The sequence below is a fragment of the Actinomadura decatromicini genome, assembly GCF_008121305.1.
In the GTDB taxonomy this organism is placed as follows: domain Bacteria; phylum Actinomycetota; class Actinomycetes; order Streptosporangiales; family Streptosporangiaceae; genus Spirillospora; species Spirillospora syzygii.
This window is the reverse complement of sequence record NZ_VSRQ01000008.1, coordinates 392,771-450,441: the sequence shown is the minus strand read 5'-3', so window position 1 is coordinate 450,441 and position 57,671 is coordinate 392,771. Positions and strand designations below refer to the sequence as shown.

Below are 57,671 nucleotides of genomic sequence, written 5' to 3'. Positions count from 1 at the left end.
CAGCTTCAACACCGTCATGCGCTCGGTCGGGACGTCGGTGTCGGCGGCGGTCGTCGGCGTCGTCCTGGCGCAGATGACCACCGACCTGGGCGGGCACGCGCTGCCGTCCGAGAGCGGGTTCCACGCGGGGATGCTGATCGCGGGCGCCGGGGCGCTCGCCGGGGCGCTGGTCACGCTCGGGCTGCCCGGCGGGAGGGCGCGGCGCGCCGCCGCGGGCGGCGACGTGAGGGCCGAGGCGCCCGCCCGCACCTGACCGGCGCGGCCGGGCGGCCGGGTTGCCCGGCTTGATAGCTTGATCGGCGTGAAGGTCGCATTGATCGACTCGGGACTCGGCCTGCTGTCCACCGCCGGTTGGGTGCGGCACCTCGTCCCGGAGCTCGACCTGCTCCTGCTCCTCGACCCGGACGGCGCGCCGTGGGGCCCGCGCAGCACCTCGTTCATCACCGCGCGGCTGTTCGCCGCCGCGCACGCCGCGATCGAGCGGGACGCGGACGCGATCGTCGTCCCCTGCAACACCGCCACCGTCACCGCCATCGACGCCCTGCGGAGCGAGTTCGAGCCGGGCGTGCCCGTCATCGGGACGGTCCCCGCGGTGAAGCCCGCGGCCGCGGCGGGCAGCAGCATCGCCGTGTGGGCGACCGTCCGGACGACGGCGAGCGCCTACCAGACCCGGCTGATCGCCGACTTCGCCGGCGGCAAGCCGGTCGAGCGGGTCGCCTGCCCGGGCCTCGCCGAGGCGATCGACCTCGGGGACGTCGCCGCCGCGTCGGACGCGATCGCGGACGCGGCGGAGCGCACCCCCCTGCACTGCGACGCCGTCGTCCTCGGGTGCACGCACTATCCGCTGGTCGCGGCGGAGATCCTCGGGCGGCTGCCCGCGGGCGCGACCCTCTACGACAGCGCGGAGGCGGTCGCCCGGCAGACGCTCCGCCGCCTCGGCCTGGCCCACGCGCCGGACGGCCCGGAGGGCGTGGTCGACGTGATGCTCAGCGGCCGTCCGGGGCGGCTGCCGGACAGCGCGCACGCCTATCCGGTGGGCCGCGTCCTCGACGCGGCCGGGCGGATGCCCCGCGAGGCGCTGCTGGCCGAGTCCGCGCGGCGGCAGGACGCGCCGCTGCCGTCCGGGGACGGTGTCGGGGAGACCCTTTGACCCGGGAGGTCCTGCCGACCTGGGAGGTCCCGTGAGGATCTGCGTGTTCGGGCTCGGCGCGGTCGGCGGGCTGATCGCCGCGCGGCTCGCGCGGTCCGGCGTCCCGGTCGCGGGCGTCGCGCGGGGCGCGACGCTGGGAGCGATCCGGGAGCGCGGCGGCCTGGTGCTCGCCGAAGGCCCGGACGGGGAGCCGTCCGCCCCGATCCCGCTGACCGTGACCGGCGATCCCGCCGAGCTGGGCCCGCAGGACGTGGTGATCGTCGCGGTCAAGGCGACCGCGCTGCCATCGGCCGCCCCGGCGATCGCCCGGGTCGTCGGGCCGGACACCGCGATCGTGCCCGCGATGAACGGGCTGCCGTGGTGGTTCTTCCACGGCCTCGGCCACGACATCCGCCTGGAGTCGACCGACCCGGACGGGACGCTGTCGCGGCTACTGCCCGCCGGCCAGGTCGTCGGGGCGGTGCTGCACCTGGCCGCCTCATGCCCGGAGCCGGGCGTCGTCCGGCGTCCGGCGGGCGAGCGGATCATCCTGGGCGACCCGGCGGGCGGCTCGGCGCGGGCCGAGCCGGTGGCGGCGGCGCTGCGCGGCGCCGGGTTCGAGGTCGAGACGGCCGACCGGATCCAGCGGGCCGTCTGGTACAAGCTGTGGGGCAACATGACCATGAACCCGCTGTCGGTGATCACGGGCGCGACCATGGACCGCATCCTGGACGACCCGCTCGCCCGCGGGTTCGCGACCGCGTGCATGCGGGAGGCCGCCGAGGTCGGGGCGCGGATCGGGCTGCCGATCGACACCGACCCCGAGGAGCGGCACACGGTCAGCCGCGGGCTCGGCGCGGTCCGCACGTCGATGCTCCAGGACGCCGAGGCCGGGCGGCCCGTCGAGCTGGACGCGCTGGTCGCCGCCGTGACCGAGCTCGGGCGCGCCGTCGGCGTCCCGACGCCGTCCGTGGACGCCCTGTTCGGCCTGGCCCGGCTGAACGCGCGGGTCCGCGGCCTGTACCCGGACGAATGACCTAACGTTGACAGCGTGACCGACCGACCCGACCCGGCCGTCCCGGCCGACCGACTCGACCAGGGCGATCTCGTGGCCGCGCTGAGGCGAGCGGGGGTGAGCCGGGTCGACGACTCCGCGCTGGCCCGCTCCATGTACTCGGCGGACGCGTCGCTGTACCGGGTGCCGCCGCGGGTGGTCGTGACGCCGCGCGAGGCCGCCGAACTGCCCGCCGTGCTGGACGTGTGCCGCCGGTTCGGGGTCCCGCTGACGATGCGCGGCGGCGGGACGTCCATCGCGGGCAACGCGGTCGGCCCCGGCGTGGTCGTGGACGTCGGCCGCCACGTGAACCGCGTCCTGGAGATCGATGCCGAGGCGGGCACGGCGCTGGTGGAGCCGGGGATCGTCCAGGCTCGGCTGCACCGGATCGCGGCGCGGCACGGGCTGCGGTTCGGGCCCGACCCGTCCACCCGGACGCGCGCGACCCTCGGCGGGATGATCGGCAACAACGCCTGCGGGTCGCGGGCCCTCGGATACGGGCGGACCAGCGACAACGTCCTCGGGCTCGACGTGGTCGCGGGGTCCGGGGAGCGGCTGCGGCTCGGCGACGTCCCCGGCGCGGACGGCGCGGCGAGCCCGCTGCTCGACCGGCTGCGGGGCCTCGTGGGCGATCATCTCGCGGTGGTCAGGACGGAGTTCGGGCGCTTCGGGCGCCAGGTGTCCGGCTACTCGCTGGAGCACCTCCTGCCCGAGAACGGCTTCGACGTGGCGCGGGCCCTGACCGGCAGCGAGGGGACCCTCGCGCTGACGCTCGCGGCGCGGATCCGGATGGTGCGCGAACCCGCGTGCCGGGTGCTGGTCGTCCTCGGCTACGGGTCGATGGCCGAGGCGGCGGACGCCGTCCCGGCGATCCTGCCGCACGGCCCGGTGGCCTGCGAGGGCCTCGACGCGCGGATCACCGGCGTGGTGGCCGAGCGGCGCGGCCCCGGCGCGGTGCCGCCGCTGCCCGCCGGGTCCGGCTGGATGCTCGTGGAGCTCGCCGGGCCGGACGTCGCGGCGCTGCGCGCCAGGGCGCGCGAGGTCGTCGCCGACTCCGGGTGCGGCGACTCGATGCTCGTCGAGGACATGGCGCTCGCCGACGCGCTGTGGCGGATCCGCGAGGACGGCTCCGGCCTGGTCGCGCGCACCCCGGGCGGGGAGCAGGCGCACGCCGGGTGGGAGGACGCGGCCGTCCCGCCCGAGCGGCTCGGCGCCTACCTGCGCGAGTTCGAGGAGCTGCTGGCGCGGTACGAGCTGTTCGGCGTCCCGTACGGGCACTTCGGCGACGGGTGCATCCACGTCCGCATCGACTTCCCGTTCGCCCGTCCCGACGGCACGCGGGTCTTCCGGAGCTTCCTGAACGACGCGGCCGCGCTGGCGGCGCGGCACGGCGGGACGATGTCCGGCGAGCACGGCGACGGGCGCGCCCGCAGCGAGCTGCTGCCGCACATGTACTCCCCCGAGGCCCTCGCCCTGTGCTCGGCGGTCAAGGACGTGTTCGACCCGGACGACCTGCTCAACCCGGGCATCATCGTCCGCCCGGCGCCGGTGGACGAGGGGCTGCGCCCCGCCCAGGCCGTCCCGCTGACCCGCGGCCTCGGCCTCGCCTACCGGGACGACCGCGGCGACCTGTCCCGGGCCGTGCACCGCTGCACGGGCGTGGGCAAGTGCCGGGCCGACAACACCGGCGCGGGCGGCGTGATGTGCCCGTCGTTCCTCGCGACGCGGGAGGAGAAGGACTCCACCCGCGCACGTGCGCGCGTCCTCCAGGACGCGGTCATCGGGAGGCTCGGCCCCGACCCCTGGAGGTCGGAGGCCCTGCACGACGTGCTCGACCTGTGCCTGTCGTGCAAGGGGTGCGCGTCGGACTGCCCGACCGGCATCGACATGGCGTCCTACAAGGCGGAGGCGTTGTACCAGCGCTACCGCCGCAGGATCCGGCCCCGTGCTCACTACGCGCTCGGCCTGCTGCCGCGCTGGACCCGGCTCATGGCCCACGTCCCCGCGCTGGTCCGGCCGACCAACGCGGCGATGCGCGCCCGCGCCCTGCGGCCCCTGGTCGCCTGGAGCGCGGGGATCGACCGGCGCCGCTCGCTCCCGGAGTTCGCGCCGCGGACGTTCCGCCGCCGGTTCGCGTCCCATCGCAGCCGGGAGGGACGCAACGGCGAGGTCGTCCTGTTCGTCGACACGTTCACCGACGCCTTCTCCCCCGACGTCGGCATGGCGGCCGTGCGGGTGCTCGAACACGCCGGATACCGCGTCACCGTCACCGCGCGGCCGGTGTGCTGCGGCATCACGTGGATCTCCACCGGGCAGCTCGACGGCGCCCGCGCGCAGGCGCGGCGGACCGTCCGCGCGCTGCTCCCGCACGTCCGGCGCGGCGCGCTGGTCGTGGGCCTGGAGCCGTCCTGCACGGGCGTGCTGCGCTCCGACGCCGCCGAGCTGCTGCGCGGCGTGGACGCGGCCGCCGCCCGCGAGGTCGCCGCCGCCACCCGCACCCTCGCCGAGCTGCTCACCGAGACCGCCGACTGGACGCCGCCCGACCTGTCCGGCGTCACCGGCGTCGCGCAGCCGCACTGCCACCACCACGCCGTCATGGGCTGGGCCACCGACGCCGCCCTGCTGGAACGGGCGGGCGCCCGCCTCGACCGCCTCGGAAACTGCTGCGGCCTCGCGGGGAACTTCGGCGTCGAGAAGGGCCACCACGAAGTGTCCGTCGCGGTCGCGGAGCAGCAGTTGCTCCCGGCGGTCCGCAAGGCCGGAGAGGGTGACGCCGTCCTCGCCGACGGGTTCAGCTGCCGCACCCAGCTCCACCAGCTGGCCGGACGGGACGGCGAGCACCTGGCGGAGCTCCTCGCCCGGCACCTGCCGCCCGGCTAGGGTTCGCCGCCGAGCGTCCGGGACAGCGTGAGCGCCGCCGTGTGGACGGCGGGCGCCACGACCGCGAGCCGCATCGTCGTCGCCCAGCCCGACACCGACAGGGCGCCGAGCGCGTACCCGTCCGGCCCGAGGACGGGGCTCGCCGCGCAGACGATCCCGGTCCCCGACTCCTCCCGGTCGTAGGCGACGCCCTCCCGCCGGACCCGCTCCAGCTCCCGGGCGAGCAGGCCGGGGGCGGTGACGCTCCGCTCGCTGGTCTTGGCGAGGCCCGCCTCCAGCACGGACCGCACCACGTCCGGCGGGGAGAACGCGAGGATCGCCTTGCCGACGCCGGTGACGTTCGCGGGCAGCCGCCCGCCCACCTGGGACGGCATCCGCGGCCCGCCCGCCGAGCCGAGGATCTCCACGTAGACGACCTCGGCGCCCTCCAGCACCGCAAGGTGGACGGTCTGCCGCGTCGCCTCCCGCAGGTCGGACATGTGCGGGACGGCCGCGTCCCGCAGCACCCGCTGGCGCGGCACCCGCTGCCCGATCTCGAACAGCTTCAGCCCGAGCCGCACCCGCGGCCCGCGCCGCTCCAGCAGCCCGGCCTCGACGAGGTCGAGCGCGATCCGGTGCGCCGTCGACTTCGGCAGGCCGCTGCGCCGCGCGAGCTCGGCGGGGCCGAGGTCGGCGTCGTCGGCGCGGAAGGCGGCGAGCACCGCGACGGCGCGGCGCAGGAACGTGCCGCCGGACGGCGGGGACTCGGCCATGCAAGAAGTGTCCCACCACGCGGGACGCCCGCGTTGCCCGAGGTAGGCCGCGCGGGGCAGGCTCGGCCTGACCAGCCAGACGACGATAAGGACGGCCCCATGGATCCGGGTTCGGTGGAGAAGGCCGCGGCCGCGCTGCTCGACGCCTACGCGACGCGCACCCCGGTGGCGCCGCTGACGGCGGGCCATCCGGACATGACGGTGGCCGACGCCTACGCGGTCCAGCAGGCGCAGGTCGAGGCGTGGACGGCGGCGGGCGCGCGGATCAAGGGCCACAAGGTCGGGCTGACCTCGGCCGCGATGCAGCGCCAGATGGGCGTCGACCAGCCGGACTTCGGCGTCCTGCTGGACACGATGTTCTTCCAGGACAGCGCCCCGATCCCCACCGGCCGGTTCCTGCAGCCGCGGATCGAGCCGGAGATCGCGTTCGTGCTCGGCCGCCCGCTCGCCGGGCCCGGCGCCACCGCCGCCGACGCGGTCGCCGCCGTCGAGTACGTGCTGCCCGCGCTGGAGGTCATCGACTCCCGCGTCGCGGACTGGAAGATCACGCTGCCGGACACGATCGCGGACAACGCGTCCAGCGGCGGGGTCGTGCTCGGCACCCGCCCGGTCCGGCTGGACGGCCTGGACCTGTCGCTGATGGGGTGCCTGCTGCGCCGCGGCGGCGACCTGATCGACACCGGCGCGGGCGGCGCGGTGCTCGGCTCGCCGATCAACGCGCTGGTGTGGCTGGCGAACGTGCTCGGCGAGCGCGGGGTGTCGCTGGAGGCCGGGCACGTGGTGCTGCCCGGGTCGATCACGGCGGCCGTCCCGGTCGCGCCCGGTGACACGATCACGGCGACGTTCGGCGGCATCGGCACGGTGACCGCCAGGTTCGGGAAGGGGGAGCACTCATGAGCGAAGCGACCCGGGGGGCGCGGGGGGTCGCCCCCTCGCAGGGAGCACGACGCAAGCTGACGGCCGCGATCGTCGGCCCCGGGAACATCGGCACCGACCTGCTGGTCAAGCTGACGCGCAGCGAGCTGATCGAGGTCCACTCGATGGTCGGGGTGGTGCCGGAGTCGGACGGGCTGGAGCGCGCCCGGAAGATGGGCGTCCCGGCGTCGGCGGAGGGGGTGGACTGGCTGCTGGCCCAGCCGACGAAGCCCGACCTCGTGTTCGAGGCGACGTCCGCGAAGGCGCACCTCGCCAACGCGCCCCGCTACGCGGAGGCGGGGATCACGGCGATCGACCTGACACCCGCCGCGACGGGCCCGCTCGTGTGCCCGCCGGTGAACCTGGACACGCTGTCCGACGCCCCGAACCTCAACATGATCACGTGCGGCGGGCAGGCGACGATCCCGATCGTGCACGCCGTGTCGTCGGTGGTCCCGGTGCCGTACGCGGAGATCGTCGCGTCGATCGCGTCCCGCTCGGCGGGGCCCGGCACCCGCGCGAACATCGACGAGTTCACGCAGACGACGGCCCGCGCGATCGAGCGGGTCGGCGGCGCCGGACGCGGCAAGGCGATCATCATCCTGAACCCGGTCACGCCCCCGATGATCATGCGGGACACGGTGTTCTGCGCCATCCCGGAGGACACCGACACGAAGGCCGTGGCGGCGTCGATCGAGAAGATGGTCGCCGAGGTGCAGACCTACGTCCCCGGCTACTCGCTGCGCGCGGAGCCGCAGTTCGACGAGCCCCGCGACATCTGGAACGGCATGGCCCGCGTCGCGGTGTTCCTTGAGGTCCGCGGCAACGGCGACCACCTGCCGCCGTGGGCCGGGAACCTCGACATCATGACCGCGGCCGCCGCTCGTGTCGGCGAGCAGCTCGCGCGCAGGAAGGCGACCACGAAATGAGCGAAGCGAACCGGGGGGTGCGGGGGGTCGTCCCCCCGCAGGGAGCAAGCATGACCGAGAAGATCAGGATCACCGACTCGACTCTGCGGGACGGCAGCCACGCGATGGCGCACCGCTTCACCGAGGAGCAGGTCCGCGGGGTCGTGCACGCGCTGGACGCCGCCGGGGTCGAGGTCATCGAGGTCACGCACGGCGACGGGCTCGGCGGGTCGTCCTTCAACTACGGCTTCTCGCTGGAGGACGACGTCAAGCTGGTCGCCGCCGCCGTGGACGAGGCGACCCGGGCGAAGATCGCCGTCCTGCTGCTGCCGGGGCTCGGCACCGTCGAGGACCTGAGGCTCGCGCACGACGCGGGCGCGTCCGTCGCGCGGATCGCGACGCACTGCACCGAGGCGGACGTGTCGCTGCAGCACTTCGCGGCGGCCCGCGACCTCGGCATGGAGACGGTCGGCTTCCTGATGCTGTCGCACCGGATCGGCCCGGACGAGCTGGCGAAGCAGGCCCGGATCATGGTGGACGGCGGCGCCCAGTGCGTCTACGTCGTCGACTCGGCGGGCGCGCTCGTCCTCGGCGACGCGCAGGAGCGGATCAGCGCGCTGGTCAAGGAGATCGGGCACGAGGCGCAGGTCGGGTTCCACGGGCACCAGAACCTGTCGCTCGGCGTGGCGAACTCCGTCCTTGCGCAGCAGAACGGGGCCCGGCAGATCGACGGGGCGCTGTGCGCGCTCGGCGCGGGCGCGGGCAACTCCCCCACCGAGGTGCTGGTCGCGACGTTCGAGCGGCTCGGCGTCCCGACCGGCGTGGACGTGCAGGGCGCCCTCGCCGCGGCGGACGACGTCGTGAAGCCGTTCCTGCACCGGCTGCCGTTCGCCGACCGGGGCGCGATCACGCAGGGGTACGCGGGCGTGTACTCCAGCTTCCTGCTGCACGCGGAGCGGGCGGCGGAGCGCTACGGCGTCCCGGCGCACGAGATCCTGCAGAAGGTCGGCGAGGCCGGGTACGTCGGCGGCCAGGAAGACATGATCATCGACGTGGCGCTGCAGCTCGCGGCCGAGCGCGAGCGCGCCTCCTGACCTTCGGCGGAAGCGACGGGCGGCCGTCCGGCACCGCCGGGCGGCCGCTCAACGATCTTTGCACGGTGCAACCGTTGGGATAGCTTGGGCGGTATGACCCCCGAGGATCCGGCCGGCCGACATGCCGCGTCGACTCCTCGCGGACGCGAGCGCCGCGAACAGCTGATCCGGATCGGCCTCGACCTGCTCGCCGAGGGCGGCTGGCCCGCGATCACCGCGCGGGCCGTGGCGGACCGGGCCCGCATCCGGCCCGGCCTGCTCCACCACTACTTCAACGGGCTCCCCGGCCTGCACGTGGCGGTCGCGCGGCGCGCCACCGAGATGATCGCCGACCCGGTGCTGGACGCGCTGCTCGCCGCCCCGGACACGGCGTCCGCGGTGGCGGCGGTGCGCGCCCAGATCCCGGCAGCGGCGGCCGAGCGCAACCTCAGGCTCGCCGCGGAGCTGCTGGTCAGGGCGCTGCGCGACCCGCGGATGGGCGCCGAGCGGCGGGACTGGACGCGCGCCGTCCAGGGCCGCGTCGCCGCGCGGCTCGCCGAGACCTGCCCGGACTGGCCCGCCGAGCGCCGGGAGGGCACCGCGATGCTGTGCACGGCGATGCTGGACGGCCTGATGCTGCAGCTGATCCTCGACCCGGACCGGCCCGCCGAGCCGGCGCTCGCCGCGACCGCCGCCCTCGTCGCGGAACCGTAGCCGCCGCGTCAGCCGGGGCCGCCGCCGGGGCCGCCGAGCCTGCCGGGGACGATCGCGACCGGGCACGGCGCGAGCCGCAGCATCCTGGTGCTGGTCGCGCCGAGCGGGTCGGTGCCCGTCCCGCGGTCGCCGAGGACGAGCAGCGCCGCGCCCGCCACCGCGTCCTGGAGCGCCTCGCACGGGCGTTCCAGCAGCAGCGACACGGTCACCTCGACCTTCGGCCACCGGTCCCGCCACGGCGCGACGGCGTCCTCCAGTTCGGCGGCGCGCGTCTTCTCCAGCAGCTCCCGGTCGCTGAACAGCGCCAGCTCCGCGTCCAGGACGGCGCCGGGCTCCCAGCATCCGTACACGACGTGCAGGTCCCGGTCGCGCAGCGCGGCCTCCTCGAACGCGAAGCCGAGCGCGGGGTCGCAGCGGGACGTCCCGTCCACTCCGGCGACGACGGGCCCCGGCCCGCCGGTCGCCTCCCGGACGACGACCACCGGCCGGTCCGCCCGCGCGGGCACCTCCAGGGCGGTCGCGCCGGGGTGCAGCCGCTCGTGCGCGCCGATCACGACCAGCTCGGCGGCGCGGGACGCGTCCAGCAGCGCCGCCGCCGCGGGCCCGCGCATCAGCCGCCGCCGCACCGCGGGCGCGCCGAGCTCCCGGGCCCGCGCGACGCCGCGCTCCAGCAGGTTCTCGCCCGCCCGCCGCCTGATCGTCTCGGCGTCGCGGTCGACGTGCGCGCTCGCGTAGGGCCAGTGCCAGCAGTGGCACAGCTCAAGGTCGAGGTCGCGCCGGCGGGCCTCGTCGACGGCCCAGCGCAGCGCGACGTCGTTCTCGGGCGTCCCGTCGAAGCCGAACAGGACGCTCGGTTTTCGGGTCCTTCCTCCGCGGTCCATATGCCTGCCCTCCTCCTGCCAGTCTGCGCGCATCCGGTCCACTCCAGAAGAGGACGAAGGTCCCTGGGAACGTGCCATCTCAACTCGTACGGCACTCCTGTTACGCGAGACGGCCGCCCAGGGCAAGGGAAGGTGATGGAAAGGTCAAGTCCCCTTGATACCCGGCCCCCGATCCGTAAACTCGGGAGTCATGATCAAGAGCGTCGGGCTCGGCGTCCTGCTGGGCGGAAGCATGGTCGTCGGCGGCGCCGCCGCGCTCCCCGCGAACGCCGCCCCGAACAGCGGCCTCGCCGCCGACCTCGACGCGATCCTCAAAGACGGGCGGCTGTCCGGCGCGGCCGTCGACGTCGTCGTCGGCGAGGCCGGAACGGGGCGCGTCCTCTACGACCGGAACGGCGGGCAGCGGGTCATGCCCGCCTCGAACAACAAGCTCCAGACCTCGGCCGCCGCCTTCGGGATCCTCGGCGCCGGGTACCGGTTCCGGACGACCGTGAGCGTCAAGGGCCGGAACCTGTACCTGAAGGGCACCGGCGACACGACGATGCGCGCGGCCGAGTACGACCGGCTCGCCGCCGCCGTCGCCGCGTCGGGCGTGAAGACGGTCAGGGGCGACCTCGTCGCGGACGACACCTGGTTCGACGCCGAGCGCGTCCCCGGCGGCTGGGAGCCGGGCGACCTCCAGTACGCCTACGCGGGGCGGACGTCCGCGCTGACGGTATCGCCGAACGACGACTTCGACGCGGGCTCGGTCCAGGTCTCGGTCGCCGCGACCCGTCCGGGCGAGCCGGTCGAGGTGGGGCTCGCCCCCGCGACCGGCGTCGTGAAGATCGACAACAGGGCGACCACGGGGGCGGCAGGGTCGGCGTCCACGCTCGCGGTGAACAGGGACAACGGGTCCGACACGATCGTGGTCAACGGTTCGCATCCGGCGGACGCGGCGGAGACGGCCGTCCTGCGGACGGTCGAGCGGCCGACGCTGTACGCGGCGGACGTGTTCCGCCGCGCGCTCAGGGCGCACGGCGTCCGCGTGGCGGGCGCGACCGAGCGCGGCCGGACGCCGCCGGGCGCGAAGACCGTCGCGTCCCGGACGTCCATGCCGCTGTCCCGGCTCGCGACGCCGTTCCTGAAGCTCAGCAACAACGTCATCGCCGAGACGCTCGTCAAGGCGATCGGCCGGAAGGCGCGCGGCGAGGGGACGTGGGCGGCGGGGCTGCCCGCGATCCGCGCCCATCTCGCCCGGCTCGGCGTCGACACGTCCCGGATCACGATGACGGACGGCTCCGGCCTCGGCCGCTCCAACCGCACGACCGCCGCGCAGCTCGGCGCCCTGCTGCGGAACGCGCGGCGGCAGCCGTGGTTCCCCGCCTGGTACGCGGCGCTGCCGGTCGCGGGGCAGCCCGATCCGCTCGTCGGCGGGACGCTCGCGAACCGCATGCGGGGCACGGCCGCGGCGGGGAACGTGCACGCCAAGACGGGGACGCTGACCGGCGTCACCGCCCTGTCCGGCTACGTCACGGACCCGGACGGCCGCAAGCTGGTCTTCTCGATCGTGTTCAACGGCTACTCCGGCGGCGCGCCCAAGGACATCGAGGACGCGATCGCCGTCCGGCTCGCCACCGGAGACCGTACGGCGGCCCGCCTGCGCGGCCCGGCCCCGGCGGACGGCGGCCGCCTCGAACCGACCTGGACGCGCGGCCTTCAGCCCTGAGCGACCGTGCGCAGCGCCCGGTACAGCAGGCCCGCGTCGCCGAGCCGGTGCCGGAGCACCTTCTCCAGCCCGCCGATGGGGACGAGGTTCTGCGGCGCGCGCGGGTCCTTGTAGTCGACGCCCGCCAGCGCCGGGATGATCGCCGCGCTCTGGTCGGCCAGCTCCGCGACCGCCTTGCGGGGCAGGTCGGGGGCCGCCTCGCAGCGGGCGACGCCCGCCCACGGCGCGTCCGACGGGGTCGGCAGCCGCAGGTACCAGGAGTGCCGCGCCCAGCTCGTCGTCATCAGGAACACGGGCGTCCGCTGCCCCGGCCGCAGCGCCCCGAGGACGGACGCCTGCGCACCCGTCAGGTAGGCCGCGTGGTGGGTCTTGACATAGCCGACCGTGCGCGGCAGGTGGGCGCGTCCGCGCAGCGGGCCGTCGACGATGAGGAGGTCGTCGTCGTGGCCGGACTCCGTCCGGTACCGGGTGGCGAGTCCGACCTCCACGTCGGTGAGCCGCCGCTGCAACGCGAGTGAGAGCTGCTCGGCGGTGCCGCCCTGCGCCTTCTCCGCCTGGTAGGTGCCCGCCCAGGTCACGACGTCGGCGGCGTGCGGGGACGGCGTGAACAGCGACCGGCGCACGTCCACCTCGGCCAGTTCCGCCGGGCGCCCCGGACGGCAGCGGACGAGCCCGGCTGCGCAGGACGCGGCGATGCCGGGGGCGGGCATGCCGCCGTCCGGGTCGTCGACCCACACCCGGGCCTCGACGCGGCGCACCCCGTCCGCGACGATCAACCCGCCCGGCGGGAGCCCGGCCGCCGCCGGGGTGATCGGCCGCCACCGGTCGGCGGGCAGTTCCACGCCGAGGTCGAGCTGGCGGCGCGACCCGGCGTCCAGCTCGCCGAGCGCCTCGGCGGTCAGCGAGGTGGCGTACCCCGGATCCCAGGGGTCGACGGTGATGGCGGCCCGCGGCGCCGTGCTCGGCCGTCCCATCAGACCGCCTTCTTCGTGAGGTGCGAGCCGGTGTTGTCGCGCGACACGTCGAACCGGGCGGGCACGCGCTCGGCGAGCGCCGGGACGTGCGTGACGATCCCCACCATGCGGTCGCCGTTGGCCGTGAGCCGCTCCAGCGTCGTCGCGACCATGTCGAGGGTCACCGGGTCGAGGGTGCCGAAGCCCTCGTCCAGGAAGATCGAGTCGAGGCTGCGGGCCGCGCCGCCGCCGAACCGGGCGACCTGGTCCGACAGCGCGAGCGCCAGCGCGAGGGACGCCTGGAACGTCTCGCCGCCGGACAGCGTCCGCACGCTGCGCCGCAGCCCCGCCTCGGTGTGGTCGGCCACCTCGATCGCGTTCCGGTCGTCGAGGACGAACTCGAACTGCCCGCCGGACAGCTCCCGCAGCGTCTCCGACGCGGTCTCGACCAGCACGGCGAGCGCCTCGCCGCACAGCCAGTTCTCGAAGTTGTTCGCGCGCAGGTGCCGGGCCAGGTCGTGCGCGACGGCGGCGGCACGCTCGTGGCGGCGGATCTCCTCGGTGAGCTTCCCGGCGAGCCGCCGGTCCTCCCGGATGCGGGTGAGCCGGTGTTCTGCCCGGCTCCGGGCGTCCAGCACGGCCTCGCGGACGCCCTCGACGGAGGCGGACGCGGGCGCTGCGACGTCATGGGCGGCCAGCTCTTCGGCGAGCGAGCCGCGCTGACCGTCGCGCATCCCTCGGAGGGCGTTCAGGTCGTTCTCCAGCTCCTCGGCGGCCTGCTCGCGGCGGCCGGTCTCCTGGTCGCGCCAGGCGAGGAGGGCCGTCCAGGCGGCGTGCGGGTCGGACCGGTCGAGCGGCGGCGCGCCGAGCGCGACCACCGTGTCCCGGGCCGCGTCCAGTCTCGCGATCGCCTTGGCGGCCTTGTCGTCCAGCTTGGCGCGGCGCTGCTCGGCCTTGGTCAGCTCGTCGCGGGCGGCGCGGAGGTCGCGGTGCGCTTTCGCGGCCGCGGTTTCGGCTTCGGCGATGGCGTCGAGGCGGCGGCGGACGTCGCCCGCGTCCGGGTGGGCCTCGATGTGCCCGGCCTGGGCGGTGAGCTGCCGCCCGAGGCCGTCGAGGTCCGCTTCGAGCCTGGACAGCCCGCGTTCCAGGTTCCGGTGTTCGGCCTGCGCCTCGTCGAGGGCTCGTTTCCGGGCCGTGACGTCGCGGTCGGCGGCGCCGAGGGCGGGCGGCGCGTGGTGCTCGGGCGGTTCGGCGACCTCGCGCAGGCATACCGGGCACGGCTCCCCGGCGGACAGCCGTTGGGCCAGGTCGGCGGCGGTGTGCGCGTCCCGGACGCGCTGCCGCTCGTGCTCCGCCTCATCGAGTTCGGCGCGGGCGGCGGACATCTTCTCTTCCGCGGCGTCCGTCTCCCGGCGGGCCCGCTCGGCGTCGGCGCGGGCGGTCTCGATCTCGGCGGCCAGGCGGGCGTGCTCGCGGTGCGCCGTGGCGGCCAGGGTGAGGGCCGTCTTGTCGCCGAGGGCGTCGAGCCGTTCGCGCGCCCCGCCCTCCGCCTGCTCGTGGCGCGCCACCTCCTGCTTGAGGCGCTCCGCTTCGTCGGTGGCGGATCTCAGCTCGTCCGCGAGGGTCGGGACGTCCGCGGGCATGGCGAGCGCGGTCAGCGCGGCGACCAGGTCGCGGGCGTGCTTGGCCTCGGTCTCGCGTTCGCGGATCTCGGCGTCCGTCCGCTGGAGGTCGTCCAGGGCCGAGCGGACCCGGTCTTCGAGGGCCCGCACCTCCTCCAGGCGGCGGACGGCCGCGTCCTCGGCGGCCTCGTCGGCGCCGTCCAGCTCGTCCAGCCTGGCCTGGGCGGCGCCGGCGCGGGCCTCGGCCGCCCTCGCCTCCTCGCCCGCCCGCTTCATGATCGTCTCGAACATGCCGACGTCCAGGAGCTGGACGAGCAGGTCCTGCCGCTTCCTCGGCTCGGCCTGGAGGAAGTCGGCGAACCGCCCCTGCGGCAGGACGACGCACTGGGTGAAGTACCTGAACTCCAACCCGGTGACCTTCTCGACGGCGGCGGTCACCCCCTCGCCCTCGGCCACCGACCGGACCTGGGCTTCGAGCATCGCCTCGATGCCGTCCGCCGGGTCGACGGACGGGTCCAGCTCGTCCAGCCGCGCCGTCTTGGTCGTCACCGTGCCCCGGCTGTTGCGGACCAGCGCCCGGACGACCCCGTACCGGCGGCCCGCCGACTCGAACACCAACGCCACCCGCCCCGCGTTCGCGGACGGCGCCAGCGCCAGCTTGATCACGTTCTCCTTGCCCCAGCGCGGCACCGACCCGTACAACGCGAAGCAGATCGCATCGATGACCGTGCTCTTCCCCGAGCCGGTCGGGCCGACGAGGACGAAGTAGTCGACGTCGTGCAGGTCAACCGAGGTGGGCGTCCGGTAACTGCAGAAGTCGTCCATGTGCACGCACAGCGGGCGCATCAGGCGTCCCCTCCCCCGGGCCCGTCGAGCTCGTCGTAGAGCCGGTCGAACAGGGCCACGACCCGTTCGTCCTCGTGGCCCTTGTGCTCCAGGTAGGCGCGGAACAGCTTCCGCGGCGTCGGGGACCCGCCGCCGGTCAGCGCCGCCGGGCGGCGCGCGGCGGCGGGCCGGAACGCCTCGTCGACGTCGACGGTCAGCGCGTCCGGGAGGATCTCCCGGACGTCGTCGGCCAGCCCGGCGCGCGGCCGCTCCGCGACCACGACGCGCAGCCAGGCGCCCGCGAGATCGTCCCGCTTCGCGGCCAGCTCGTCGAGCGTGCCGGTCACCGTGCGCAGGACACGGGCGCTCCGCAGTGCCACCTCCCGCACCTCGGCCGGACGTCCCGGCGAGGCGTCCACGACGAGGACGCCCGGCGTGTTCTGCTCCTCCCCGAAGTCGACCGCGATCGGGGAGCCGCTGTACCAGATGGGGCACGGGCCGGGCATGCGCTGCCGCCGGTGCAGGTGGCCGAGCGCCGCGTAGTGCGCGGACGGTGGGAACGCCGCCGACTCGAAGTAGTAGGAGAAGATCGTCTGCGCCTCGCGCTCGCCGCCGCCGAGCCGCCCGCCGGGCAGCGTGCCGTGCGCCGCGACGAGGTTCACGGTGTCGGCCCCGAACCCGGCGGTGAGCGCGTCCGCGAGCCGCGCGAACCGGTCGGCGTAGTCGCGGTTGTGCTGGTCGGGCGTGCCGGTGAGCGCCTCGATCGCGCGGACGACGTACCGCTGCGACAGGAACGGCATCGCCGCGAGCCTGACCGGCTCGCCGGACCGGGACGTCCACGACAGGACGCCGCCGTCGTCCGGCCGCCGGAACCTGCCGACGACGTGGACGCCGAGCCGCCCGAGCACCGGCCGGTACACGTCGTCCAGCAGGCGCGGGTCGTCGTGGTTCCCGGCGAGGACGACGACCTCGCGGCCGTCCTCCCGGAGGGCCATCAGCGTCCGCATCACCAGGGCCTGCGAGGGCGGCGTCGGGACGGCGCCGTCGAACACGTCGCCCGCGACGACGACCGCGTCGACGTCCTCCTCCCGGGCGACGCCGACCAGCTCGTCCAGCACCTTCGCGTGCTCCTCGAACCGCGACCGGCCCCGGAGCACCTTGCCGACGTGCCAGTCGGCGGTGTGCAGGAACTTCATCTCCGCTCCCCGTGCGTCAGAACGGCGGCACTTCCTCGTCGGCGCCGGCACCCAGGCCCTCGAAGGGGTCGGCGCGTCCCGGCCCGGACCGCGCGGCGGGCGGCGGCGCCGCCTCGGCGGGACGGGTCGCCCACGCCGGGAACGGGAACTCCACCGCCAGCGGCACCGGGATCTCAGGCTGCCCGACGAACATCGTCCCCGGCTTGGCGATCGTGGCGCGGGCCCGCGCGGCGGGCGGCAGCCAGCCGTACTCGCCGCGGGACGCCTCCGCCGCGTCCAGCCGTCCCGCGACCCGGACCGCGCAGTTCGCGACGATCCGGCGCTCCACCTCCGACGCCGTCTGCTGCGCGCCGATCAGGATCACGCCGAGCGACCGGCCGCGCTCGGCCACGTCCAGCAGGATCTCCTTGATCGGGGAGCCGCCCTCGCGGGGCGCGTACTTGTTCAGCTCGTCCAGGACGACGAACAGCAGCGGCCGGGCGCTGCCCGTGCTCTCCTTCAGCGCGAACTCGCCGCGCAGCACCACGCCGACGACGAACCGCTGCGCCCGCTCCGGCAGGTTGTGCAGGTCGACGACGGTGACCTGCGACTCCGTCGCGATCGTCGCCTTCGCCGACAGGTCGCCCCGGACGATCGGCGACAGCGCCCGCACCGACGACCGCAGCCTGCGAAGAAACGCGTTGACGGTGCCGAGCCCCATGAGCTGCGCGCCCCACGCGCGGCGGGCGTCCTCGTCGGTGAGCGTCTCCTCCACGAACCGCACGAGGTCGTCGTAGGTGCGGCAGATCACCGGCTCGGCGTCGTCGGTGGCGCGCAGCCGCACCGCGTCGCCGACGGGCTCGGCCGTGCGGGCGAGCCGCGCCGCGACCTGCCCGATCAGCATCGTGTACTGGGCCCGCTCGTCCTCGGCGTCGGCGAAGACGAAGCTCAGCAGCTCGTTCCTGCAGAATTCGGCGAGGGTCCAGTAGAAGGGGCTGACGTCCTGGGTGCGGGCGGACACGTGCGGCGTGCCGTTCGGGTCGCCCGGCCGCGGCGGCGCGTACACGTGGACGCTGCCGAACGGCTTCGGCTCCAGGCCGAGCCGCCGGTACGCCTCGCGGGCGCCCGCGTCCAGCCGCTTGTTGGCGTGGTCGAGGAAGAGCAGGTCCTCGCCCTTCACCGAGAAGATCAGCGCCTTGGTGTTGTGCGCCTCGGCGCCGAGCGCGCCCGAGTTGAAGATCGAGTAGAGCAGGAACGTGGCGAAGGACGTCTTGGTCGCGACCCCGGAGATCCCGGAGATGGAGACGTGCGCGCCGCGCGTGCCGTCGAGGAAGTCCATGTTCACGTGGATCGGCTCGCCGTCGCGTCCGAGCCCGACCGGGACGCGCCGCTCCATCACGTCGAAGTACAGCGCCCGTTCCCGCTCGCGCTCCCCCGCGCGGACGGCGGTCGAGCCGGGCAGCGGCGGGACGTACACCTCCGGCTCGACCCGGGTGACCGTGACCTCGGCCGCCTCCACCACCGCGGCGGGCAGCACGCCCTCGGCGATCAGGAAGACGTCGGAGTCGTAGGCGGCGCCCTCGTGCCGGGCCTCGACGTTCGTGACGACCCCGGCGATCAGCACCTCGCCGCGTCCGGGCACGTCCCGGCGGGCGGCGATCACCTCGTCCAGCTGGACGACGGTGCCGGGCTCAAGCCCCACCCAGAACGACAGCGGCGTCGCCGACTGCGTCCCGAGCACCCGTCCGACGACCTGTCCCGACGCCTCGTCGGCCATGCATCCCCACCCGAATCACCCGCGGACCACCAGTTCACGGCAGGGTAACCGCACACGCGGACAATCTCGGGGGAACCCGCACCGATCCCTCTGACGAGCCCGTCACGCTACCGCACGACTCCGCTTCGTATCGCCCTCGTGTCTCCGGACGGCCGGACGGGCGGTCAGACGAGGGCTTCGCAGAACCAGTGGACCTCGTACAGCGGGCCCGGGTCGGGGCGCTGGCGCAGGCGCACCTTGTCGAAGCGCGGAAAGTGCCACCGGCAGGACTCCGCCAGGTCGATGCGGTGCAGGCCGCCGCCGGTGTCCTGGCACCACCATTTGCGTCCGCCCTCGGTGTAGAGGGACGTCTCCTTGTAGCCGCGCGCCGCGCACTCGGCCGTCATGCGGTCCAGGCCGCCGACCTCGCGCCACTGCTTCGCGGGCGTCCGCGTGACCGTCACCGTGGGCTTCGCCGACGCGGGCGGCCCCGCCCCCTCCGCCGGGCTGTCGCCGGACCTCCGGCCGAGGGCGTAGACGACGCCCGTCGTCCCGAGGAGGACCAGCGCGGTCGCCCCGGCCGCGACCAGCGTCCGGCGCGCGGCGGAGCGCGGCGGCACCGTCCGGGACGTGGACGGCCCCGTCGCCGTCCCCGTCCCGCCCGGCGGGTGGCCGGCAGGCGGCTGGTTCGGCGGGCCGGGACGCCACTCGCTGTGGATGATGTCGGTGGCCGCCTCCTCCGGGGCCTGCTCGCCCACCAGCCGGGCGAGCAGCTCCTCCGCGGCCGGGCGCCGGGACGGGTCGGGGTCGAGCGCCGCCCGGACCATCGGCAGGAGGTCCGGCGGCACGCCGGTCAGGTCGTGCATGGCCTGCTGCGCGCGGGCGGCGAGGACGGGCATCGTCCCGGTGCCGAACGGGTTGCGCCCGGTCGCCGCGTACGCGACGAGCGTCCCCCAGGCGAAGACGTCGACGGCGGTGCCGACCCGTCCCTCGAACGCCTGCTCCGGGGCGACGTAGCCGGGGCTGCCGATGACGGCGCCCGTCTGGGTGTGGTGGTCCGCGGAGTCCAGGGCGCGGGCGATGCCGAAGTCGATCACGCGGGGCCCGTCGGAGGCGAGCAGCACGTTGCGCAGCTTGAGGTCGCGGTGCACAAGCCGGACGGCGTGGATCGCGGTCAGCGCGGTCGCCACGCCGACCGCGAGGCTGCGCAGCGCGCCGGGCGGGAAGCCGCCGTGCGCCTTGATGTAGTCGGTGAGGGACGGCCCGTCGATGTACTCGGTGACCAGGTACGGCGCGCCGTCCGCCGCGCCGTGGTCGAGCACCCGCGCGGTGCAGAACGACGCGACGCGCCGCGCGTTCTCGACCTCGGTGGCGAACCGCGCCCGGAACGCGGGGTCGCGGGCCAGCTCGCGGCGGATCACCTTGACGGCGACCTTCCGTCCGGACGGGGCGAGCCCCAGGTACACCACGCCCATGCCGCCCTCGCCGAGCCGGCCGAGGAGGCGGTGCGTCCCGACGGACTCGGGGTCGCCGGGTTCGAGCGGTCGGACGCCGGACCCGGCGCACCAGCCCGGAGGGTTCTGTGGGGTCATCGATTCGGTCGTCCTGTGGCGTGTCGGCGGCAGGGAGCATGCGAGGACGCGGCGGGACGGTCCCCGGCCACGGGAGCAGACTCCCACCCGGGCACGGCACGTGCAATCGACACGTCGCTATGCGTGAAGTCCCCCGTTTCGAGCCTCGCGAGGTGTGCGCGCCGCACCTGCGCGGGGACGGGGAGGCCGGGAGGCGCAGCACCCCCGGGAGGGCGGACGTGCTGCGCGGCCTCGCACCGGACGAGGTGATCCCGACGTCACCGGAGCCTCGGTGGGCACCCGTGCCACCGAGGAACCTCTCGCCGGAGGGCGGTCACCGGCCCGCCGGATCGGCGGCCCCCGTGCCGTTTCCCTCCTGCCGCGCCTCGTTCCCGCGCGTCTTCGTCGGACACTAACGAGAGGGTCCTTACCGATCGCTAACCGGAACGCGCGGAGAGTCAGCCGATCATGTCCCGCGAACGCAGCCGCTCCTCGACGGAGGAACCGCCCTCCGCGTCGTCGATCCGCTGGAACAGCTCGCGTGCCTCCGTCCAGGACGCGCGGGCGGCATCGTGCTCGCCGCCGGCGGAGTAGGCGTCGCCGAGCGTCCGCAGCGCGCGGGCGAGGAACGGGATCCAGCCGCGGGTGCGCCACACCTGCACCGACCGTTCGAGGGACGCGACCGCGCCCGGCAGGTCGCCCTCCGCCAGGTTCAGCTCGCCGAGGACGCCGAGCGCGTCCGCGAGGTGGTGCCGGAAGTTCCCCGCCTGGCTGTAGGCGAGCGCGAGGTCGAGGGTCGGCCTGGCCCGCTCGTCGCCGGTCGCGACGAACAGCTTGGACAGGTAGAGGAGGGAGAACGTCTCCAGGTAGCGGTCGTCGAGGCGCCGCGCCATCGCGACGGACTCGTCGAGCAGCGCGCGGCCGCCCACGAAGTCGCCGCACAGCGCCCGCGCCGCGCCGAGGAACTGCACGATCGTCGCGATGAAACGCGGGTTCCCGACCCGCTCGGCGATGACGAGCGCCCGCTCCAGGCATTCACGCGCGGGCCGCGGGTTGCCCTCGCCGTGGACGACGGCCGTCACGTGCAGGGCCCGCGCCTGCCCGCTCTCGTAGCCCGCGTCGCGCGCGACGCGCAGCGCCCGCTCGGCGAGGTCGAACGCCTCGCGTTCCGCGCCGTCGGCGACCCGGCCCCAGACCATCGCGACCATCGCGTCCGCCATCCCGACGGGGTCGTCCAGCTCGGTGAACAGGTCGAGGAGGCGGGCGGCCATGGTGCGCATGCGCGTCATCGCCGGGCCGGGCCCGGCGGGCGACGTCCAGGTGATGACTTCGAGCAGGCCGCGCAGCAGGACGGCCTCGCCGCGCCGGTTCCCCGTCCGCTCGCACAGGCCGAGGGCCCGCTCGTGCATGCGCCGCCAGTCGTCGTACAGGGCGCGGACGTCGCAGTACCGCTCCATCGAGGCGGCGAGGTCCCAGGCGTGGTCGGCGAGGCCCAGGTCGACGGCCTGCCCGACGGCGGCGACGAGGGCGGCGCGCTCGGCGGCGAACCAGGCCATCGGGTCGGCGGGCGGTCGCCCGCCGCCGGGCGGCGTCCACCGCTCGGCCGGGCCGTGCATCAGCGCGTAGCACGGCCCGGGGACGTGCTCGGCGGCCTGTTCGGCGAGCGCCAGCCAGCCGCCGAGGGCGCGCCGCAGGGCGGCGGTGCGCTCGGCCTCGGTGTCGTCGCGTTCGGCCAGCTCGCGGGCGTACAGCCGGAGGAGGTCGTGCAGCCGGTACCTGATCTCGCCGGTCTCGTCCACGCCCGCGACGGTGACGAGGTGGGCGTCCACGAGGGTCTCGAGCTGGCGGCGCGCGTCGAGCTCGGGGACGTCGAGGAGGGCGGCGACCGTCCAGCCGGCGAAGTCGGGCGCGTCGAGCAGGCCGGTCATCCGGAACGCGCGCTGCGCCGGCGCGGGCAGCAGCCGGTAGCTCATCGCGAACCCGGCCCTGACCTCCAGGTCGCCCGCGACCAGCTCGTCCAGGCGGCGGCGCTCCTCGCGGAGGATGTCGGCGAGGTGCGACAGCGTCCAGTGGCCGCGGCCGAGCAGCCGGGCCGCCGCGATCCGCACCGCGAGCGGCACGTGCCCGCACAGCCGGGCGATCTCCACCGCGACGCCCGGTTCTGCGGCGACGCGCTGCTCCCCCACGATGCTCGTGATCAGCTCGACCGCCTGGGTGGACGGCAGGACGTCCAGTTCGAGCGGCTTCGCGCCCTCCAGGCCGAGGAGGGCGTTGCGGCTGGTGACGAGCACCGCCGCGTCCGGCGTGCCGGGCAGCAGCGGCCGGACCTGGCTCTCCCGCGCGGCGTTGTCGAGGACGACGAGGATCCGCCGCCCGGCGAGGCGGCTGCGGTACAGCGCGACGCGCTCGTCCAGGGACGGCGGGATGCCCGTGCCCGGCATGCCGAGCGTGCGCAGGAACCGGCCGAGCACCTCCCCCGGCTCGGCGGGGCTCGCCGAGTCGCCGTGCAGGTTCGCGTAGAGCTGCCCGTCGGGGAAGAAGTTCGCGATCTGGTGGGCGACGTGGACGGCGACCGTGGTCTTGCCGACGCCGCCCATCCCGGCGACGGTGGCGACGGCGACGGAGCGGTGGCGGCCCGTCCCGACGCCGCCGATGAGCCGCTCGGCCAGCTCCGCGACCTCGATAGTGCGGCCGGTGAAGTCGGGGATGTCGGGCGGGAGCTGCGCGGGCGGCGGCGCGGGCGGCTCGGCCGCCGGGCCCGGCTCGCCGCTCTCATCCGGCTCGGCCTGGTCGGCGGACAGCGCCCGCATGTGCGCGCGCCGCGCCCGCTCGCTCGGCTCGACGCCCAGTTCGGCGTCCAGCCGCTCGCCGAGCCGCCGGTAGACGCGCAGGGCCTCGGCGCGCCGCCCGCCCGCCGCGAGCAGGTCCATGAGGGCGGCGTGCAGCGGCTCGTCGAACGGGAACTCCTCGGTCAGCGCGGTGACGGCGGCGACCGCGCCGTCGGGCGAGCCCGCCGCCAGGGCCGCGGCGGCGAGGTCCATCCCGGCGCGACGGATCTCCTCCTCCAGGCCGCGGACGAGCGGGTCGTCGCGGTCGATGCGCGGCAGCCCGGCGAGCAGCGGGCCCTTCCGCTCGGCGAACGCCGACGACAGCGCCCGGTACCGCCGCGCGGGCTCGGTCAGCGAGCCCGCCTCCTCGGTGAGGGCGCGGAACCGGCCGAGGTCGGAGCGGTCGGCGGCGTGGTGGAACAGGTATCCGTCGCGGTAGCTGATCTCGGTGCGGTCGGGGCGGCCGGCGTCGAGCGACGCGAGCCATTTCCGCAGCCGCGACACGCCCACGTGGACGGACTGGCGGCTCGTCTCCCACGCCCGGTCGGCCCACACCAGCTCGGCGAGCCGGTCGGCGGACAGCGGCTCGCCCCGCCCGATGAGCAGCACGCCGAGCAGCCCCTGCAGGACGGGCGAGCGCGGCGGCGCCACCTCGGCGCCGTCGACCCCGACCGACAGCGGGCCCAGGACCCGGAAGGACACACCCTCTGCGCTCACACCCGCCACACCCGCGACACCTCCGCCGAACGTCGATCAGGAGCCATTACGACGTATGCCGTCAACGGACCGATTTGATCGGCTGGACCAGGAATCCGCCCAACACGGCCATGCCCGCCGCGAGGAGGAACAGCATCGGATATCCACCGTACGCGACGCTTTCCGCGGCGACGACCGGGGCGATGGCGACGGCGGCGCTGGTGGACATGTTCATGGTTCCGAGATCCTTGCCGCGGTCGCCTTTGCTGCGCAGCAACTGGGTGGCGAGGGCCTGGTCGACGGCGAGGTAGGCCCCGTACCCGGCGCCGAGCGCGGTCGCCGCCGCGACGGCCATCGGCCAGGTCGGGACGAGCGCCATTCCGGTGAGCGCCCCGGCCATCAGGACGGCGGCGAGAATGACGAACACCTTGCGCTTCTCGGCCCGGTCCGAGATCCGGCCGACCACCAGGCTCACCGTGACGATCCCCGCCGTGTAAAGGAGGCTGAGCACGGCCACGCCGTTGGCCGGATCGCCCACCTTGATCTCGTCACGGAGAAAGTAGAGCAGATAGATGGTCGCGAGCGAGGTCGCGAACTGGGCGGCGAACCGGCCGGCCCACGCCCAGCCGAAATCCCTGCCGAGGGCGGACGGGTCGGGCAGCCAGCGGCCGACCGGGGTGGGCTCGGCGGAGGCGGGGACGTCCCGTCCGATCAGCGCGTACGGCAGCGCGAGCACCACGACCAAGGCGGCGACGACCGGGTACCCCACGCGGACGGAGAGCCCGGAGACGAGCAGCGTGCCCAGCACCAGGCCGAGCGGCTGGGCGAATCCGAGAATTGCGAACACCGTGCCACGGCGGTGCACCGGCACCTTGTCGGGGATGATGGCGCACAATACGGCGTGAATTCCGCCGACGCCGCCGTGCACGACCGTCCAGCAGATTCCGACGACGACCACCGACGATTGCCGGGACATCGCGAGAAGGGCCGCGGCGCAGCAGGCGATGCCGCCGAGCACCCAGCAGCGTCGTTTCCCGAAGCCCCATCTCGTGCGGTCGGAAAGGGCGCCCATGACGGGCGCGGCGAGCACGGCCGCGATCGCGCCCGAGGTGGTCACCGCGCCCATGAGCCACACTTTGTCGGACGGGTCGATCGCCTCGATCTGACTGGGCAGCAGGACCTGCGCGGCCGCGAGGAGGCCGACCCACATGCCGAGGGTCACCCCGAAGAGAGCGAATACCCAGGGGTAGGACGGATCCTCGAATTCAGCGGATTCCGCAGCCGGGGCCCCCGCCACGGAAAGAGGTTTCTCCACTGCGAATTCCCCGAATCCCTTATCCTCGAAACCTGGTGACACGTGGCTCACAAGGTATCACAGACAGTGTCGAACCGACCACCCGAAACCACCATAACTGATCAGCCCGGGAATCGTCTCGAATCCCACTCGCCCGGGTGAATGCCCGCTGCGGTGGAACGTCGTAATTCCCTTTTCCGCCCCCGTGCGCCGATCTCCCATTCACCTGCCCGACACCGGGCCGCCCTCCCGCCGGGCGTTCGCGTCACGGCTCCGCGTCGTAGACGAGCAGGCCGTCGTCCCGCAGCCGCGCGCCCGGCGTCGGCGGGTGCTCGGCCAGGCGGCCGTCATGGGCCAGGTGCAGGACGTCCCGCCCGCGCGCCAGCACCGCGAAGTCCGCGATGAGCCGCCGGTGGCAGCGCCACCACACCGACTCGCTGCACATCACGGCCGTGCGGGTGCGCTCGGCGGCGGGGAGGAGGTCGTCCATGGCCGCCAGGAACCCGGGGGTGCGCATGTGTCCCGCGTAGCCGCGGAACGCGTCGTTTCGCCAGAAGGTGTCGGGGGCGTCGGGCGCGGGCTTCCGGAATCCGCCGAGCCGCTTGTCCCAGCGGTAGCCGATTCCGGCGGCGGGGAGCCATTCCTCCAGGGCGCCGCGCATGACGTCCGGGTTGCGGCGGCTACCCGGCGCGGTGCGGACGTCGACCACGTCCCGCACTCCGGCGCCGTCGAGCAGCCGGACAATCTCCTCCCGCCCGGCGACCCCATGCCCGAACGTCACCAACGCCTCCACGCCCCCATGCTCCCCGGACTCGCCGCGTCGGAACCCGTGCCGGTCAGCGGCTCGCGGTGACCTCTTCGAGGATGGCGTGGAGTTCGCGCAGGGCCACCGGCCCGCCGTCGCGCACGTGGACGCCGGAAAGGTTCAGGACGATCTCGTCCGCGCCCGCCTCGGCGTGCTCCCCGAGCCGCTCGCGGACGTCGGCGAGGCCGCCGCCGGCGAACGCCCCGCCCTTGAGCAGCGCGGTCGCCGCGGCGCGCGGGTCGGCGGTGTCGACGTCGACGCCGGAGCGGCGCAGCATCGCGGCGTAGTGCGGCAGGCGGAGATGGCGGGAATGCCCGGCGACCACCACGTCGGGCAGGTCGCGTCCGTCCGCGTCGAGGGCGGCGGGGACGACCGACACGAGGCGCGGCGCCGGGCGTCCGGCCGCCTCCGCGCCCTCGCGCAGCGCCGGGACGATCACCTCCCGCAGGTGGTCGGCGGGCGTCAGCAAGGTGATCGCCACGTCGGCCAGCGCGCCCGCGACGCGCGCCATGGCCGGTCCGAGCACGCCGACGCCGACCTCGACCGGCGGGCTCGGGACGGGCCGCAAGGCGAGATGGCACGAGAAGTACTCGCCCGCGTGCTCGACCTCCTTCCCGTCCAGGAGGCCGCGCATGATGGTCAGGTATTCGCGCGTGGCGGTCAGCGGGCTCCGGTACGGCGCGCCGAGCAGGGCGCGCTGGTAGGACGCGGCGCCCGGCCCGTACCCGGCGACGACCGGATGGCCCACGGCCATGGCGAGCGTCTGGGCGAGCTGCGCCGCGGCGGCCGGGTGGCGGCTCGGCATGAGCAGCACGCCCGTCCCGACCGGGACGCGGAAGCCCGACGCGGCGGCGAACACGAACGTCTGGTGCGCGTCGCTGACGTCCGCCTGCCCCTGCCAGAGGCGGTGCGCGCCGCTCCACTGCGTGAGCGCGGCGTACGGCAGGATCTGGTGCGGACGCGCGGGCACGAACGGCATCATGATCGAGTAGGCGGTCACGCGGCGCCTCCGGACGCTCGGACACCGGACCGGGCCGACAGCAGGACCACGGCCCCGAGCAGCCCGGCGAAAACCAGCACGCTCGCGCCGCCGGACAGCCGGTCGAGCAGCACCCCGGTCGCGACGATCCGGTCGCTCGCGGCGGCCGTCGCGAGCACCAGGCAGCCCGTGATCGCGGTGGCGCCCGCGACGAGTCGCGGCAGCGGGAACCTGTCGGCGGCGAAGGGAGCGAGCGCCGTCCCGGCGAGGGCCCCTCCGGTCGCGGCGGACACGATCAGGCCCACGTCGCGCTCGCCTTCGCGGAGGCGGGTGCCCCGCCGAGCCAGGCCAGCGGGTCGCGGTCGGCGAGCGCGCCGTGGACGGCGATGAGCACGCCCGCCGTCCCGGTGCCGAGGTCCATGGACAGCCGGGCGAGGTCGTCCGTCGGGAACGCGAGGTGCTGGTGAAAACGGACGGCGTGCCAGCCGAGGCGGCGCAGGTGCGCGCCGACCGCCGGATCGCCGCCCCCGCACGCGCGCGCCAGGACGGCTAGGACTCCCGCGCGCCCGTCGAGGAGCCCGGCGGACGCCACCAGGTCCATCCGCAGCCCGGCGTGGACGGCGTCGAGGACGCGGCGGTAGTGCTCGTCGTCCGGGCGGTGCGCGAGGTATTCGCGGAGCGCGACGGCGATTCCGGCGCCTCCGGCGGTGAGGTCCAGCCGCCATCCGGCCCCGTCGCGCACCTGGAGGCAGCCGTCCGCCGGGACGCCGCAGTGGGCGATGTCCCTGGCCAGCGCCGTCGCGGCGGCGTCGAGGTAGTGCGGGCGGTCGGCGGCGAGGCGGATGAGGAGCAGCGCGATGCCCGACCATCCGTGCATGAGGCCGGGACGGGTGACGGGGGCGACGCCGTCCGCGTCTCCGGCGACCAGGCGGGCCAGGCGGTCGGCGATCCGGATCGCCTCGTCGTCGTCCAGGCCGCCGCCGGTGAGCGTGTCGCCGAGCCGAAGGAGGCCGAGGCCGATTCCGGCGAGGCCGCCGAACAGCCCGGCCGCGCTTCCGCGCAGGTCGAGGCGGCGGAGCCGGTCCAGGGCGGCGAGCGCCTCGTCCTCCCGGCCGAGTTCGGCGAGGACGCACGCGACTCCGGCCAGCCCGTCGCACAGTCCCGCTCGCGGTGCGTCAAGGCGTTCGCTCGCCCGGACCAGCCAGTCGACGTGCTCGTCGAAGCCCGGGTAGCCGGTGCGTCCGGTGGCGTGCAGCGCGTGGAGGACGCCCGCCGCGCCGAAGGCGAGCGTCGCGCCCTGGCCGTCGAAGTGGCGAGGATCTCCAGGGAAGAGCCGGTCGTCGCGCCATGGCGTCGCACTGCAGACGATCGCGTCCCGCATGGCGTCGAGGACCGGCGTCCAGGACGGCGCCTCCGGCGTGCCGGGCCAAGGCGGGGCGGCGAGGCCCGACCGCCGGGCGCAGGCGCGATGCCGGGATGTCCGCCGCGTCCACTCCGGAGGCGGGGCGAGGCGGTCACGCAGCCCGCGTCCGAACCCCGGCGGGAGCGGGAACAGTTGCTCGGTGGCGCCCACCAGGACCCCGGCCTTGGCCGGGTCGAGCCCGATGAGCTGGGTGACCGGCAGGAAGAGAACCAGGCGAAGGCAGTCCAGGGCGTAGTGGTCCGGGTCGAACCCGGACCGGGCCCACGGCGCGGCGAACCCCGGCGTGGCCAGGCCGGGCGCGGAGCCGTCGCCGATCTCGCGCGCCGTCTCGAAGTCGACCAGGCACACCCGGCCGTCCGGGCGGACGATCACGTTGCCCAATTGGAGGTCGCCGAAGACGATCCCCCTTTCATGCAGGACGGCCAACGCCGACTCGACCCGTTCCAGGACGGGCAGCGCCCAGCGCGCGTACTCCGCCCGGCTCGCCGCCGTGTGCCCGGGGGCCCGCAGCGGGTGCCGCTTGGCCACAGCCTCCTGAAGGCTCTCGCCCTCCACGAGTTCCTCGACGAGGAAATGGTGTTCCCAGTGCATGCGGTGGGCGAGGACCTTGGGGACGAAGTCGACGCCGTCCAGCCGTTCCAGGACGGATCGCGCGCGGAGGAGGCGGGCCACCGCGTCGTCGCCCGCGGCGTCCAGGCCCGCATGCGGCCTCGCCTCGCGGAGCACCACGGTACGGCCGGACTCCAACTCCGTCGCGCGGTAGACGCCCCCGGCATTCGACAGGCGAAGCGCCTTCTCAACCCGGTAGGGGAACGGCTTCGCCGCTTTCTGGCGCCGCGCCTTGATCCTCGCCTCGATGAAAGGAGGGACAGGGGCCCAAGGCGGCGGCTTGAAGGCGGGACCGCGGAAGTCCGGGGTGAGGCGTCCGGCCGGGTCGCGGATGGCGGGCACGTGCTCGCCTTCGCCGGAGAAGCAGCTGAGGGACTTGAACCCGCCATAGCGCACGTACAGCGGCCCGGCGTCCCATCGGAGGTCGCTCAGAATGTACGGGCCTTCGACGCCGTTGAGCAGTTCGGAAAGGTCGTTGAGGGTTTCTTCGAGACGGTTCTCGGGCGGGTAGACGGTGATCAGCTTTCCGCTCGATCCGCGCGCGGCGCCCTTACCGTTGAGGATCTCCATGATGCGCTTGCTGCGGAGGAATTTCAGACTCAGCCCGTGCTCGAAGCAGTAGCCGCAGACGGTGTCGACGACCTTGGCCGCGTCGGTCGGGGTGGCGGAGACATGAATCTTCCAGCCCTGGTCGGGCAGGGTGGCGCCCCTCTCGGCGAACTGCACCCAGCCGCCCTTCTCGATCCGCGCCCATCCGGACGCGGCGGGCGTCGCGGGTGGCGTGGGCGGCTGGAATCTCGTGTCGGCGTCGTCGACGTTCTCGACGGTGTCGGCGAACAACGGGTCCGCCGCGAGGAACAGTTCCGTCGGCATTTCCCCTCCGAAGGGCGATGGGCCGGTGCCGGCCGGGCGATTTCGAGCGACCGGCCGGCACCGGGAGGCGTCCGACGCCGCGCGTCAGAAGCCCATCAGGGACGTCGTAGCGCTGATGCAGGTGGACGGCACCGAGACCGTCTCCTCCTCCATTTCCTGAAGCTCCAGGATCTGCTCCATGGTTTTCACCTCCCTCCCCCGTGCTCGCGGGTTGTTCCCGTCCGCGAATCGAGGTGGGGAAGAATCCCCGTGTGCTCCCCGAACGCGGCGTTCAAGGCGAGCAGAACGCCCGCCGACCCGGTCGCCAGGTCCATGGACAATCGACGCATGCGGAACCCGGGGAAGGCCAGGTGACCCTGGTATCGCCGCGCGTGCCAGGCGAGCCGCCGGACCTGGTCCCTGATCGCCGGGCGGTCCTCGGCGAAGCCGAGCCCGGCCGCCGTCGCGATCATTCCGGCGCGGCCGCGGAACAGCCCCGCGTCGTGGACGCAGGCCAGTCGGCACGCCCGCCTGATCCCCGCGAGCGCCGCCCGCAGGTCGTCCGCCGGACGGTGCCGGAGCTGGTTCCGCAGGACGAACGCCAGGCCGTGGCTCCCGCCGTGCAGGTAGGGCAGGTGGCGACTGCCGTCGAACAGGTACAGCGTCCCGTCGGGACGGGTCACGCACCGGTCGAGGTCGCGCCGCAACGCCACGTCGGCGAGGTCCAGGCAGCGGGACTCGCCGGTCTCCGCGTGCAGATGCTGGAAGAACAGCGCCGCCCCGGTCGGGCCGTGCAGCAGGCCGAACGGTGCGGGTCGGCCGGGGACGGCCGGGAACCCGTCCCGAGTCCGCGCGGCCAGGTCGTCCCCGAGCGTGACGGCCCGTGCCCGCAGTTTCTCGTCGCCGGTGACCCGGGCGAAATGGAGAAGGTTCAAGGCGATACCGGCTAGGCCGCTGTCGAGATCGGCCGAGCGGACGGTCTCGTCCAACGGCTGCGAACGGTGGAGGACGGCGAGCGCTTCGTCACGGTGACCGAGGTAGTCGAGGACGAACACCACACCGTGCAGCCCGTCATAAAGGCCCGGACGCGGCGCGGGGTCGTCGAGGGCCGTTTTCACGAGCCATTCGACATACTCCCCCGGGATCTCGGCTCCCGCCTGGGAGAGGGCGTAGAGGACCCCGGCCGCCCCATACGCGAACGGATAGCCGCCGATCGTGGTCGGAGTCGTCGGCGTCCCCGGGAAAAGTCGATCGCGCCGTTCAGGGCTGGCGACCGCGTGAATGCCGCGGATGAGCGACTCCCGGATCTCGGGCCAGTTCTCGTCCGCCCGGTCCAGCATGTCCCCCGCGGAGTCGGGCTTTTCACACCCCAGGACGCGCACCAGGCTCGCACCGAAATCGGAAGGCACCGGATAATGCCGGACGACGGCTTCGGCCAGCGTCCGCACCTTGGTCCGCTCGTGGTACTGCAGCGGCAGGAACATCCAAAGCCGCAATCTGCTGACCAGATACTCGTGCGCGGCCGCGCCACTCAGCCCAGCCGGGACGCGGAACTGCGGAGTGTCGACCGCTGGAGCGCGGTCATCCTCAAGCGCGACACCCGATTCGAGGTCGACCAAGGCAACGCGCCCGTCCGGCCGGAGCACGACGTTGTCGGGGTCGAGCTCGCCCAACCGGATCCCGTGGCGGAGCAGGCCGTCCAATACATCCATTACCTGATCGAGAACGCCCATCGCCCATTCGGAATAGGTGCCGACATCTTCGGATTCCCGCACGGCCTCCTGAGGAGCCAGCAAAGGCAGCCGCCCGAGCACGGAGAGGCGCAGCGGCACACCGTCCACGAACTCCTCGACCAGGAACCGGTGCCCGCCGAACGTCCGGTATCCGAGCAACTCCGGGACGCCCTCCAGCCCAGCGGCCCGTTCGAGCGCCGAACGATGCCGGTCGAGCCGCGCCACCGCGTCCTCACCGCGCTCATCGACCCCAGCGAACGGCCGAGCCTCCCGCAGGACGACCCGCGTCCCGCTCGCCCGATCCACGCCTACATAGGTCCCGCCCGCGTTACAGATGGCCAGCACTCGCTCGATGCGATAAGGAAATTCCCCGGCACGCATGGCCCGCAGATCCGCGTCCAACACCGCGGGGATGGAAACCCACTCGGGCGGACGGAACACCAGACCCGCGTCCTCAACGACGAGCCGACCATCGGGCCGCCGAAGCCTGCGCACGGGCTCCCCGAACTCGTCCGTTTCAGTGGCCGCCTCGAACGAGCCGTACCGGCAATAGAGCGGCCCATCGCCATGCCGCAGCGCCCCCAGCACATAGGCTCCGGACAGCCCACCCAAAAGCAACTCGAGATCAGCAAGCACCCTCGCGAACCGCTCTTCATCCGTCGGAAAGAGCGTGACGATCCGGCCGCTCGATCTCCGATCGGCGCGTTTGGCGTTCAACGCGCGCGCCGCCCGGCGGCTGCGGATGCCCTCGAACGCGATCGAGTGTTGAAGGCAGTAGCGCCTTACGATCTCGACCGTCCGCTCGACGAGCCGCTCAACGACCGAAACATGGATCATCCACCCTTGCTCGGCGCCGACTCCTCCTGCCGGCACGAGCCGAACCCACCACCCGCACTCGACGCGCTGCCACCCCGCAGGCACGTCACTACGAAAGAAGGAAAGACGAGAACCCTCATCGGGCAGGAGATCAGGAACTTCGAAGAAATCCGGGTCAGCGACATAGAACCGGTCGTAATCGCCAACGCTCTTCACAGCACTCCCCCGGCCAGAACCGCGGTCCCTCCGACCGCCTCCCTGAGAATGACGAGGCCAGGAAAGGCCGGGTATCCCCAACTCTCGGGATTGACGGCACGGCCAAGCCGCCTCGGCGGAGGTCCCGCCGCGCTCCCTCGACAGAGTTTGTCCGACATCGGTCAACGTCCGTACTACATAGACACTGACCCTCCGCATGGTTAGCCTGCCTTGCGAGGAACCTGCCGGTTCCCCCAGGCCGCACCATTGCGTCCGGAGAGGCGGAGGAGCGGTAATGCGCCTGATGCGTCCGCCGTTATGCCCGGACGACGACTCCCGCCCCACCTCTTGAGCAGCCCGCAACCACATCACGTGATCGCGGCAGACCGCCCCGTGCCCACGCCAGGACCCGTCCGGCCCGCGGGTCGAAGCCGGCGCCCAAGAGACCTCACGGAGAAGGTGATCATGTACCGCGCAGCCCGGCGTCACTCCATCGTCATCGCGGCCCTCACCGCACCGCTGCTTCTCGGCTCCACCGCCGCCCAGGCGGCGGGGCCCCACGCGGACGGACGGGTCCGGATCTCCACGGCCTTCGAACTCCCCGGCGACCGCGTCTACCCCGAGGGAATCGCGACCGACCCCTACACCGGCGACTTCTACGTCGGGACGTACGAGGGCGGCACCATCTACAAGGCGTCACCCGGACAACGAGTCGCCACCGAATTCCTCCCCCCGCGCATCGACGGACGCTCCCAGGCCCTCGGCTTGGAGGTCGATCGCGCCAGGCGCCTGTGGGTGATCGACCGTCCCACCGGCGTCGCGGTGTACGACATCCGCACCCGCCACCTGGTGGCCCGTTTCGTCGTCCCCGGCGACGCGGCCCGGCTGGTCAACGACATGGCCATCACACCGGACGGCACCGCCTACATCACCGACAGCCGCCGCTCCACCGTCTACCGCGTGACCCCCGCCCAACTGGCAAAGGCGCACGAACAAGGCGGCGAAACACCACTCACCCCCGCATTCAACCTGAGCGACGTCGTCGAGCCCCACGCCCCCGACACGATCACCCTCAACGGAATCGTCGCAGGCCCCTCGGGCCGCTACCTGCTCACAGTCGACATGACCGGCGGCGACCTGTACAGAATCGCCCTCCCCTCCGGCAAGGTCGACAAGGTGACCCTGACCGGTGGCGACGTGACCACAGGCGACGGAATGGAATTCCAGCACAACACCCTCTGGGTCGCCCACCCCATAACCGACGCCTACGCGATCAGCCGCTGGCACATCGACTCAGACGGCCACACGGCCCGACTGACCCGCCGAGTCATCGACCTGGACTTCCAAACCCCGACGACCCTCCTCCGAAAGCACGGCAAGCTCTACGTGGTCCGCTCCCAATTCGACAAGGGCGGCCCCACCGGCCCAGGCACGCCCAAACTCCCCTTCACCATAGCCACCGTCCGCGGCCTCTAATCAACCCACACATTTTCCGTGAACGTCCATGTCCACGCCGCACAAGTACCGCAAACCGAGCGTGGGCATGGACGGGCACGCAAACATTCCTCGCCACCGAGAACCGCTAGTGGATGACGAAACGAACAGGTTCCGCGAGAGCGGTAAGGGCGCCGTCCAGGTCGGCAAGACGGGCGGCAAGAGTAGCGGTGGCGAGCCGAGCGGGAAGGGCCTCGTTGAACTTGAGGCCGCGCAAGGCCCGTTCGTCGATATCGGGAAGGCAGAGCCGGTCGGCGGCGTTCGCCGTACCGGCCTTCCACATATCCCGGGTGAGGTCGGGGCGGAGGCGCACCCATTCATCCTCGAAGCGTTGTTTCTCATCGGTCAGGCCGGAGAGAGTCGCGGTGAGAACGGCGTTGGCCCGGTAGCCGCCCCAGTTCCACCAGCGGACGTCGTCGCCCTCACGGGTGATGACGGTACCGCCGGGATGCACGGTGCGGGTGGCGGCGTCACGGGTCTTGGCAAGGTAGCGGACGGCCCGTTCCGTCATGGCCACGGGCGGATCGGCGCCGAGGAGGACGTCCCGGCACGCACGAGTGAGCGCGAAACTGGAGCCGGTGAAGGCCGTCCCGTACCAGCGGGCCTTTCCAGGCCGGTCGGTCGGTTCGACATAGCAGCGGCGCCGTTTCCAGTCGATCCAGGTGACCTGCCAACCACGGCCACCGAGGAGAAGAACGCGTGGGCCTTCCACCCGTTCGGTGAGGAGCATCGGGTCGGTCCGGCCGATCTCCTGGCGGCCGGAGAAGACGGTGAACTCGGGGGGTGCCGTGAAGACGGCGGTCATGTCCATGAAATGGCGACGGCCGAACTTCTCCTCGGCGGCGGGGCCGATGAAGAGGTATTCGCCGTCCCGCTCGACGTAACCGTGCTCGACGAGATGGCGGACGATCGGCTCGGCGCTGCGGTCGAACGGCGGCAGCCCGTTCCAGTGCTCGACCCACAGCCGGTTTCCGACCTTGTGCTCTTGCAGACACAGGGCCAGGAACTGCTGGGCGACGATGTGGCGGGGTTCCGGGGGCGCTTTCACCGGTTCGACGTATCCGCGACTCCACAACAGGGTCAGTGCAGCCGCCGAAACCAGCGAGTCCTGGTCCAGCGCCAGGAACAAACAATTGCGCGTGGTCCCCGGACGTCGTCCGCTCCGGCCGAGACGCTGGAGGAACGCGGCGACGCTGGACGGAGTGTTGATCTGGATGACGCGATCAAGGTCGCCGACGTCGATCCCGAGTTCGAGGGTGCTGGTGGAGACGATGACGCAGTCCCGGGCGTCGGCGAACGCCTCCTCAGCACGGCGGCGTTCATCCAGGGAGAGGGATGCGTGCGACAGGAAGGCGGTGACGCCGCGAGCGCGCAGCGCGGCGCCGAGTTCCTCGACGAGTTGTCGGGAATCGCAGAAGACAAGGCGTTTCTCACCACGGTGAAGCGCGGCGATGACCGTCGCGGCATTGGGCACCGAGCCGACGTAGTCGAGTTCGATGGCGTTGTCGGGGGTGGTCGCCGTCTCCGGCGCGACGACGCGCGCCGGGCCGCGGTTGGAACCTTGGAGCCAGGTCAGAAGTTCGGCCGGGTTGCCCACCGTGGCGGACAGCCCGATGCGCTGGATGGGACGCCCGGTCAAACGTGTGAGGCGTTCGAGGACGGCCAGCAGGTGCCAGCCGCGGTCGTCCCCGGCGAAGGCGTGGACCTCGTCGACGACGACCGCGCGAAGGTCGGCGAAGAGCCTGCGCTGGTCGACCTTCACGCTGAGGAGCATCGCCTCCAGCGATTCGGGGGTCGTGAGCAGGATGTCCGGCGGATCGGCGAGGATCCGGCGGCGGCCGGTCTCTGGAACGTCGCCGTGCCAGAGGGCGGCGCGGCGGCCGATCCAACCGGCATAGATTTCCAGCCGTGGCAGCAGGTTGTTGAGCAGCGCCTTCAACGGACAGACGTACACGACCGACAGGCCGCTCCAACTCCCCGAATCCATCGCGGACAGCAGCGGGAACACGGCGGCCTCGGTCTTCCCACCCGCCGTCGGGGCGAGCAGCACCGCGTCGTTCCCGTCGAGCACCGGCCCGACCGACTCCTCCTGCAAGGGCCGCAGCGACCGCCAGCCGAGCGTGTTGACGATGTGGTGCACCAGCACCGGGGAGAGACGGTCGGCGGCCACGGTCACGGCAGGTCCAGCGGCACGTCTCCGGCGGCGTTGCGCTCGGTCTCGTTCAGCTCGGACGCGGAGACGGTGAGCGCGTAGTCGCGGCGCGGGTCGAAGTCCGGGAACTCGTCCACGCGGTCGAGGACGTCGGCGACGAGCTTGCGCAGGAAGACGCGGGGCGCGACCCCGACCTTGCCTCCGAGCCCACCGGTGACGGCGGCGGCGAGGTCGGCGATGTAGGCGTCGTCGACCCGGGCCGCGATCCGCGCGGAGCCGCCGGCGGCGTACAGGTCGCGGACGTTGCGTCCGAGTTCCTCCAGTTTCGGCAGGTCGAAGCCGGTCAGCCTGAGCTGGACGGCGCGCGGCGAGTCGAACCTCGCGTCGGTACTGAAATCCGTGGCCAGACGTTGCGCGAGTGGCGCGAGCCGCTGGACACCCTGGCGCCCGTCGAAGAAGGCGGGTGTGCCGGTGATGACGAGGAACAGTCCGGGGAAGCGCCCGCCGTCGATCTCATCCAGCAGTTGCCGCAGCGCGTTCAGGCCCTTCTCTCGGACGTCGCTGCGGACGCGCTGCAGCGTCTCGATCTCGTCCAGCACGACCAGCAGACCGGGATGGCCGCAGTCGCGCAGGACGGTGAGCAGCCCCTGCAGGAAGCCGAGCGCGCCGAAGTGGTCGAGGTCTCCGCGGACGCCGGCGGCGCGGCGCGCCGACGCGGCGACCGACCGCTGCCCGCCGAGCCAGGCGATCAGCGCCTCGGCGGTGGCGGTGTCGCCGTTCTCGCTCGCTTTGCGGTAGCCGCGCAGCGCGGCGGCGAAGGCCGGGGTGGTCCGGGCGACGTCGGCGAGCCGCTGCTCCATCAGGGTGTCGACGGCGCGCGCGAGTCCCTCCGCGTCGTCCTCGGCGACCTGTCCGGCGTCCAGGACCTCCTCTTCCAAGGTGTAGAACCACAGGTCGACGACGGGCCGGAGCGCACCGGCCGGATGGCTCGCGGTGGTGAGCCGCTCGGTGAGGCGCCGGTAGACGGTTTCGAGCCGGTGCAACGGCGTCTCGGTCTCGGAGATCTGGATCTCGGCGACGGCCAGCCCGGCGCGCTTGGCCCGCTCCCCCAGCCAGCGCGCGAAGAACGTCTTGCCGGAGCCGTACTCGCCGCGGATGGCGTGGAAGGCGGAGCCTCCGGTGCCGACCGCGGCAATCTGCTCGTCCAGGGCGCCCGCGAACCGGTCCAGCCCGACGGCGAACAGGTCGAGCCCGGCACGCGGGACCGTCCCCCTCCGCAGAGCGTCGATGACCTCGCGGCGGCGGACGGCGCTGACCTGTGTCCGCGCGTCCGTCACCGTTCCACCCCGAACTGTTCGCACAGCAATGCCGTCTCCAGTGTGACGGTCGCCCCGGAGTCGATCAGCCCGAGGACGGGGTAGCCCTCGACGTTGAGCAGGCGCTGCAGGGCGGTGATGAACAGGTCGGCGTTCCGCGGCGGCCGTCCACCGGCCGCGGCCGCGGCGGCGCCGACCGCCGCCGCCGACAGCCGCCCCCCGGAGTCCGCGAGAGCGTCGATGACCGCGGCGACCTGGCGTCCCTCAGGCGCTTTGCGCAGGTACTTCCGCTGGTCGGCGTACACGGGCGAGCGGGTGACGCGCGCTCCGAGCGTGTCGGGGACCGCCGCGACGGGCGCGACGTCACCGACCGTGAAGAGAGCCTCCTTCTGCGTCGTTGTCCTGCGCGTCTTGGGCTTCGTGGCGGTGGCCTCTGGCGGGGCTTCCGGAGCTTCCTGGTCCGCCCACCACCAGGGGACGGTGTTCTCCGGCGGCAGGATCGACCAGTCCTTCGGCACGAGGTCGACCGACGGAACGAGGACGAGTACGGGCACGGTCATCTCGGCGAGGCTCGCACCACCGTGGTAGCCGGCCCGGCGCGGCAGGTACCGGATGTCCTCACGCCAGGGCACGACGACCCGCCCGCCGCCCTCCAGGACACGCGGCCCGGCGAGTTCGACCTCGCCCTCCCCCGGCTCGCCGGTCCGCCAGCGCACCGATCCGGCCCCGGAGGCCGGAGTCACCTGCCGTCCGCCCCGCTCCAGGACGTGCCCGTGGTCGGACACGAGGACGACCGGGCGCCCGTAGTCGCGCGCGGCGTTCAACAGGTCGGTCAGGAAGGTGATGTCGGACGTCCGCCAGCCGGTCCGGTCGCCCTCCCGGTCGTGGTCGAGGGCGTCGTCGATGGTGTTGAGGACGGCGCAGACGACGGCGTCGCCCGCGAGCGCGTCGAGGAGCGGCCGGGCGAGCCGCTGACCGGGACCGCCCGGGATATCAGCCTTGTGGAACACGGCAGCCTGCATGCGGCGGCGTTTCCAGAAGGCCTCGAAGCCCGCGCTCTCGGCCGCCTGCCCCCCGGAGGTGGGCGATCCGGACAGCAAGGAGGCACGACTCGTCCTGGTCACCGAAGGGATCATCGAGACCGCGCCGCGACGTGCGCCGGGCGTCGCGGAGACCTCGAGCCACCGCCCGCCTCGCGCGAGCTCCTCGCCGAGCTGGGTGGCGACCGAGGCGCTCATGCCGTCGAGGACGAGGATGAGCGGCGCCCCCTCCCGTGCGAGCGGCCGCACGATCTCGTCCATCACCGACTCCACGAGCAGGGCGCCGCCGGGCGCGGCCGCGCTCGCGGTGGCGGTCCAGTCGCGCAGCCGGGAGGCGAAGACCTCGTCGAGCGCCGAGCGGCGGGTCACCGCGGCCTCGTAGATCTCCCGATAGGCCCGGCCGAGGACGGGATCGTTTCCGGGGTCGCCCCCCCAGAGCACGTTGAGGGCCCGGTCGCCCCACCCCCAGTCCCGCATCTGCCCGGCCACACCAGCACTGACGGAGGCGATCTCGGCGGGGTCGGGCGCGTCGAGCCACCGGCGCAGGCGGGCGGCCATCGCCGCGACGCCGCAGCGGTCCGCGAACAGGTCGGCCAGCCGGTGGTCCATGACGGCGTTCAGCGCGTCGCCGACGGTCTGCGGCGAGTCGGTGAGCGCGGCGGCGAAGGCGCGGAGCCTGGCGTCGAGCCCGGACGGCAGGAACGGGTGACCGGCGACGGCGTGCCCGAGCCCGGCGGACGCGGCCAGCTCGTCGGCACGGTCCAACACGGCCATTACCCGGTCGCGAGCGGTCTGGTGCCCGCGCCGTTCCGGCCCGGCCTCGCCGATCCAGCGCGCGAGGGTGCCCTGGACGGCAGACGCGAACGCGCCGAGTTCGCCGGTGTCGTGGGTGACCCCGGCGAACAGGCCGCCGACGGCGAGCGCCGCCTCGGGGGTGCGCGCCGAGTCAGTGAGGATGGCGGCGACGACGCCGAGGGCCATCGCGTCCTCGCCCTTGCCCGCCTCCACGAGGGCGAGCAGGACGGCGGCCGCGTCCCCGACCTTCTCCCGCAGCCATGCGGCGATGCCCACGCGCTCGGCAGCCGCCAGCCCGGCGTAGCGGGCCGTGGAGCCGGGCGCACGGGACCAGGCGAGGAGGGAGTCGACGTCCAGGTCCCGGTGCCCGGAGGCGTCGCCGAGGCCCGGCAGCGCGCCGGACAGGTCGAGCCGGGCGCTGACGAGGGCGTGGACGGCGGCGTCCCGCGTCAGCACGGAGCCGCCGCTGCGCCGCCAGGGCGCCCCGGCGGGATGGAGGCGCCAGCCGTCGGAGGGCTCGGCGTCCAGCAGGGCGTCGATCAGCCATGCCTCCTGGCGGATGCGCGGGTCGAGGTCCGCCGCGCCGAACCGCTGCTTGACGATCTCCGCCCGGTCGACGCTGAGCGCGCGGCGGCCGAGGGCGTGGGCACGCAGGTCAGCGCCGAGGTCATGGTCGTCCACGCCCGTGGTGATGACAAGGATGGCGTCGGAACCGTCCTCGCCTCCGGCCGCGTGCGTCTCCCAGGCGTCGACGGCGCCGAGGACGGACGTCTGGTCGCTCACCCGGACGCGCCGCTGCCGCTCGCCGAACCGGATGGTGAACTCGGTGGGCGCGCCCTCCCGGTACCGGCCGTGGACGACGACGAGCCGGGCGGTGTCACCGGCGTTCCGCCTCGGCAGCTCGATGTCGAGCAGAGCTTCCAGCACCCGCCGGTCGATCACGGGCGGCGCGCTCATCTATCGGGCCCTCTGTCACTGCCGTCCGGTTCGTCGACGGGCTGCCAGGCGATGTCAATGGGAACGCCCGGGTTGGCCGCCGCGAACGCCCGGACCTCCGCTTCGATGCCCGCGACGGCTTCGCTGAGCGCCCGCTCCAGGTGCGTGGACTCGACGCGCCTGCGGCCGTGATTGGGGGTGCCTCCCCCGGGCGTCCGCGGATGCGGCACCCCGTCCGTCTCGCCGCCCGGCGCACCGTCCGTGGACCCGGACGGGATCGCCGGTTCGCCGTGGTCGGTCAGGCTGACCCGACCCGCGTCACCAGGCCCCGGAACGGGGACGTCGACCGGGGGACGAGGAGGTTCGGGCTCCGGCCGGGCCTGCCTGCTCGCCTCGGTGAGCAACGCCACGGCCCGCTCGTTCGCGGCCTCCAGCACCGGCGGGAGACTCCGGACGAACTCGTCGGTCCGCGCGGTGTCGGTGACGTCCCGGACGAGTTCCTCAGCACGCGCGCCCACCGAGTCACCACGACCGGCGAAGGCGGAGACCCCGTCCAGCACCCCCCATTGGACGCCGTCAAGCGCGCGGAGCACGGCCGGGGCGGAGACCAGGGCGGATCCGAGCACCTGGTCGGAGATGTCGTAGTCGGCGTCCGCGAGCGCCTGGACGAGCGGGGTGCTCTGGTCGCGCACGGCGGAGAGCCGGGCGAGCAGGTCGGCGGCGTGCCGCGCGGAGCGGCGGCGCGGAGTGTCCGGGTCCTGGATGCCCAACGACCGGGCGTGGGCCTCCAGCGCCCGGCGAACGTCGTTGACGGGCGTTTCCAGTTCCCGGGCCTTCTCCCGGATCTGCTCGGCGAGGTTGCGGACGTTCCGGCCGGACAGGATCTCGGGAACGCTGACGCCGAAGAGCGCGGCGGCACGCGCGCGGGCCCTGCCGTACTGCTGTTCGGACGGCTTGGGCTGGTCGCGCAGGGCCCACCCCCTGCCGACCGCCTCCAGCCCGGGGAACTGCTCGGGCCTGCCGCCGTTGAGCACCCAGTCACGGTCGGCGAGGAGGGCGTAGACGGCGATGATGAGGCTGGAGACGGACTTGTCGAGCCCCGTCCAGCCGTACTCGGCGATCCACTGGCGGATCTCCTCGACGGAGTAGTCGCCGCTGGTGCGGCCGTGGCGGGCGGCGAGCTGGTCGATCCGCCGCCGCCACTCGAACGAGACGTTCAGCGGCCCGTCGTGGACCTCACCCAGTTCCAGCGGGTGGACGATGCGCTTGAGTAGACCCAGCCTGTCGCGGTCGACGACCGTCCGGCCGGAGCGGTCCTCCATCGCCTTGGTGATCCAGGAAAGCACGATCTTGAGTTCGCCCATCGTCACGGCCTTGCGCGTGTGCGTCAGGTCGAGGTCGGGGTGCTTCGGATAGATCCTGGAGTACAGGCCGTCCGCCAGGGCGAGCATGTTGTATTCGAACCCGGCGCCGCCCTGCAGGCGCGGCCGGTCGTGGCCGGGCCGCAGCGACAGGACGTGCTGACCGTCCCGGACTTCGGCGGACACGTTGCCGTCGTCGCCTCCGGAGATGCCGTAGAGCTGCTGGAGGAGGGCGGTGAGCTGCGAGGCGAGGTTGTCCGCCTGCGCCTGGAGCTGGTGGCGGACGCGGATGCGCTGGTCGGACGCCAGGTGGGAGGCGTAGTCGTCGAGCCGGTCACGCTCCAGCAGGTACCGGATCTTCAGAAGCCGTCCGAGCTGGTTGGCCTTCTGCGCGGACATGTGGTGGGGCAGCCAAACAAGAGAGTCGGCCTCCAGGCCGTTGCGACGCAGTTCGTCGACCCGCCCCGCATCGTCCATCGGGTACTTGTCGCGCACGTCGAACGGGTAGTCGACGACGAACCGGATCCGCCCCTCCACGGACGGCCTGAACTGCTCGGCGGGCAGCGCGGCCGGGTCGCGGACGTTCTCGAAGACGAACTCGACCGTACGCTTGCTGCCCCGCCACACGATGTCGCGTTCGGACACGAACGCGCCGGTGTCACTGACGCCGAGCAGCTTCCAAAGCTTGTTCTTCACCCAGATCCGGCGGGCGCCGAGGTTGTCCTGCTCGCCGACCTGCTCCAGCAGCGGTTCGACGTCCAGGTCGGACAGGTGCAGCGTGAACACCGGGTCGCGGTCGCCGTCGGCGCGGATCTCGCCGAACCCGGCGGCGATCAGCTCGCGCAGCCGGGTTCCGACGACGCTGCCGGGTGTGGACAGCCGGGACTGGATCGAGCCCTGGTTGAGGGCGGCGAGCCGCGCGCCGGTGAGCCTGCTGAGCGCGGACACGTCCGGTGCCAGCGCGGAGAGGATCAGCGTCTTGACGATCCGGTCGTCGGCGCGGAAGTCCTTGTGCTCCTCCGAGCCGTACTTCTCCCGCAAGTGCGCGCGGACCTTGGCGTGGAAGTGCCGGGCGGTCTCCGCCTCCTGCTTGAGGTGGTCGGTGAACGCCTCGCCGACGTCGCGGCCGAGGACGTCCCACAGGTCGCCGAGCGGGATGAGGTCGCCGAGCCGCAGGTCGTCGCGCCGCCGCGACAGCATCGTGTTGAGCAGCTTCAGCCCGGTGCGTTCCCGCTGGAGCGCCCCCGCCAGCGCGACGAGGACGTTCAGCAGCGCGGGCGACAGCGGGTAGACGTCGCGGAAGTCGTCCCAGCCGGCCTGGGTCGCGCCGTGCGCGTCGAGCAGCGCGTCCTTGACGGCCGCGTTGTACGACTCGACCTTGGCGAACGCCTCGGCGAGAGCCGGTTCCATCCCGGGCCGCGGGCGCAGGATCCGCTTCCTGATGATCTCCGGGAGGTTGGTGTCCTCCAGGGTGACGACCTTGAAGCGCCCGGCGAGGTACTGCACGGCCGCCTCAAGGTTCTTGACGTCGGCGCCGACCACGTCCTCGCCGACGAGCTGGGACAGGTTCCGCTGCCGGGAGATGAACGACACGATCGGCACCGGGCGGTCGGAGTCGCCGGATTCGATCAGCTTGACGAGCTTGCTGACCTCGTTGTTCACCTTCTCCTGGTTGGACATGTGCGCCTGCAACCACAGGATCAGCTCGTCCAGGAAGAGGATCAGCCCGGTGTAGCCGTGCCGCTCGGCGTGCCGGCTCATCACCGCGAGGCCGTTCTCCAGCGGCAGGTAGGTCTCGGCGGCGCCGCGAGCGCCATAGGCGTAGGTGGAGAACGGGCCGTCGAGCAGCGCGGACTCCAGGGCCGTGCGCAGCGGGTCGCCGACCGGCGCGTCGAGTGCCCGGTCCAGTTCGGCGCTGGTCCACCGGGAGCCGGACGCGGCGCCCAGGTCGAGGTTCGGGAGGTCGTCGTCGGGTTCGGGTCTTTCCGGCGCGGATCCGCCGAGCCACTGGGCGAACTTGGCGTCGTCGGCGAGGAACTCGCGCTGCCTGCGCGCGTCCCGCAGCATCGCGTCGGACCGGTGGACCGGTGGGGTCGAGAGCCCGAGCCGCCGCGCCTCGGCCGCGTAGCCGCCGAGGATCGCCGAGTCCAGGTCGGTGACCCCGACCAGGTGGAACGGCACCATCATGAACTTCTGGTCACGGAGCCAGTCGTCGTGCTCGGCGACGAGTTCCTGGAACTCCGCCTTGCGCCGCGCCGCCGGATGGTTCTCCAGCAGCGCGTGCAGCACGGTCATGAAGTGGCTCTTGCCGGAGCCGAACGACCCGTGCAGGTAGGCGGCGTTCGACTTGCCGCTCCGCACCGACGCCTTCACCAGGCTCAGCGAATCCCGGAACGCCTGCTTGAGCTGGTCGGTGACGACGTACTCGTCGATGCGCTGGTCGGCCTCGTCGAACCCGCCGGTCAGCTCGACCTTGTAGTCACCGGCGAGGACCTCCTCGGGGATGTCCAGGACGTCTCGCAGGTACAGTTCCGCCGCCCGCTCCGCCACCGTCGACTCCCCTCGCCTCACCTGCGCGCACGCCCTTGCCGCGAGCCTCAAAGATAGTGCCCGCGCGGGGTTCTCCCGGCCCCCGCGCACCTGATTTCCCGTGCCGTGCCGGGTCCGGCTGACCGAAGCCGGTCACGTTCCGTGGCCGTGGAACCTCCGCAGAAGGTCGGCGGGGTCGGTCCCGACCCTTTCGAGGAGTTCCAGCGCGTCCGGCGGCGGCGTCCGGCCGAGGGGCACCGGCCCGGCGACGAGCCCGATCCGCGGCGGCCCTTCGCTCCCGGTCAGGCGCGCCGCCGGGGTGCCCGACGGCGGAAGCCGGTACACGCGCCACCCCGGCCACATCGCCCGGGAACCGGCGACGACGAGGAGGGGCCGACACCAGGCGACGAAGGTCCACCGGCCTCCGGTGACGGCGAGGACGAGGGCGGTTTCGAGGTGGTCTCCGAGGAGCGTCGCCACGCGGGCCGCCACAGGGACGGGATTGGTGAACCGCCCGGTCACCCGGTAGATCCCGTGGTCGGCTTCGAGCCTCAGTTCCTCGTCCTCCAGCTCCGCGGTGATCAGCGCGATCGGGTCGTCGGAGCGGGCCAGGTCGAGCAGCCGCTCCCATCCCGAACGGCTGAGCACGGTGGCATGTGGCAGCCGGGGCGGGATGAGGAGGTCCTCCGCCAGCTCCGTCTCCGCGCCCGCGACCCGCTCCTTGACGACCTCCCAGATGTCGGCCGCGAGCAGGTCGCCGGGCTTCCCGCCGGTGAGCGAGGCGCCGTCGAGGAGCAGGCCCATGCAGACCGCGGTGACCGCCGTCACGTGCTGGACGGCCTCGTCCGGCACCTCGTCCTCCGCGCGGGGCACCAAGCTCGCCGTCAGCAGCGCGAGCGGCTCGCGCCAGGAGTCGTCGTCGAGTTCCCAGACGCCGTGGGCGAGCAACTGGACGAACAGCCGCGCCACAAGGAGGCGCAGCATCATCGGCGCGGGCTCGCGTCCGTCCGGGACGGTCCGGTCAACGGCCCGCACGGTCCACAGTCGCCACTCGCGCTTGCGGTCGAGGGACATCTTCGGCGGCCCGTTCTCTCCGGAGTCGCCGTCCGGGTCGTCTGGGGCCTCGTCGTCGACGACGGCCTCGGCCGTCAGCCCCCAGCGCGGCCCCAGCGTGAGGTCGGGTGCGGCCGTCCCGCCGAACAGTTTCAAGGTCAGCGGCCGTCCGATGGTCCGCTCGCATTCGTCCAGGTAGGCCGCGTAACGGTCGTGGACGGCGGACGTCTGCTCGGACGGCGCGGCGGCTCGGGCGGGTTGGACCGACCGGTGCTCGGCGCCAAGGTCGGTCAGCCGGAGCAGGTCGTAACGGAAGCGGCGGGCCATCTCCTCGTTAGTGAAGATCTCCTCTTCCGTGTACTCGTGGCGGAGGCGCGGCCGGTTCTCGTCCGCCTGGCGGCGGGCACACCGCGCGGGGTGGACGACGAAGACGGGCGGCGACTCCGTCCGGCCACCTGCCTGCGGGTCCACGATCCGCACCACCGCGCCCGCGAACTCGGGGACGGCGAACTCCTGCGAGGTGCGCCCGGCGGAGACGGTGCCGATCCTGGTCCACGACCCGGGCGAGCCGTCCGGCGACACCTCGACGGCGACGTCCACTTCATAGGGATGCGCCAAGGTGACCTGGAGCAGGCCGGTGCCGGTGAGCAGCGCACCGAGGACGAGCAGACCAGGGCGTCCCTCAACCGGCCGGACGGTGCGTCGCCCTCGCAGGTGCGTGACGGAGACGGCGGTACCCTCCGGCAGGAGCGGTGACGGCACCGTGGCGAGGATGCCCAGCTCGCAGTTGCCACCGTTCGCGACGGAGTCCAGCAGTGCGGCGGCGGTGAGGTTGGCGCTGCCCGTTAGGGCCGTCCATTCGTCACCTGTCCGCCATTCCAGCAGCTTCCCGTGGCGTGGTTGTTGCTCCGCGAGGAGCCGCACCTCGGTGTTTGAACCAGCGAGCGATTTGAGGATCGCGTCCCCGTCGTAACTGCTCCAGCGTTTCTGGACGCCGAGGACGACCCGCGACGGCGCGAAGTGCTCGACGATCCGAGCCAGGGCACGGCCGCCCTGGTCGATGAACGGCGCGCAGAGGTTCAGTTCGTCGATCGGCCCGCCGGGCAGTTGGCCGAGCAGCCCGGTATCGAGGTTGTGCAGCACTCGCGCCGGACGCGAGGCGACGGCGAACTCCGCGAGCCGGGCCGAGATCTCCTTCAGAAGCTCCGCCGCGTACTGCGGCACCGACACCGGCCCGGCCAGCGCGGCCAGCCACCGGCTCAGCTCGCGGAACGGCTCGGGGGCGTCGTTCTCGTGGCCGCGCAGGACGGTCCACAACTCGTCGTTGTACCCCCACCCGGCCATGGTCGGGTTGCCCGAGCCGATCGCCGCGACGGCTTCGTGCGCGCCGATCAGCAGGGCGAGCTTCGGGTGGAACGAGCCGCGGCAGGCGGCGAGGCCGTGGAAGTAGGCCCGCCCGGCCATCCGCACGTCGACCGGGTCGTACAGGCCCTGCCCGGCGTCGCCGATCACCGTGACGCGGGCGCCGAGCGCACGCGCGGTCGGGATCAGCGTCTTCTCCAGGAACGGCAGGTCGACCGTGAAGCCCAGCAGCAGGAGCTCGTGCAGCTCCGCCTCGTCGGTGCGGTCGCGCCATTCGCCGAGCAGCGTGAGCGGCGAGCTGAACTCCCAGGTCACTGCGCCACCTCCAGTAGTTCCGCGCCGAGGGGCGTGAGGGACGCGGTCTCGGCGTCGGCGTCGTATTCGAGGAGGCCGAGTTGCTCGGAGAAGTCCCCGGCCTGGTGGAGGCGGGTGCCGATGTCGCCGTCGCCCTCGTCGCCGGTCTTGTAGTAGCGGCCGCCGCGTTCGTGCACGCGGGAGAACACCTTCATCCGACCGTTGGCGTCGGGACGTGTCTTGGCCAGCGCGACCCGGCGGGCCTGCGCGAGCATGTCGTCCACGAGCCGGACGGCCAGGTCCCGCATGGGCCGGTCCGCGAAGTCGTCGATCAGCCGGGCCACCCACAGCGGGTTGAGGATGTCGTGCTGCGTCCCGAGGAACGTGGTCCGCGCCTCGCCCTTGAGTTCGCCGGAGCGGAGCCCGCCGACCAGCAGCAGCTTCACGTTCACGAGCGGGTCACGCCAGTCGGGGGCCTCCAGGAGCCGGCGTTCGGCGGGCGCCGGTTGCCCGTCGGCCATCGTGTCGGGCAGTTCGGCGAGGCAGGCCCGCAGGGACGCGGCGGGCATCGGGTCGGCCAGCCATGCGCGCAGCTCGTCCAGGCTCCGGTCCGCCTCGCCGTCCGCCGAGCCGATCGACCGGACCAGTGCCGCCCACAGCCGCCGCCACGCGCTGACCGAGTAGTTTCGGAGCAACAGCCCGCGCCACCCGAGGAGGTTGTCCACGCGCCGGAGCACCGGGTCGGTCTCCGCCTCGTGGCCGAAGGCCACGGCGGACTTGACGGACTCCTCCCATCCGAAGGTCGCGTCGCCGCCATGGAGGTGTACGGAGCGGCCGAGTATCCGGAACGTCGCCCGGCGCCGGTGGTCGTCGGGCCCCCACTCCTCCGGGTCGTGGCGTCCGTTGCTGGTCGCGGTGAACAACTCGCGCATCCAGCGGGCCTCCGGATACTCGGCGGCCTGCATCGCCAGCGGCGCGAGCGCCTCCAGCCGCGCACCGTCGAGGACGTCCGCGTCGGCGGCGTGCCACAGCGGCGCGAACAGGGCCGTGACCTCCGGAGGGCAGGCGTGCCTGCCGGGACGCGGCCCGTCGTCCTCGCTGACGGTCGTGCCGAGGACCGCGCAAGGGCCGCGGTACTGCTCCCAGAACCCGGAGCGGCGCGGCGAGTACCGCTGGTCGCCGTCCATGCGCGCCGCCGCGCCGATGTGGAGGACGTCGCCGTCGAGCGAGTGCCTGACGTCGTCGACGGCGTGCGCCATGCCCGGCCAGGCGTCCGGGTCGTCGTACAGGCGCGAGACTCCGGCGAGGATGACCTCGCTGCGCCGTAACAGCCGCAGGCTCGCCACACCGTCCAGGTCGTGTTCGGCCGCATGGGCGCCGAGCGCCGCGTACAGGGCGTAGTAGCGGACGTACCGGGTCACCGCCGAGACCCCCGGAACCAGCAGGTCAATCGCCCGCAGGACCGGCACCTCCACCCGCAGCGGATACCGCCCCGCCCGTTGCATGATCCCCTGCTCCGACCATTCCGGCCCCTCCATCAAGTTCATGCGCCCCCTTCTCCCGTTCACCACGGAATTTAGGGGGACGACCCGTACGAGCCCATGGAAAGGGGCGAATGCAATGCCGAACCGTTATCCGCCCTGCAACGAAAAGACAGCATCAGGCTGTTCCGCCTCGACCGGACGGACAAGGGGGCGGAGCAGTCGAGGGCCTCTTTTATAGGCGCCCCGGACGTTGACCAACTCGACGGACCTCGACCGCCCGATTCTGGTCATCTGAAACACGGGAGGACCGTTGTCCCTTTCGGGCCATGAAAGCCATCCAGTGCCAGAGTCCCGGCGCGACGTTCCCATGCCAGTCGGGCCTGCTATGCGGGATCGGGCAGCTCGCGCAACTCTCTCTCGCACCGGATCTCCGCACCGAGACGGGAGCGCGACCCGTGGATGACGACTGCGTACCAGCCCGCCACCGGGTCCTGCCGCCAAAGCAGGCGCAGCCCCTCGCGCGGGCCGGTCTCGGTCTCCCAGCGACAGCCCTTGATCTTGGAGTAGTCGGTCTCGGTCGGACGGCAGACAGGGCATCCGGTCCGGTCGTCTCGGCCACGGACTTCGTCCAGCTTTACGACTTGAGGTTTGACGTCCTGTTCGCACTGGGCCGCGAGACTAACGTCCGCGCTGAAGGCATCACAGTCACGCCGCCCGTGATAAAGGGAGTGCGGTCGACCTCCGGGGAGGACCAAGACCGACCCAGGCGGTAAGCGCGGGATCGGCCCTTTCGAGGAAACCTGATGCGTGTCGAACTCCTCGGCCACCCGATTCCGAGGTTCCTGGGGGTCGAACTTACGTGTGAACTTTTTTGACATGGTCTCTACTTTCGTGGGTTTCGGAGTCGGAATCACGCTGATTATGAACTTTTGTTGTTGGTTCGGAGGCGGGACGTGGCCGGCAAGCCCGTTAACGCCCGCCACGCCTCAGTGCATCACGACCGTGAAGTCGTCTCGCACTTCGTAAACGGCCACCCGGAGAAGATCGCGCACCCTCTGCGGAACCCTCAGCGCAGCCTTCAGCGCGGAAGAGGGCACTACTACGGCGTACTGGATTTCGCGGGTGGGGTCGCTCATCCGCCGGAGCAACTGGCCGTAGGCGGTGTCGCAGTCCAGGCCGGGGACGGACGTGGTCCCCTTCGCTTCACAGATGAGGCGCACCGCGGACGGCCTCGATGTCGGTGTGCTCGTCCGTGGGCGTCACCAACGTCCATGCCTCGGACGTCAGCCACCTGCGGAACGCGTCGACCACTTGAGCTTCCTTCATGCCGCGGCAGTGTAGGCCGAGGCACCGACAACGCCGACGCCGACGAGGTTCTCGGTCAGTCCGCTGGAGCGTTGGAAGCCACGGTTGGAGCGGTCAGAGGTCACACACGAGCGGACAGCCGCAGGCAGCAGGGCGGGGCCGTGTCAGCTCAACGATGGGACATCGGGGGCTTGGTCGCGGTGGCCGACGCTTCATGTCGGCATTGACCGGGCAAAATCCGGCAGGGCCGACCAGAGCCTCTCCTGAGCTTCGTCTTCCGGGGACAGTTCGACTCCGCCACGTTGGAGCATTGCCAGGGAGGCGAGAAGCACACCCCGGATCATCTCATGAATGATGGCATGATTTGTCGAATAATAATCAGACAATAGCGTACTGGTGAACTTGCGAAAGGTCGGAAGGTCGATCTGATACATGTCCACGGCATTCGCGTTCAATCCCGTGGGAAGTCCCAAGGAACGCGCCGCGACCTCTGCCATGTCGACGTACAGCAAGCCCGCGCGCCGCGACGGACTCCATACGGTCTGGTCGTCGATGTCGAAAATGTAGCCCACCATGACCACTCCAGAACTATCCGCGAGCGGCTGCGCTCCGGCCGAGGGAAGCGGCACCGGCTGATTCCGCCCGGCCGCTCGTCCCCTCCGATCATCCAGGCCCTCCACCGCGCGGCAACGGAGGCTCCCGGACAGGCGGGCGTCCGGCTTCGGCCAGGGCGGCGCCCGGTTTCCGGCGGACCCGGACACGTCTTGGATCGTTACAATCTCGCCCGTGATCTCAGCGAAAGAGCGGTCCGCACTGGCTGTATCGCTGATCGGGGTCTTCGGTTTGCTCGCGAGTTGTCTCGCGACCCTGGGTGACGGCCCGTCGGGTACGGACGTGGGCGCGGTGACGACGCCGGACGCGTCGCCCACCAGCTCGGGCGCGGAGGATCTCGCCTACACCGTCACCTCGGTGAAGGGTGAGCGGGTGGACGGCGACAACTGCGTGATCGCGCGGGTGATGGTGACCAACAACAGGGTCACCTACTTGGACTTGGGTGTTCACTCCACCTTCCCCTCCCCGTTCAGGCTGGTGAACGCCAAGGGCGGCAAGGTCCGCTCAGTGGTGAAGTCCCTGACCATCGACTGGGGCATCGCTCCGGGCGACGAAGGGACCGGCAGCGTCCGGTTCTGCGCGGCCGGCCTCGCGAGCGGTAACAAGGTCGTCCTGCACCACGGCAGCAGGAAATGGACGATCGGCATTCCCAAGCCGAAGCCCAAGCCGAAACCGAAGCCCAAGCGCCCGGTGAAGGCGCCGCGATCCCCGTCGAAGTCGGACGGCGGCGGTGGCGGCGGAGCCTACCCGGGGTACAACGGGCCGCGTCGCTATGCCCCCGGTGGGCGGACGTGGCATCCGTGCTGAGCGGCGGCCCCGGATCGGCTCCTGATAGCACGCGCTGAGAAGAGGCTGATCCCGCTAGGCCCGATTCCCGGTCACCGGATCGCGGCCGACACGGCACCGCGAACATGGAGAACCCCGGCCGTCAGGTTGACGGCCGGGGCTCCCGGTTGGACGGTCTCAGCTCAGGTCGAGGGCACCTGACTTGGCCTCGGCCGCGAACGCCTGCCACGCGGCCGGACCGAACACCAACTTCGGCCCGTCCGGGTCCTTGGAATCCCGCACGGCCACCGCCGCCGCCAGGTCCGCCACCTCGACGCACGCACCCCCGGTATCCGTGCTACGGCTACTTTTCTTCCACTCGGCAGCGGAGATCTGCACCATCGGCGCCACCTCGACGCATTGGTGACCGGTGTCAGTGCTGTAGCTGCTCTTGCGCCAACCTGACGGCACCAAGACGACCTCGACGTGCTGTTCGCCAATGTCAGTTCTGTGGCTGCTCCTGCTCCATTCCACAGACCACGGATCCTGCGTACTCATAGGCTCTCCAAGATCGTCCGGAGGAAGTCGAGAGAGTCCCCGGCGTTCAACGCCGAAGCTCTGATCAAATCGAAACGTACCCCATACTTCCGGACAACCGCTGGGTGATCCACGAGCTGTCCACCCACATGGCCTTCGACGAGGACCGCGTCTGGCTCGTCCTGGAAACTCAAGATCGTGAATGCCCCAGGCAGCCCCGCGTAGGCTCCCGTGACGGTGGGGACAATCTGGACTGTAACGTGGTACAGCTCCGCGAGGTTGGCGAGGTGCTCGATCTGCCCTTTCAGCACTTCCGGATTCCCGATTGGGCGACGGACGGCTCCTTCATCAAAGATCGTGACCACGTGGGGCGGGGCCTCTCGCTTTAGGATCTCCTGGCGCTCCATCCGAGCCGTAACGAGTTGCTCTACCGCATCGGGTGTCTTCCCCGACTTGAGCACCTCGCGAGCGTACTCGGGCGTCTGGAACAGCCCCGTGATGAGCATGGTCTCGAAGACGTACACCACCTCGGCCTCCCGTTCGCGCTCAACGAAGTCAGGAAAGCCGGGTGGGAGCACCTGCAACTTGCCGAGCTCTTGCATCCACTCCCAGATGCGGCGGAACGTGCCACTGGCCTGGAAGAAGGCGTCGCAGTCGTTGGCGAAGTCCTCAGACGGAGTGCCGATGCCGGATTCGATCTGTCCGATCCATTGGGGCGAGTAGCCGAGCCTCTCGGCGAGCTGCGGTCGCGACAACTTGGACAATTCCCGCCTAGCGCGCAACTCAGTACCGAAGTATTCGGATGGCGAGGACGGGACGCCGGGGTCGCGAGGGCGGCGAGGCATGGAGAACTCCAAGATCCGAAAGTGGCGCGACTTTCCAACCGCACCCGGGGGCTTTCTTTCGACGGCCTTCTTGCTCTTCCCGAAGATAACCCGATCACGGGAAGGTGTGAAGCCGTAACGGAGAGAAATCGCGACGAAGGTTCAACTGATCATGGAAACGCCCGTCAACCCCGCTGACCAGGCGTTGGCTCGACTCCGCGAGGAGTTCCAGGGACACCGCATCTGGCGAGCAACACGCCACGACGGAAAACTCGGCGCATGGGTCGCCACTCTGCACGACCCAAAGGCCGGTGTAGAAGCGACCGTTGTACGCAACAACGCAGAAGAGCTACACGAGGCGCTGACCGTCGAACTCAAACGCGCATCCATCAACCCAATATCGACCCCCGCTAAGTGGGTGTGCGACGGTGATTAGGTGGATCGAACCGAAGCCTTGGAGCGTCCACGTTCCCGCTTCGTCCAGGAAGTTCCATCTCGACCGATTCGCTGACGAAGCCGTCCAAGAAGGCTGGCAAGTCGCCCGGCGATACGACGGGCCGCAGCCGCTCGTCCACGTCTACGACCGCGACATCCCGGAGTTCGGCGAGAGCATCATGCTCGCGCCCGACCTGGCCCCCAACCGATGGTGGTTCAGGTCGAGCACGGGCGAGGACCTCGCACCCCATACCAAGCCGGCCCAGGCGGCCAAGAGGGTGACCCGCATCCTCATCCCGTACGTCACGGCCGTACGCGCGGCCCGCTCACACCAAACGCAGAAGACGAGACGACCGTCCCCCACTCCCCCAGCCGTCCCAGACCCGGCCCACGAGACAACGATCGCCGGACTACACGAACGGTTCGCCGGAGTCGTCTGCTGGTGGGGCGCCTACACCTACGAGTGGTGGGCGATCGTCCCGGGCGGCACCCAGTGGAAGATCGTCAACGCCGCAGACCCGGACACCCTCGTCCACAAAATCCTCAAGGCCCGCCACCACCCCTAAGCCGCCGCGCGGCCGGGAGTCTTCCCCGTCTCCCCCGGCCGCGCGGCCCTAAGCCGCTCACGCGCTACGCCTTCTTGCGTCCCCGCCCCTTAGCAGGCGGACGCCACCCCTTGAGATCCTGCTCCGACAGCTCGTACCGCCCAAGCTGCTCATGCAGGAAAGCGTCGAACTCGTCGGCCGGAACGCCACCCCACTCGGCGTCCTCCTCGCCATGCCACTGCTTCACCCAAGGCAGCACCTCAAGCAGCCCAGCCAACAGTGGCGTCAGCTTCTCCGCATCCCAGGCCCCAACCTCAGCCCGGTCATTCACAAGGTTGGCAAGCGCCTGCGCCTGATCCTTGTGATCCCACCCAGCCCACCCAAGGAGCAAGGAGTCATCCGCATCCGGACTAGCCCCCGGATACGAAATAAACCGCTCCTTCGGCACATCCAGCTTCCCGCGCTGCGACCAGTAGGAGTTCTTCTGGAAGTCCTTCGGCGCGTACTTCGGCGGAACCGCGATGTCGAGCCGCTTCCCCGTCCGATCCTCCTCGCGCTGGAGCTCCCAGACCTGCTCCCACTCCTCCCGCTTGCGCAACCCAGTGTCCTTGTACCGAAGCGCTGCCAGGAAAGGCACATGCTCGTCCGCGAGCACCTCAGCCAGCACCTTCGCCAACGGCAGATCCCGCTTCCCCAGATGATCGGACGCATACAGCGCAGCCACACTCTGCATGTCCGCGTCGTCCTTGAACTGGTCGGCAAGCTGATTGACCGTCAGCGTCCGCGGCTGCCTGAACCCGTCCCGCAGCCCGAACCACAGATCCTCACGCTCACACCGATCAAGAATCCAGTTCCGAAGAGCGGCCTTCTCTTTCTTCTCCCAAGGCTCACTAGCCCACCGCCGCTTGTACTCCGGCCGCTCAATCAGCCCAACCCCCTTGGGCAACTTCTCAATCAACTCAATCCGAGCCTGCACAACCCGCCGATACTCCTCCGGCCACCTCTCCGGAATCTCCGTAACCGGCTTGGACCTGTGACGCACAAACCACTCATCATCACCGCCACCATCAGCAAGGCGTCGAGCCATGACGATCTCAAACGCCCGTTCCCCCAATCGCACTTCTGGCACGGTCTCCACATCCCCCGTCGTGGCCCGAGCAACGTCTTCGGAGGACAGCAGCCCATAGGAGCCGTAGACCCTCCAGTCCAACTCCTCCTGCAGCATGACCATCCTCCATCGGAGGTAATTTACAGTTTTCTGCTGCTCATCAAACTGAGCGCGAGACGGCAGAAAATCATCGGCAACAATGTGGGCCTCCACGGAAGCCGCCTGCCGGGCAAACTCATCCAACTCCCTGCCCAACGTCAGAGGTAGGCTCTCGGATATCGGGAGATTCTGCAACTTCATGCCAGTAAACTCAAAGAAGCGCTCCCATTCCGCACTGGTAAACCCACCCCCTTCTCCTCGGATTCCTTTGTCGTGACTTACCTGCTTGAGCCAAAAACAGGCCAAGGAGCTATTTAGCAGCCCCAGGATACCGAGATGCTCATCCTCACCTGCACCAACTGGCAATTTGATCGCTGGAGCAGATCTATTGAAAACTCTGCCGCCTCGATCGAGGATAAAATGATTATGCGTAGAGACAAAAGCGAACACTATGGAGAGTGGGGTCTTGTAAGCGGATGATGTGTGCTGCATATAGTCCCACCATTGAAGTCCCGCGGCAGCCATATCCCCTTGAAAGGTTCGACGTGACGCAAGCGTCGACTTCCATGGAAGGAGTTCGGCCTGCAACTCCGATAGCGACACGTCAGGGCTGTAGGGATACACGATTGCATCGGTTGGAGCCGCACACCAGTCTCGGACAGCGTCACCCAAGATTAGGGGTCGTAGACCTCGCCGCGCAGAATGCCTGCGCCGCACATCACGGAACGGGCGCATATACGCCTCATCGGCACCAGCCCGTATTGCCCTACCGATGGGAAGCTCAATCCTTGCGGCAAGAGTTTCTCTTTTAGCTTCCAACTGCTCCACCAATTCGCGGGCGCCCCCACCACTCAGCGACCACGGGTGGACTGACAACATTGAACGCCCGAGGTCCACCGCATCAACCCATTCTGAGTCGTTGCTTGGTCGTCCACACTGCTCAACAATCGCGGTCCACACGAGCCCCTCAGCAGCGTTCTCGGGCTGCGCCGGCTCACCGCGGAGGCCCAGAACAGCGCGGATGGTGTTGTCTTTGAGCGCAGTTCGATTGCGGCCAGCGAGGATGACTGTGGGCGTGCCGTGACCCGGAATATGAGCACCGGACGTATCGATGACGTGGGTGAGGTCCACGTTCTCGTGGAACCATGGGATGAGCTTTCTGCCGAACTCGCGCTTCATGAATGAGTTGGAGGTAATCTGGCCAGTGAATCCGGCGGCGCGGTCAGAGCCCCCAGTCCGGAGGGCCAACTCAAAGATGCGTTGTGCGAAGGGAACTGAGAGCGCGTACTGCCCAGAGGCGGCGCTGTAGGCGCGGTAGTTCTCGTTTTCCTGCTTGTCCTTCGCGACAATGTACGGCGGGTTGGCGACGACCACGTGATATGATCCCACGCCGAGGAGGTCGCAGCGCTTCGCGAACTCCTGCACGTCCTCCGTCGAGTAGGTGAACTGCTCATCGTTGCCGAAGAGCATTCCTGTCTGGATTTCGGCTCCTCGGCCGTGGAGGAGAGAGTCGCCTACCGCGACATTGATCGGGAAGACGGGAGCGGTGTCGAGGCGGATTTCGCCTGCGGCATGGAGGGCGGCGACCAGCAGGCGGAACCTTGCGATCTCGGCGGCGAAGGGGTTCTTGTCGCAGCCGTGGATGGATTCCAGGACCTTGCGGATGCGGCCCCACTCGTCCAGGCCGGGGATGTCCTTCTCCCGCCACTTGGCCAGGAGGCGGTGGAAGATGCCGAGGAGGAAGTGGCCGGAACCGCAAGCCGGGTCGATGGTGCGGAGACCGTAAACAATCGGCTCGTCGCCGGGCCATCCGGTGGGCTTGTGCTTCCAGGGCGGTTCGAGGCCGAACTCCTCGATGGCGGGTTCGAGGGTGAGGTCGAGGATGAACTCCTCGACGAATTCCGGGGTCTGGAGGAGCGCGTACGTCTTCTTCGCGTGGTCGGAGAGGTCCTGGTAGAGGTCGCCGAGGAAGCGGGTGTCCAGGTTCTCCTTGTCCGTGAAGTCGTGGACGATCTGGCCGTCCGCGTCCAGGCGGCGCCAGAACTTCAGGAGGTCGGCGGCCTTCTCGTAGGACGGCTTCAGTTCCCACAGCGGGTTGTGGTCGCGGTCGAACAGGCCCGCGACGGTCTCGTTGGTCTCTTCGAGGTGGGTGAAGGCGGCGATCAGCCAGTCGCGGTCGTTCTTGTCCGGGTGGTCGCGGAAGAACTGCTGGTGGCGTTCGTCGGCTTCGATGAGGCGCTCGCCGGGTCCGGCGATCCATGGTTCAGCGATGAGGTCGTTGTCCTCGCAAAACCTTACGAAGACGGTGGCGAGGATCCAGGCGACGGCGGCCTGCGTGACACGGTCGTCCCGCCACTGACCGAACGTCAGGGCTGTGCGCTGACGTTCGCGGGCCTGGGTGTACTCGGCCTGGAGCTTGGCGTGGAACTGCTGCCCGGGTTCGGTGTCCGCGCGCATGTCGTCCTCAAGGGAGGTGACCTGCTTGCGGAGGTCTTTCAGCAGGGCCGCCTTGTCCACGCTCAACTTGTTCTGTCCCCTCGTTCGGTCGTGCCGTCAATCTTGGTTCGTGTCGTCCGCTGGTCAAGCGGCTTGGCCGCCGCGTAGGCGGGCGAGGAAAGCCTTGTCCAGGACGGTCCATTCGGTGGCGCCGATCGCCTCGACCGTCCGTCCGTCCAAATTCGGAGTGGTGCGCGGCGCTTCGGACGGGCAGAGGAGCCACAGGCCGTGCGGGACGTCCGCTGGGCGGCGCGCTGCATTCTGGAGTCCGGTGAGCAGGTCGTGTCCGCCGACGTCGAAGTATCGGGCGAGCAGACCCGCGTTGTGCAGGAGCAGGACCGTCCGGGGCGGCGCTGCGCGTTCGTGGAGACGCTGCTCCGTACGCTCCAGGACGCGGACGACGAACGAGCGGAGCCCGCCCGGCATCTCTCCGGTGCGGGTGAATCGCTCGTCCGCGCGGAGCACCTGGCCCCAGTCGGCGCCGTGCTCGGTGGCGAGCGCGCGGAACTCGGTGAGGAACACGTCCGCGAAGTTCACCGGGACGACCGGGTACGCGGCGGCGAGCGCGTCCGCGACCCCGGTGAGCCGTTTGAGATGCACGGTCAGCGCGAGGAACCCGCCCTGGCGGGCGGCGGCGGTGAGCCTGGCGTCGGCGATGTCCTCGGGGCCTTCGCCGAGGGCGCCGAGACCGGCGCCGAGGCGGGTCGCGGTGGTGCTGCTGGACGGTGTCCGGGGCCGGATCGGCGCGGGTGGGAAGAACCGCTCGGCTGTCTGGTCGTAGCGGAGCGGGAACCCGGCCTCGGACAGGGCCTCCTCCACGTCCACGTAGGTGGGCGGCGGCGTGTAGGCGTCCAGGTCGGGGAACCGGGCCCGGACCTTCGTGAGCAGGTCGCCCAGTGTGACGCCCTGCGGGAACCGGACGCCCGCCCCGGCCTGCGACAGCCGCAGCGCCTTCGACAGGCTCAGGCCGCGCGGGTAGAGCT

General features: G+C 71.9%; 41 protein-coding genes (2 of these 41 running past the window's edge). 13 read left to right on the top strand and 28 right to left on the bottom strand.

All coding sequences use genetic code 11. From position 1 onward, the window contains the following. The 4 genes from FXF68_RS34860 to FXF68_RS34845 form a co-directional block, all read left to right on the top strand. Nucleotides 1-253 carry the 3' portion of an MFS transporter gene (locus tag FXF68_RS34860; RefSeq protein ID WP_148766897.1) on the top strand. The gene continues 1,247 nt to the left of window position 1, outside the view, so only the last 253 of its 1,500 coding nucleotides appear in the window; its start codon lies off the left edge, out of view; it ends in the stop codon at nucleotides 251-253. 48 nt (nucleotides 254-301) lie between these two features. Continuing rightward, a complete protein-coding gene (locus FXF68_RS34855) occupies nucleotides 302-1,150 on the top strand; it encodes a glutamate racemase (RefSeq protein WP_148766895.1) in 849 nt (282 codons plus the stop codon). A 31-nt stretch (nucleotides 1,151-1,181) separates the two neighbouring features. Further along, nucleotides 1,182-2,165, top strand: a complete 984-nt coding sequence (locus FXF68_RS34850; protein WP_148766893.1) for a 2-dehydropantoate 2-reductase — start codon at nucleotides 1,182-1,184, stop codon at nucleotides 2,163-2,165. A 132-nt stretch (nucleotides 2,166-2,297) separates the two neighbouring features. After that, complete coding sequence (locus tag FXF68_RS34845) at nucleotides 2,298-5,063, top strand: FAD-binding and (Fe-S)-binding domain-containing protein (RefSeq protein WP_148766994.1); 2,766 nt, start codon at nucleotides 2,298-2,300, stop codon at nucleotides 5,061-5,063. Here FXF68_RS34845 and FXF68_RS34840 read toward each other — a convergent pair. Further along, entirely contained in the window at nucleotides 5,060-5,815 is a 756-nt protein-coding gene (locus FXF68_RS34840; RefSeq protein ID WP_148766891.1) for an IclR family transcriptional regulator, read from the bottom strand. The two genes, FXF68_RS34845 and FXF68_RS34840, sit on opposite strands and share 4 nt — an antisense overlap. 99 nt (nucleotides 5,816-5,914) lie before the next feature. Between FXF68_RS34840 and FXF68_RS34835 the strand changes: the two genes are divergently transcribed. The 4 genes from FXF68_RS34835 (at nucleotide 5,915) to FXF68_RS34820 (ending at nucleotide 9,425) form a co-directional block, all read left to right on the top strand. Next, on the top strand, nucleotides 5,915-6,712 hold the full coding sequence (locus FXF68_RS34835) for a 2-keto-4-pentenoate hydratase (protein ID WP_148766889.1): 798 nt from the start codon (nucleotides 5,915-5,917) through the stop codon (nucleotides 6,710-6,712). After that, on the top strand, nucleotides 6,709-7,659 hold the full coding sequence (locus tag FXF68_RS34830; protein WP_148766887.1) for an acetaldehyde dehydrogenase (acetylating): 951 nt from the start codon (nucleotides 6,709-6,711) through the stop codon (nucleotides 7,657-7,659). Before FXF68_RS34835 ends, FXF68_RS34830 begins: the two co-directional genes overlap by 4 nt. Before the next feature lie 50 nt (nucleotides 7,660-7,709). Next, nucleotides 7,710-8,732, top strand: coding sequence for a 4-hydroxy-2-oxovalerate aldolase (gene dmpG, locus FXF68_RS34825; RefSeq protein WP_148766885.1), 1,023 nt, complete (start codon nucleotides 7,710-7,712; stop codon nucleotides 8,730-8,732). A gap of 93 nt (nucleotides 8,733-8,825) precedes the next feature. Next, the gene (locus FXF68_RS34820) at nucleotides 8,826-9,425 is read left to right on the top strand and encodes a TetR/AcrR family transcriptional regulator (protein ID WP_222870221.1); all 600 of its coding nucleotides are present in this window, start codon (nucleotides 8,826-8,828) and stop codon (nucleotides 9,423-9,425) included. 8 nt (nucleotides 9,426-9,433) lie between these two features. Here the strand turns inward: FXF68_RS34820 and FXF68_RS34815 are convergent, their stop codons facing one another. Continuing rightward, nucleotides 9,434-10,306, bottom strand: coding sequence for a universal stress protein (locus tag FXF68_RS34815; RefSeq protein WP_148766883.1), 873 nt, complete (start codon nucleotides 10,304-10,306; stop codon nucleotides 9,434-9,436). Between the two features lie 190 nt (nucleotides 10,307-10,496). On the opposite strand from FXF68_RS34815, the gene dacB reads away from it, so the two are divergent. Continuing rightward, nucleotides 10,497-12,014, top strand: coding sequence for a D-alanyl-D-alanine carboxypeptidase/D-alanyl-D-alanine endopeptidase (dacB, locus tag FXF68_RS34810; RefSeq protein ID WP_148766881.1), 1,518 nt, complete (start codon nucleotides 10,497-10,499; stop codon nucleotides 12,012-12,014). Here the strand turns inward: dacB and FXF68_RS34805 are convergent. From FXF68_RS34805 to lanKC (FXF68_RS34750), 13 genes are all read right to left on the bottom strand, one after another. After that, complete coding sequence (locus tag FXF68_RS34805) at nucleotides 12,005-12,988, bottom strand: hypothetical protein (protein ID WP_148766879.1); 984 nt, start codon at nucleotides 12,986-12,988, stop codon at nucleotides 12,005-12,007. The two genes, dacB and FXF68_RS34805, sit on opposite strands and share 10 nt — an antisense overlap. Further along, nucleotides 12,988-15,435: an AAA family ATPase gene (locus tag FXF68_RS34800; RefSeq protein WP_148766877.1), complete on the bottom strand. Its 2,448-nt coding sequence runs from the start codon at nucleotides 15,433-15,435 to the stop codon at nucleotides 12,988-12,990. The genes FXF68_RS34805 and FXF68_RS34800 overlap by 1 nt, the downstream gene beginning before the upstream one ends. Next, a complete protein-coding gene (locus FXF68_RS34795) occupies nucleotides 15,435-16,610 on the bottom strand; it encodes a metallophosphoesterase family protein (protein WP_148766875.1) in 1,176 nt (391 codons plus the stop codon). The genes FXF68_RS34800 and FXF68_RS34795 overlap by 1 nt, the downstream gene beginning before the upstream one ends. Before the next feature lie 16 nt (nucleotides 16,611-16,626). Next, nucleotides 16,627-18,366 (bottom strand): ATP-binding protein, encoded by a 1,740-nt coding sequence (locus FXF68_RS34790; RefSeq protein ID WP_148766873.1) that lies wholly within the window; start codon nucleotides 18,364-18,366, stop codon nucleotides 16,627-16,629. 164 nt (nucleotides 18,367-18,530) lie between these two features. Beyond that, entirely contained in the window at nucleotides 18,531-19,937 is a 1,407-nt protein-coding gene (locus tag FXF68_RS44220; RefSeq protein WP_187438258.1) for a serine/threonine-protein kinase, read from the bottom strand. 437 nt (nucleotides 19,938-20,374) lie between these two features. Then, entirely contained in the window at nucleotides 20,375-23,461 is a 3,087-nt protein-coding gene (locus FXF68_RS44570; RefSeq protein WP_281292248.1) for an AfsR/SARP family transcriptional regulator, read from the bottom strand. 61 nt (nucleotides 23,462-23,522) lie between these two features. Further along, on the bottom strand, nucleotides 23,523-24,662 hold the full coding sequence (locus tag FXF68_RS34775; protein ID WP_148766871.1) for an MFS transporter: 1,140 nt from the start codon (nucleotides 24,660-24,662) through the stop codon (nucleotides 23,523-23,525). A gap of 337 nt (nucleotides 24,663-24,999) precedes the next feature. Continuing rightward, on the bottom strand, nucleotides 25,000-25,527 hold the full coding sequence (locus FXF68_RS34770) for a DUF488 domain-containing protein (RefSeq protein ID WP_148766869.1): 528 nt from the start codon (nucleotides 25,525-25,527) through the stop codon (nucleotides 25,000-25,002). Nucleotides 25,528-25,570: 43 nt separating this feature from the next. After that, nucleotides 25,571-26,539, bottom strand: coding sequence for an LLM class flavin-dependent oxidoreductase (locus FXF68_RS34765; protein ID WP_148766867.1), 969 nt, complete (start codon nucleotides 26,537-26,539; stop codon nucleotides 25,571-25,573). Then, complete coding sequence (locus tag FXF68_RS34760) at nucleotides 26,536-26,823, bottom strand: hypothetical protein (RefSeq protein WP_148766865.1); 288 nt, start codon at nucleotides 26,821-26,823, stop codon at nucleotides 26,536-26,538. Before FXF68_RS34760 ends, FXF68_RS34765 begins: the two co-directional genes overlap by 4 nt. Then, nucleotides 26,814-29,423 (bottom strand): class III lanthionine synthetase LanKC, encoded by a 2,610-nt coding sequence (lanKC, locus tag FXF68_RS34755; RefSeq protein WP_148766863.1) that lies wholly within the window; start codon nucleotides 29,421-29,423, stop codon nucleotides 26,814-26,816. The genes FXF68_RS34760 and lanKC (FXF68_RS34755) overlap by 10 nt, the downstream gene beginning before the upstream one ends. 84 nt (nucleotides 29,424-29,507) lie before the next feature. Then, nucleotides 29,508-29,603 (bottom strand): class III lanthipeptide, encoded by a 96-nt coding sequence (locus tag FXF68_RS42765; RefSeq protein ID WP_187438257.1) that lies wholly within the window; start codon nucleotides 29,601-29,603, stop codon nucleotides 29,508-29,510. 5 nt (nucleotides 29,604-29,608) lie between these two features. Continuing rightward, the gene (lanKC, locus tag FXF68_RS34750) at nucleotides 29,609-32,167 is read right to left on the bottom strand and encodes a class III lanthionine synthetase LanKC (protein ID WP_148766861.1); all 2,559 of its coding nucleotides are present in this window, start codon (nucleotides 32,165-32,167) and stop codon (nucleotides 29,609-29,611) included. A 444-nt stretch (nucleotides 32,168-32,611) separates the two neighbouring features. Here lanKC (FXF68_RS34750) and FXF68_RS34745 point away from each other — a divergent pair, with 444 nt between their 5' ends. Beyond that, the gene (locus FXF68_RS34745) at nucleotides 32,612-33,622 is read left to right on the top strand and encodes an SMP-30/gluconolactonase/LRE family protein (protein ID WP_222870220.1); all 1,011 of its coding nucleotides are present in this window, start codon (nucleotides 32,612-32,614) and stop codon (nucleotides 33,620-33,622) included. A gap of 106 nt (nucleotides 33,623-33,728) precedes the next feature. On the opposite strand, the gene FXF68_RS34740 is transcribed toward FXF68_RS34745, so the two are convergent. The 9 genes from FXF68_RS34740 to FXF68_RS34705 form a co-directional block, all read right to left on the bottom strand. Next, a complete protein-coding gene (locus tag FXF68_RS34740) occupies nucleotides 33,729-35,816 on the bottom strand; it encodes a DEAD/DEAH box helicase (RefSeq protein ID WP_148766859.1) in 2,088 nt (695 codons plus the stop codon). Continuing rightward, complete coding sequence (gene brxD / locus FXF68_RS34735; RefSeq protein WP_148766857.1) at nucleotides 35,813-37,129, bottom strand: BREX system ATP-binding protein BrxD; 1,317 nt, start codon at nucleotides 37,127-37,129, stop codon at nucleotides 35,813-35,815. The genes FXF68_RS34740 and brxD overlap by 4 nt, the downstream gene beginning before the upstream one ends. Beyond that, entirely contained in the window at nucleotides 37,126-39,900 is a 2,775-nt protein-coding gene (gene pglZ / locus FXF68_RS34730; RefSeq protein WP_148766855.1) for a BREX-2 system phosphatase PglZ, read from the bottom strand. Before pglZ ends, brxD begins: the two co-directional genes overlap by 4 nt. After that, nucleotides 39,897-43,790, bottom strand: coding sequence for a BREX-2 system ATPase PglY family protein (locus tag FXF68_RS34725; RefSeq protein WP_148766853.1), 3,894 nt, complete (start codon nucleotides 43,788-43,790; stop codon nucleotides 39,897-39,899). Before FXF68_RS34725 ends, pglZ begins: the two co-directional genes overlap by 4 nt. 132 nt (nucleotides 43,791-43,922) lie before the next feature. Continuing rightward, a complete protein-coding gene (locus FXF68_RS34720) occupies nucleotides 43,923-46,499 on the bottom strand; it encodes a phospholipase D-like domain-containing protein (protein WP_148766851.1) in 2,577 nt (858 codons plus the stop codon). Further along, nucleotides 46,496-48,025, bottom strand: coding sequence for a hypothetical protein (locus FXF68_RS34715; RefSeq protein ID WP_148766849.1), 1,530 nt, complete (start codon nucleotides 48,023-48,025; stop codon nucleotides 46,496-46,498). Before FXF68_RS34715 ends, FXF68_RS34720 begins: the two co-directional genes overlap by 4 nt. A gap of 923 nt (nucleotides 48,026-48,948) precedes the next feature. After that, complete coding sequence (locus FXF68_RS43320) at nucleotides 48,949-49,098, bottom strand: hypothetical protein (RefSeq protein WP_222870218.1); 150 nt, start codon at nucleotides 49,096-49,098, stop codon at nucleotides 48,949-48,951. A 67-nt stretch (nucleotides 49,099-49,165) separates the two neighbouring features. Continuing rightward, nucleotides 49,166-49,288, bottom strand: a complete 123-nt coding sequence (locus FXF68_RS44565) for a hypothetical protein (protein WP_281292247.1) — start codon at nucleotides 49,286-49,288, stop codon at nucleotides 49,166-49,168. 191 nt (nucleotides 49,289-49,479) lie between these two features. Continuing rightward, entirely contained in the window at nucleotides 49,480-49,842 is a 363-nt protein-coding gene (locus FXF68_RS34705; RefSeq protein WP_148766845.1) for a DUF6086 family protein, read from the bottom strand. A 211-nt stretch (nucleotides 49,843-50,053) separates the two neighbouring features. Here FXF68_RS34705 and FXF68_RS34700 point away from each other — a divergent pair, with 211 nt between their 5' ends. Further along, entirely contained in the window at nucleotides 50,054-50,686 is a 633-nt protein-coding gene (locus FXF68_RS34700; protein ID WP_148766843.1) for a DUF4352 domain-containing protein, read from the top strand. 156 nt (nucleotides 50,687-50,842) lie between these two features. Here FXF68_RS34700 and FXF68_RS44675 read toward each other — a convergent pair whose 3' ends face one another. Next, a complete protein-coding gene (locus FXF68_RS44675) occupies nucleotides 50,843-51,202 on the bottom strand; it encodes a DUF397 domain-containing protein (protein ID WP_148766842.1) in 360 nt (119 codons plus the stop codon). Next, on the bottom strand, nucleotides 51,199-52,026 hold the full coding sequence (locus tag FXF68_RS34690) for a helix-turn-helix domain-containing protein (protein ID WP_148766986.1): 828 nt from the start codon (nucleotides 52,024-52,026) through the stop codon (nucleotides 51,199-51,201). Before FXF68_RS34690 ends, FXF68_RS44675 begins: the two co-directional genes overlap by 4 nt. Nucleotides 52,027-52,177: 151 nt before the next feature. Here FXF68_RS34690 and FXF68_RS34685 point away from each other — a divergent pair, with 151 nt between their 5' ends. Further along, nucleotides 52,178-52,441 carry a hypothetical protein gene (locus FXF68_RS34685; RefSeq protein WP_148766840.1) on the top strand — a complete coding sequence of 88 codons (264 nt, stop codon included), beginning with the start codon at nucleotides 52,178-52,180 and terminating at the stop codon, nucleotides 52,439-52,441. Further along, nucleotides 52,434-53,006, top strand: a complete 573-nt coding sequence (locus FXF68_RS34680; protein WP_148766838.1) for a hypothetical protein — start codon at nucleotides 52,434-52,436, stop codon at nucleotides 53,004-53,006. The genes FXF68_RS34685 and FXF68_RS34680 overlap by 8 nt, the downstream gene beginning before the upstream one ends. A 64-nt stretch (nucleotides 53,007-53,070) precedes the next feature. Here FXF68_RS34680 and pglX read toward each other — a convergent pair whose 3' ends face one another. Then, nucleotides 53,071-56,709 (bottom strand): BREX-2 system adenine-specific DNA-methyltransferase PglX, encoded by a 3,639-nt coding sequence (gene pglX, locus FXF68_RS34675; RefSeq protein WP_246179105.1) that lies wholly within the window; start codon nucleotides 56,707-56,709, stop codon nucleotides 53,071-53,073. Between the two features lie 63 nt (nucleotides 56,710-56,772). Beyond that, a protein-coding gene (gene pglW, locus FXF68_RS34670; protein WP_148766984.1) for a BREX system serine/threonine kinase PglW crosses the window boundary here: on the bottom strand, nucleotides 56,773-57,671 show its 3' portion. It continues 3,511 nt past the right edge of the window; only the last 899 of its 4,410 coding nucleotides appear in the window; its start codon lies off the right edge, out of view; its stop codon occupies nucleotides 56,773-56,775.

Bases quoted from the DNA above. Each gene is read 5' to 3' on its own strand.
- FXF68_RS34705 (WP_148766845.1), bottom strand. From the start codon at position 49,842: ATGGTGGGCTACATTTTCGACATCGACGACCAGACCGTATGGAGTCCG.
- FXF68_RS34840 (WP_148766891.1), bottom strand. From the start codon at position 5,815: ATGGCCGAGTCCCCGCCGTCCGGCGGCACGTTCCTGCGCCGCGCCGTC.
- dacB (WP_148766881.1), top strand. From the start codon at position 10,497: ATGATCAAGAGCGTCGGGCTCGGCGTCCTGCTGGGCGGAAGCATGGTC.
- FXF68_RS34835 (WP_148766889.1), top strand. From the start codon at position 5,915: ATGGATCCGGGTTCGGTGGAGAAGGCCGCGGCCGCGCTGCTCGACGCC.
- pglZ (WP_148766855.1), bottom strand. From the start codon at position 39,900: ATGAGCGCGCCGCCCGTGATCGACCGGCGGGTGCTGGAAGCTCTGCTC.
- FXF68_RS34685 (WP_148766840.1), top strand. From the start codon at position 52,178: ATGGAAACGCCCGTCAACCCCGCTGACCAGGCGTTGGCTCGACTCCGC.
- FXF68_RS34690 (WP_148766986.1), bottom strand. From the start codon at position 52,026: ATGCCTCGCCGCCCTCGCGACCCCGGCGTCCCGTCCTCGCCATCCGAA.
- FXF68_RS34845 (WP_148766994.1), top strand. From the start codon at position 2,298: ATGTACTCGGCGGACGCGTCGCTGTACCGGGTGCCGCCGCGGGTGGTC.
- FXF68_RS34820 (WP_222870221.1), top strand. From the start codon at position 8,826: ATGACCCCCGAGGATCCGGCCGGCCGACATGCCGCGTCGACTCCTCGC.
- FXF68_RS42765 (WP_187438257.1), bottom strand. From the start codon at position 29,603: ATGGAGCAGATCCTGGAGCTTCAGGAAATGGAGGAGGAGACGGTCTCG.
- FXF68_RS44675 (WP_148766842.1), bottom strand. From the start codon at position 51,202: ATGAGTACGCAGGATCCGTGGTCTGTGGAATGGAGCAGGAGCAGCCAC.
- FXF68_RS34715 (WP_148766849.1), bottom strand. From the start codon at position 48,025: ATGAACTTGATGGAGGGGCCGGAATGGTCGGAGCAGGGGATCATGCAA.
- lanKC (WP_148766863.1), bottom strand. From the start codon at position 29,423: ATGCCGACGGAACTGTTCCTCGCGGCGGACCCGTTGTTCGCCGACACC.
- FXF68_RS44565 (WP_281292247.1), bottom strand. From the start codon at position 49,288: ATGAAGGAAGCTCAAGTGGTCGACGCGTTCCGCAGGTGGCTGACGTCC.
- FXF68_RS44220 (WP_187438258.1), bottom strand. From the start codon at position 19,937: ATGACCCCACAGAACCCTCCGGGCTGGTGCGCCGGGTCCGGCGTCCGA.
- FXF68_RS34790 (WP_148766873.1), bottom strand. From the start codon at position 18,366: ATGGCCGACGAGGCGTCGGGACAGGTCGTCGGACGGGTGCTCGGGACG.
- FXF68_RS34800 (WP_148766877.1), bottom strand. From the start codon at position 15,435: ATGCGCCCGCTGTGCGTGCACATGGACGACTTCTGCAGTTACCGGACG.
- FXF68_RS34830 (WP_148766887.1), top strand. From the start codon at position 6,709: ATGAGCGAAGCGACCCGGGGGGCGCGGGGGGTCGCCCCCTCGCAGGGA.
- dmpG (WP_148766885.1), top strand. From the start codon at position 7,710: ATGACCGAGAAGATCAGGATCACCGACTCGACTCTGCGGGACGGCAGC.
- FXF68_RS34745 (WP_222870220.1), top strand. From the start codon at position 32,612: ATGTACCGCGCAGCCCGGCGTCACTCCATCGTCATCGCGGCCCTCACC.
- FXF68_RS43320 (WP_222870218.1), bottom strand. From the start codon at position 49,098: ATGAGCGACCCCACCCGCGAAATCCAGTACGCCGTAGTAGTGCCCTCT.
- FXF68_RS34815 (WP_148766883.1), bottom strand. From the start codon at position 10,306: ATGGACCGCGGAGGAAGGACCCGAAAACCGAGCGTCCTGTTCGGCTTC.
- FXF68_RS34795 (WP_148766875.1), bottom strand. From the start codon at position 16,610: ATGAAGTTCCTGCACACCGCCGACTGGCACGTCGGCAAGGTGCTCCGG.
- FXF68_RS34805 (WP_148766879.1), bottom strand. From the start codon at position 12,988: ATGGGACGGCCGAGCACGGCGCCGCGGGCCGCCATCACCGTCGACCCC.